General features: G+C 71.6%; 58 protein-coding genes and 1 rRNA gene (1 of these 59 cut by a window edge). 22 read left to right on the forward strand and 37 right to left on the reverse strand.

Translation table 11 applies throughout. The annotated features are described in order from the left end of the window. Positions 1-236 (reverse strand): 16S ribosomal RNA (locus TU31_RS32855); the annotation flags it as partial. Between the two features lie 706 nt (positions 237-942). Beyond that, positions 943-1599, reverse strand: a complete 657-nt coding sequence (locus TU31_RS32860; RefSeq protein ID WP_042161506.1) for a DNA-3-methyladenine glycosylase — start codon at positions 1597-1599, stop codon at positions 943-945. A gap of 168 nt (positions 1600-1767) precedes the next feature. On the opposite strand from TU31_RS32860, the gene TU31_RS32865 reads away from it, so the two are divergent. The 3 genes from TU31_RS32865 to TU31_RS32875 all read left to right on the forward strand — a co-directional run bounded on the left by TU31_RS32865 (position 1768) and on the right by TU31_RS32875 (position 4026). Next, the gene (locus tag TU31_RS32865) at positions 1768-2550 is read left to right on the forward strand and encodes a sporulation protein (protein WP_042161508.1); all 783 of its coding nucleotides are present in this window, start codon (positions 1768-1770) and stop codon (positions 2548-2550) included. 42 nt (positions 2551-2592) lie between these two features. Further along, positions 2593-3132 (forward strand): YbhB/YbcL family Raf kinase inhibitor-like protein, encoded by a 540-nt coding sequence (locus TU31_RS32870; protein ID WP_042161510.1) that lies wholly within the window; start codon positions 2593-2595, stop codon positions 3130-3132. Between the two features lie 390 nt (positions 3133-3522). After that, complete coding sequence (locus tag TU31_RS32875) at positions 3523-4026, forward strand: HNH endonuclease (RefSeq protein WP_042161512.1); 504 nt, start codon at positions 3523-3525, stop codon at positions 4024-4026. Between the two features lie 33 nt (positions 4027-4059). Here TU31_RS32875 and TU31_RS32880 read toward each other — a convergent pair whose 3' ends face one another. From TU31_RS32880 to TU31_RS32895, 4 genes are all read right to left on the reverse strand, one after another. Beyond that, complete coding sequence (locus tag TU31_RS32880; protein ID WP_042161514.1) at positions 4060-4833, reverse strand: sulfite exporter TauE/SafE family protein; 774 nt, start codon at positions 4831-4833, stop codon at positions 4060-4062. Positions 4834-4909: 76 nt separating this feature from the next. Continuing rightward, a complete protein-coding gene (locus tag TU31_RS32885; RefSeq protein WP_042161516.1) occupies positions 4910-5845 on the reverse strand; it encodes an SPFH domain-containing protein in 936 nt (311 codons plus the stop codon). Between the two features lie 101 nt (positions 5846-5946). Then, a complete protein-coding gene (locus tag TU31_RS32890; RefSeq protein WP_042161519.1) occupies positions 5947-6360 on the reverse strand; it encodes an NfeD family protein in 414 nt (137 codons plus the stop codon). Between the two features lie 106 nt (positions 6361-6466). Beyond that, positions 6467-7279: an ABC transporter ATP-binding protein gene (locus TU31_RS32895; protein WP_042161521.1), complete on the reverse strand. Its 813-nt coding sequence runs from the start codon at positions 7277-7279 to the stop codon at positions 6467-6469. A 90-nt stretch (positions 7280-7369) separates the two neighbouring features. On the opposite strand from TU31_RS32895, the gene TU31_RS32900 reads away from it, so the two are divergent. Next, on the forward strand, positions 7370-8185 hold the full coding sequence (locus TU31_RS32900; RefSeq protein WP_042161523.1) for an Rv1486c family protein: 816 nt from the start codon (positions 7370-7372) through the stop codon (positions 8183-8185). Positions 8186-8290: 105 nt separating this feature from the next. On the opposite strand, the gene TU31_RS32905 is transcribed toward TU31_RS32900, so the two are convergent. The 4 genes from TU31_RS32905 to TU31_RS32920 form a co-directional block, all read right to left on the reverse strand. Beyond that, complete coding sequence (locus TU31_RS32905; protein WP_042161526.1) at positions 8291-8536, reverse strand: chaplin; 246 nt, start codon at positions 8534-8536, stop codon at positions 8291-8293. A gap of 155 nt (positions 8537-8691) precedes the next feature. Continuing rightward, on the reverse strand, positions 8692-8934 hold the full coding sequence (locus TU31_RS32910; RefSeq protein WP_042161528.1) for a chaplin: 243 nt from the start codon (positions 8932-8934) through the stop codon (positions 8692-8694). A 208-nt stretch (positions 8935-9142) separates the two neighbouring features. Further along, entirely contained in the window at positions 9143-9838 is a 696-nt protein-coding gene (locus tag TU31_RS32915) for a response regulator (protein ID WP_245698957.1), read from the reverse strand. A gap of 19 nt (positions 9839-9857) precedes the next feature. Further along, complete coding sequence (locus TU31_RS32920; protein WP_042161531.1) at positions 9858-11003, reverse strand: GAF domain-containing sensor histidine kinase; 1146 nt, start codon at positions 11001-11003, stop codon at positions 9858-9860. Positions 11004-11189: 186 nt separating this feature from the next. On the opposite strand from TU31_RS32920, the gene TU31_RS32925 reads away from it, so the two are divergent. From TU31_RS32925 to TU31_RS32935, 3 genes are all read left to right on the forward strand, one after another. Then, complete coding sequence (locus TU31_RS32925) at positions 11190-12071, forward strand: SDR family NAD(P)-dependent oxidoreductase (protein ID WP_042161812.1); 882 nt, start codon at positions 11190-11192, stop codon at positions 12069-12071. Then, on the forward strand, positions 12068-13225 hold the full coding sequence (locus TU31_RS32930) for an S-adenosylmethionine:tRNA ribosyltransferase-isomerase (RefSeq protein WP_042161533.1): 1158 nt from the start codon (positions 12068-12070) through the stop codon (positions 13223-13225). Before TU31_RS32925 ends, TU31_RS32930 begins: the two co-directional genes overlap by 4 nt. A gap of 535 nt (positions 13226-13760) precedes the next feature. Continuing rightward, on the forward strand, positions 13761-14519 hold the full coding sequence (locus TU31_RS32935) for a transglycosylase SLT domain-containing protein (RefSeq protein WP_042161534.1): 759 nt from the start codon (positions 13761-13763) through the stop codon (positions 14517-14519). Between the two features lie 90 nt (positions 14520-14609). On the opposite strand, the gene TU31_RS32940 is transcribed toward TU31_RS32935, so the two are convergent. Continuing rightward, complete coding sequence (locus TU31_RS32940; protein WP_042161536.1) at positions 14610-17204, reverse strand: ABC transporter ATP-binding protein/permease; 2595 nt, start codon at positions 17202-17204, stop codon at positions 14610-14612. 548 nt (positions 17205-17752) lie between these two features. Between TU31_RS32940 and serB the strand changes: the two genes are divergently transcribed. Next, positions 17753-19000, forward strand: a complete 1248-nt coding sequence (serB, locus tag TU31_RS32945; RefSeq protein ID WP_042161538.1) for a phosphoserine phosphatase SerB — start codon at positions 17753-17755, stop codon at positions 18998-19000. Between the two features lie 154 nt (positions 19001-19154). On the opposite strand, the gene TU31_RS32950 is transcribed toward serB, so the two are convergent. The 4 genes from TU31_RS32950 to TU31_RS32960 all read right to left on the reverse strand — a co-directional run bounded on the left by TU31_RS32950 (position 19155) and on the right by TU31_RS32960 (position 21678). Continuing rightward, a complete protein-coding gene (locus tag TU31_RS32950) occupies positions 19155-19673 on the reverse strand; it encodes a SixA phosphatase family protein (protein ID WP_042161540.1) in 519 nt (172 codons plus the stop codon). 107 nt (positions 19674-19780) lie between these two features. Then, positions 19781-19993, reverse strand: a complete 213-nt coding sequence (locus tag TU31_RS32955) for a hypothetical protein (protein WP_042161542.1) — start codon at positions 19991-19993, stop codon at positions 19781-19783. A 232-nt stretch (positions 19994-20225) separates the two neighbouring features. After that, positions 20226-20342 carry an SGM_5486 family transporter-associated protein gene (locus TU31_RS40365; protein ID WP_251085181.1) on the reverse strand — a complete coding sequence of 39 codons (117 nt, stop codon included), beginning with the start codon at positions 20340-20342 and terminating at the stop codon, positions 20226-20228. 16 nt (positions 20343-20358) lie between these two features. Next, entirely contained in the window at positions 20359-21678 is a 1320-nt protein-coding gene (locus TU31_RS32960; protein ID WP_042161544.1) for a CynX/NimT family MFS transporter, read from the reverse strand. A 144-nt stretch (positions 21679-21822) separates the two neighbouring features. Between TU31_RS32960 and TU31_RS32965 the strand changes: the two genes are divergently transcribed. Further along, a complete protein-coding gene (locus TU31_RS32965; RefSeq protein WP_042161546.1) occupies positions 21823-22503 on the forward strand; it encodes a FadR/GntR family transcriptional regulator in 681 nt (226 codons plus the stop codon). Between the two features lie 217 nt (positions 22504-22720). Here the strand turns inward: TU31_RS32965 and fabI are convergent, their stop codons facing one another. Both fabI and fabG read right to left on the reverse strand, forming a co-directional pair. Beyond that, positions 22721-23491 carry an enoyl-ACP reductase FabI gene (gene fabI / locus TU31_RS32970; RefSeq protein WP_042161549.1) on the reverse strand — a complete coding sequence of 257 codons (771 nt, stop codon included), beginning with the start codon at positions 23489-23491 and terminating at the stop codon, positions 22721-22723. A gap of 5 nt (positions 23492-23496) precedes the next feature. Continuing rightward, positions 23497-24201, reverse strand: coding sequence for a 3-oxoacyl-[acyl-carrier-protein] reductase (gene fabG, locus TU31_RS32975; RefSeq protein WP_042161552.1), 705 nt, complete (start codon positions 24199-24201; stop codon positions 23497-23499). A 285-nt stretch (positions 24202-24486) separates the two neighbouring features. On the opposite strand from fabG, the gene TU31_RS32980 reads away from it, so the two are divergent. The 3 genes from TU31_RS32980 (at position 24487) to tyrS (ending at position 29065) form a co-directional block, all read left to right on the forward strand. Beyond that, positions 24487-26016, forward strand: a complete 1530-nt coding sequence (locus tag TU31_RS32980) for a TldD/PmbA family protein (protein WP_042161554.1) — start codon at positions 24487-24489, stop codon at positions 26014-26016. An 82-nt stretch (positions 26017-26098) separates the two neighbouring features. Continuing rightward, positions 26099-27538: a metallopeptidase TldD-related protein gene (locus TU31_RS32985; protein ID WP_042161556.1), complete on the forward strand. Its 1440-nt coding sequence runs from the start codon at positions 26099-26101 to the stop codon at positions 27536-27538. Positions 27539-27661: 123 nt separating this feature from the next. Next, on the forward strand, positions 27662-29065 hold the full coding sequence (tyrS, locus tag TU31_RS32990; protein ID WP_042161559.1) for a tyrosine--tRNA ligase: 1404 nt from the start codon (positions 27662-27664) through the stop codon (positions 29063-29065). A 104-nt stretch (positions 29066-29169) separates the two neighbouring features. Here the strand turns inward: tyrS and TU31_RS32995 are convergent, their stop codons facing one another. Further along, positions 29170-29448, reverse strand: a complete 279-nt coding sequence (locus TU31_RS32995; RefSeq protein WP_042161561.1) for a GlsB/YeaQ/YmgE family stress response membrane protein — start codon at positions 29446-29448, stop codon at positions 29170-29172. A 222-nt stretch (positions 29449-29670) separates the two neighbouring features. On the opposite strand from TU31_RS32995, the gene TU31_RS33000 reads away from it, so the two are divergent. Together TU31_RS33000 and TU31_RS33005 are read left to right on the forward strand one after the other, a co-directional pair. Then, a complete protein-coding gene (locus tag TU31_RS33000) occupies positions 29671-30045 on the forward strand; it encodes a DUF3099 domain-containing protein (RefSeq protein ID WP_042161563.1) in 375 nt (124 codons plus the stop codon). Between the two features lie 200 nt (positions 30046-30245). Then, positions 30246-30518 carry a hypothetical protein gene (locus TU31_RS33005; RefSeq protein ID WP_370682783.1) on the forward strand — a complete coding sequence of 91 codons (273 nt, stop codon included), beginning with the start codon at positions 30246-30248 and terminating at the stop codon, positions 30516-30518. 12 nt (positions 30519-30530) lie between these two features. Here the strand turns inward: TU31_RS33005 and moaA are convergent, their stop codons facing one another. From moaA to TU31_RS33020, 3 genes are all read right to left on the reverse strand, one after another. After that, positions 30531-31520, reverse strand: coding sequence for a GTP 3',8-cyclase MoaA (gene moaA, locus TU31_RS33010; protein ID WP_042161567.1), 990 nt, complete (start codon positions 31518-31520; stop codon positions 30531-30533). A 185-nt stretch (positions 31521-31705) separates the two neighbouring features. After that, entirely contained in the window at positions 31706-33343 is a 1638-nt protein-coding gene (locus TU31_RS33015) for a monocarboxylic acid transporter (RefSeq protein WP_042161569.1), read from the reverse strand. After that, positions 33340-33705 carry a DUF485 domain-containing protein gene (locus TU31_RS33020; protein ID WP_042161572.1) on the reverse strand — a complete coding sequence of 122 codons (366 nt, stop codon included), beginning with the start codon at positions 33703-33705 and terminating at the stop codon, positions 33340-33342. Before TU31_RS33020 ends, TU31_RS33015 begins: the two co-directional genes overlap by 4 nt. Positions 33706-34278: 573 nt before the next feature. Here TU31_RS33020 and TU31_RS33025 point away from each other — a divergent pair. After that, entirely contained in the window at positions 34279-35793 is a 1515-nt protein-coding gene (locus TU31_RS33025; RefSeq protein WP_042161573.1) for a S8 family serine peptidase, read from the forward strand. Positions 35794-35882: 89 nt separating this feature from the next. On the opposite strand, the gene TU31_RS33030 is transcribed toward TU31_RS33025, so the two are convergent. From TU31_RS33030 to TU31_RS33070, 9 genes are all read right to left on the reverse strand, one after another. After that, positions 35883-37544 carry a TIGR03086 family metal-binding protein gene (locus TU31_RS33030; RefSeq protein ID WP_042161814.1) on the reverse strand — a complete coding sequence of 554 codons (1662 nt, stop codon included), beginning with the start codon at positions 37542-37544 and terminating at the stop codon, positions 35883-35885. Positions 37545-37631: 87 nt separating this feature from the next. Further along, positions 37632-38339: a lysoplasmalogenase gene (locus TU31_RS33035; protein ID WP_042161574.1), complete on the reverse strand. Its 708-nt coding sequence runs from the start codon at positions 38337-38339 to the stop codon at positions 37632-37634. After that, positions 38336-39247, reverse strand: a complete 912-nt coding sequence (locus TU31_RS33040; RefSeq protein WP_042161575.1) for a sterol desaturase family protein — start codon at positions 39245-39247, stop codon at positions 38336-38338. Before TU31_RS33040 ends, TU31_RS33035 begins: the two co-directional genes overlap by 4 nt. An 86-nt stretch (positions 39248-39333) precedes the next feature. Next, on the reverse strand, positions 39334-39744 hold the full coding sequence (locus TU31_RS33045) for a PIN domain nuclease (protein ID WP_042161576.1): 411 nt from the start codon (positions 39742-39744) through the stop codon (positions 39334-39336). After that, positions 39741-39968, reverse strand: a complete 228-nt coding sequence (locus TU31_RS33050) for a type II toxin-antitoxin system VapB family antitoxin (RefSeq protein WP_018091787.1) — start codon at positions 39966-39968, stop codon at positions 39741-39743. The genes TU31_RS33045 and TU31_RS33050 overlap by 4 nt, the downstream gene beginning before the upstream one ends. A 78-nt stretch (positions 39969-40046) precedes the next feature. Further along, positions 40047-41276, reverse strand: a complete 1230-nt coding sequence (locus TU31_RS33055) for an amidohydrolase family protein (protein WP_042161577.1) — start codon at positions 41274-41276, stop codon at positions 40047-40049. Next, entirely contained in the window at positions 41273-42634 is a 1362-nt protein-coding gene (locus tag TU31_RS33060; RefSeq protein ID WP_245698953.1) for an amidohydrolase family protein, read from the reverse strand. Before TU31_RS33060 ends, TU31_RS33055 begins: the two co-directional genes overlap by 4 nt. A 12-nt stretch (positions 42635-42646) precedes the next feature. Next, a complete protein-coding gene (locus TU31_RS33065) occupies positions 42647-43540 on the reverse strand; it encodes an SDR family NAD(P)-dependent oxidoreductase (RefSeq protein ID WP_042161578.1) in 894 nt (297 codons plus the stop codon). A gap of 82 nt (positions 43541-43622) precedes the next feature. Further along, positions 43623-44420, reverse strand: a complete 798-nt coding sequence (locus TU31_RS33070; protein WP_042161580.1) for an acetoacetate decarboxylase family protein — start codon at positions 44418-44420, stop codon at positions 43623-43625. 126 nt (positions 44421-44546) lie between these two features. Here TU31_RS33070 and TU31_RS33075 point away from each other — a divergent pair, with 126 nt between their 5' ends. The 6 genes from TU31_RS33075 (at position 44547) to TU31_RS33100 (ending at position 50842) form a co-directional block, all read left to right on the forward strand. Further along, positions 44547-45179, forward strand: coding sequence for a TetR/AcrR family transcriptional regulator (locus TU31_RS33075; protein WP_042161582.1), 633 nt, complete (start codon positions 44547-44549; stop codon positions 45177-45179). 675 nt (positions 45180-45854) lie between these two features. Further along, on the forward strand, positions 45855-46886 hold the full coding sequence (locus TU31_RS33080) for a DEDDh family exonuclease (protein WP_042161584.1): 1032 nt from the start codon (positions 45855-45857) through the stop codon (positions 46884-46886). A gap of 63 nt (positions 46887-46949) precedes the next feature. Further along, positions 46950-47183, forward strand: a complete 234-nt coding sequence (locus TU31_RS33085) for a metallothionein (protein WP_006606380.1) — start codon at positions 46950-46952, stop codon at positions 47181-47183. Positions 47184-47350: 167 nt separating this feature from the next. After that, positions 47351-48241, forward strand: a complete 891-nt coding sequence (locus TU31_RS33090) for an SURF1 family cytochrome oxidase biogenesis protein (RefSeq protein WP_042161586.1) — start codon at positions 47351-47353, stop codon at positions 48239-48241. Between the two features lie 55 nt (positions 48242-48296). Beyond that, complete coding sequence (locus tag TU31_RS33095; RefSeq protein ID WP_042161587.1) at positions 48297-50081, forward strand: glycoside hydrolase family 15 protein; 1785 nt, start codon at positions 48297-48299, stop codon at positions 50079-50081. 5 nt (positions 50082-50086) lie between these two features. Further along, positions 50087-50842, forward strand: a complete 756-nt coding sequence (locus TU31_RS33100; RefSeq protein WP_042161589.1) for an SDR family oxidoreductase — start codon at positions 50087-50089, stop codon at positions 50840-50842. A gap of 41 nt (positions 50843-50883) precedes the next feature. On the opposite strand, the gene amaP is transcribed toward TU31_RS33100, so the two are convergent. From amaP to TU31_RS33125, 5 genes are read right to left on the reverse strand one after another with little or no spacing between them, the layout of a single operon-like run. Then, complete coding sequence (gene amaP, locus TU31_RS33105) at positions 50884-51489, reverse strand: alkaline shock response membrane anchor protein AmaP (RefSeq protein ID WP_042161591.1); 606 nt, start codon at positions 51487-51489, stop codon at positions 50884-50886. Between the two features lie 7 nt (positions 51490-51496). After that, positions 51497-52165, reverse strand: a complete 669-nt coding sequence (locus tag TU31_RS33110; protein ID WP_042161594.1) for a DUF6286 domain-containing protein — start codon at positions 52163-52165, stop codon at positions 51497-51499. Beyond that, positions 52162-52554 (reverse strand): hypothetical protein, encoded by a 393-nt coding sequence (locus TU31_RS33115; protein WP_042161596.1) that lies wholly within the window; start codon positions 52552-52554, stop codon positions 52162-52164. Before TU31_RS33115 ends, TU31_RS33110 begins: the two co-directional genes overlap by 4 nt. Positions 52555-52560: 6 nt before the next feature. After that, positions 52561-52755, reverse strand: a complete 195-nt coding sequence (locus TU31_RS33120) for a hypothetical protein (RefSeq protein ID WP_042161598.1) — start codon at positions 52753-52755, stop codon at positions 52561-52563. Between the two features lie 36 nt (positions 52756-52791). Continuing rightward, the gene (locus TU31_RS33125) at positions 52792-53247 is read right to left on the reverse strand and encodes an Asp23/Gls24 family envelope stress response protein (RefSeq protein WP_042161600.1); all 456 of its coding nucleotides are present in this window, start codon (positions 53245-53247) and stop codon (positions 52792-52794) included. Positions 53248-53468: 221 nt separating this feature from the next. Here TU31_RS33125 and TU31_RS33130 point away from each other — a divergent pair, with 221 nt between their 5' ends. Next, on the forward strand, positions 53469-54203 hold the full coding sequence (locus TU31_RS33130) for a hypothetical protein (protein ID WP_052719138.1): 735 nt from the start codon (positions 53469-53471) through the stop codon (positions 54201-54203). Between the two features lie 71 nt (positions 54204-54274). Here the strand turns inward: TU31_RS33130 and TU31_RS33135 are convergent, their stop codons facing one another. Continuing rightward, positions 54275-55054, reverse strand: coding sequence for an enoyl-CoA hydratase/isomerase family protein (locus tag TU31_RS33135; protein WP_042161820.1), 780 nt, complete (start codon positions 55052-55054; stop codon positions 54275-54277). A gap of 113 nt (positions 55055-55167) precedes the next feature. Further along, a protein-coding gene (locus TU31_RS33140; protein ID WP_006606369.1) for a helix-turn-helix domain-containing protein crosses the window boundary here: on the reverse strand, positions 55168-55177 show its final stretch. Its footprint extends 212 nt past the window's final position; the window shows 10 of its 222 coding nt (coding positions 213-222); the start codon falls outside the window, past its right edge — the gene reads right to left on this strand; its stop codon occupies positions 55168-55170.

Consider the following 55177-nt stretch of genomic DNA (forward strand, 5'->3'; position numbering starts at 1 on the left):
GGCCGCGGGCTCATCCTTCACCGCCGGAGCTTTCCACCACCAGACCATGCGGTCGGAGGTCGTATCCGGTATTAGACCCCGTTTCCAGGGCTTGTCCCAGAGTGAAGGGCAGATTGCCCACGTGTTACTCACCCGTTCGCCACTAATCCCCTCCCGAAGGAGGTTCATCGTTCGACTTGCATGTGTTAAGCACGCCGCCAGCGTTCGTCCTGAGCCAGGATCAAACTCTCCGTGAATGTTTACCCGTAATCGGGTGAACACACACGAGAGCGGAACGACCAGACGGAATAGGTCCGGTCGTTCACAGCGTCCTCGCTGTGTGTGCCATCCGCACCACATGGGTGCCGATGGGCTTTTCAAAGGAACCTCATCCTCCGGATGTTTCCGGTGGACGGGGTATCAACATATCTGGCGTTGACTTTTGGCACGCTGTTGAGTTCTCAAGGAACGGACGCTTCCTTTGTGCCTGTTTCACCAGGCTCTCCGGGCGCTTCCCTTCGGTCTTGCGTTTCCGACTCTATCAGATCCTTGCGGGCCCGATTTTCGCCGGTGCGTTTCCGCCTTTCGGCTTCTTCGCGTTTCCAACCTTACCAGATCCGTTTCCGTCTCTGGCGCCCTGCTGGAGCGGGCTCGGCCGTTTGGCTTTCGCTTTTCGGCCTTTCCGACTCTAACAGATCCGGATTTCGTTTCGTTTCCGGTTCCGATTTCCGTCGGAGGTCCGCCTCGGAGCAGTTATTTGCTGCTGCCTTTCGGCGGGTTACTACTTTAGCGGCTTTCCCTGGCGACTCATAATCGGGTCGACGGGGTCGAATTTCGGCAACGCGAAAGAGGACCCGTCAGGGAATCGTTGAGAGTAGTTGGTTGTGCCGCCTGGCGGTCTGCGCAGATAGCGCTGCCCGTCTCCAGCGGCTCGGGCTACGTTAGGCGGTTCGCCACACAGAGTCAAGTAGCCGTGGTGGCGCGGCGCCGGTTGCGCGGGACGTGGCGGCGGTAGGGGCTGACGGTGGGGTCGTCGGCGATCCAGTAGCGCCAGGGGTGGTCCGCGCCGTCTCCGCCGACACCGGTGCGCGGGCCGTTGCGTACCCGCTCGGGGGCCGGCGGTTCGCCGGGGAGCAGGGAGAGCGGGGCAGCGCCGCCGGTGCACAGGTCGGTGCTGTCGAGGGTGCGGTCGATGTCGAGGGCGGTGGCCAGGCGGGCCGGGCCCTTCGCCAGTTCGTTGGCGCTGCGGGCCTTGGGGCGGCGGCCGGCGGCCAGGGGCGTACCGGTGAGGATCTCGCCGGCGCGCAGCAGGACACCGCTCGCCTCGCCCTCGGGGCCGCAGACCACGTTGAGGCTGAACCACATCCCGTAGATGAAGTAGACGTACGCATGGCCGGGCGGGCCGAACATGGCGGCGTTGCGTGCGGTGCGGCCGCGGTAGGCGTGGGAGCCGGGGTCGGTCTCGCCGTCGTACGCCTCGACCTCGGTGAGCCGGAGGGTGATCGGACCGTCGGGGGTGTTGCGGAGGAGGGTCCGGCCCAGCAGGTCAGGGGCCACCTCCACGACGGGCCGGTCGAAGAAGTCGCGGGTGAGCGGCATACGTTCCGGTACATCGGTCATGCGGACCGAGCGTAGTGGAGCCGTTGGAGAGGGCGGCTGGCCATGGAAGCGCCGAGGTTGGGAAGGTGTGGCGTGGAACCGGCTTGCGCGGTTTCGCGTTCGTAGGAATCAAGCCGAGATCTCGGCGCGCTACACAAAGCACAGGCGTTCCGCCTGGGGAGGACGAGCATGGGATTCAAGAAGCTGCTGGCGAGCCTGGGCGCCGGGGGCGCGTCGGTGGAGACGGTGCTCTTCGAGGAGAACGTGGTCCCGGGTGGGGTCGTGCAGGGCGAGGTGCGGATCCAGGGCGGTTCGGTGGCCCAGGAGATCCAGGGGCTGTCGGTCGGGCTCCAGGCGCGCGTCGAGGTGGAGAGCGGCGAGGAGGAGTACAAGCGGAACGTCGAGTTCACCAAGGTGCAGCTGGGCGGGGAGTTCACGGTGCAGCCGGGGGCGGCGCACACCGTCCCGTTCGGGCTGGAGATTCCGTGGGAGACGCCGATCACCACGTTCCTGGGCACGCATCTGCACGGGATGAGCGTCGGGGTGACGACGGAGCTGGCGATCGCCCGGGCGGTGGACTCCAGTGACCTGGACCCGGTGAATGTGCACCCGCTGCCGGCGCAGCAGGCGATTCTGGACGCGTTCGGGCGCCTCGGGTTCCGCTTCAAGGCCGCTGACCTGGAGCAGGGTCACATTCGGGGGACGCGGCAGCAGCTGCCGTTCTACCAGGAGATCGAGTTCTACGCGCCGCAGCAGTACCGCGGGCTCAACCAGGTCGAGCTGTCGTTCGTGGCGGACGACCGGGAGATGGACGTCATCCTCGAGATGGACAAGAAGCCGGGGCTGTTCAGCGAGGGGTCGGACACCTACCGGTCGTTCACGGTCGGGCTGAACGACTTCGAGGGGACCGACTGGGCGGCATACCTCAACCAGTGGCTGGCGGAGGTCGGCGGTAAGCGGAACTGGCTCTAACCTGGCCGGACAGGTGTCAGCAAGCGACCAGGAGGTGTTGCAGTGTCCGAGCTGAAGCGGCGGCCGCTCCCGCACGATTTCCATCCGCCGGTGCCGGAGTTCACGGTGCTGAGCGAGGAGGTGGAGCCGGGCGGGACGCTGCGGCCGGAGCAGGTCTTCGCCGAGGGGAACCGTTCACCGCAGCTGCGGTGGGAGGGTGCGCCCGCGGGGACGAAGAGCTACGCCGTCACCTGCTACGACCCGGACGCGCCGACGGGCAGCGGCTTTTGGCACTGGTCGCTGTTCGACATTCCGGCGTCGGTGACGGAGCTGCCGGCCGGTGCCGGGTCCGGGGAGATGAAGGGGCTGCCCGAGGGCGCCGTTCATGTCCGTAACGACTACGGGACGCGGGAATTCGGTGGCGCGGCGCCGCCGCCCGGGGACGGTCCGCACCGCTATGTGTTCACCGTCTACGCGGTGGACCAGGAGAAGCTCGGTCCGGACGCGGATGCCTCCCCCGCCGTGGTGGGCTTCAATCTGCGGTTCCACACCCTCGGGCGGGCCCAGCTGATCGCCGAGTACGAGGTGCCGGCGGCGGGCTGAGCGCCGTAATTCCGTTGCGCCCCGGCGCTTCCCGCACGCACAGTGGTGTCCGTGCCGCCGCCCCGTAAGAAGGGCGTCGGGCAGCTGGTACCGCAGTGGCGGGAGCGTCGGGGCGCAGGTGTGTCGTCCGACGCTTGCCGGAGCCCTACGTGTCTCGGGCGTCCTCGCCGGCTGCCGTACGCTCCGGGTCTCGCGTGTTTCACGGGGGTGGGACCCGGAGCGCACGCTTTTCGTGCCGTGCCGGCGCCGCCGGAACACCTCTTTTTCATCTGCCGATCGTCCGCCATTTCCCTTGTGGCATACGGAAATTGCGTTGTTCGGGGAATACCTGCCGCTGCACAGTGGAGCAACTTCGCCGCGGGGGCGGAGCGGGTCCGGGAGGTGGACGGGATGCGCGAGACGCTGGTGCTCAATGCGAGCTTCGAGCCGCTGTCGACGGTGTCGCTGCGGCGTGCGGTGGTGCTGGTCATGCAGGACAAGGCCGTCGTCGAGCACGCTCACCCGGGGCTGCGCATCCGTGCCGCTTCGGTGGATGTGCCGGTGCCGCAGGTGATCAGGCTGAGCAGGTACGTACGGGTGCCGTTCCGAAGACGGGCGCCGTGGTCGCGGCGGGGTGTGCTGGTGCGTGACCAGCACCGGTGCGCGTACTGCGGGCGCCGGGCGACGACCGTGGACCATGTCGTGCCGCGGTCGCACGGTGGTGGTGACACCTGGCTGAATACCGTCGCCTCGTGTGCGGAGGACAACCACCGCAAGGCGGACCGTACGCCCGAGCAGGCGGGGATGCGGCTGCTGCGGAGGCCGTTCGAGCCGACGCCGGCGGATGCGCTGCTGTCGACGCTGGGGGTGTCGGTGCGGGACGGGCTGCCGGAGTGGCTGCCGGTCCCGGCGTAGCGCGCGCCCTCCGGAATTCTCGTCCAGCTCCCCCTACTTCAGGAGGAGCTGGACGATGGCCAGCAGGCCGACGAGCACGATGACGGCGCGCAGGGCGGTGGGCGGCAGCCGTCGGCCGACCTTCGCGCCGAGCTGGCCGCCGAGGGTGGAGCCCACCGCGATCAGGGCGACGGCGAGCCAGTCGAACTCCGCGACGAAGAGGAAGAAGACCGCCGCCACGCCGTTGACGACGGCCGCGAGGACGTTCTTGATGGCGTTGATCCGCTGGAGGTCCTCGTGGAGCAGCACGCCCATCAGGGAAACGTAGATCACCCCCTGCGCGGCGCCGAAGTAGCCGCCGTAAACGCTGGCCAGCATCAGGCCGAGGAGCAGGGCGGGGCCGCCATCGGGGTGGGCGGTGGTGCCGTTGCGCTCGCGCCGGGCGCGGACCTTCGCGGCGAGCTTGGGCTGCGCGACGACGAGGACGAGCGCGACGGCGATCAATACCGGGACGATGGTGTCGAAGGCTTTGGAGGGCAGCGCCAGCAGCAGGATGGCGCCGCCGAGGCCGCCGATGAGGGCGAAGACGGCGAAGCGCAGCAGCCGGCGGCGCTGGCCGGCCAGCTCGCGGCGGTAGCCGAAGGCGCCGCTGAGCGAACCGGGCACCAGGCCAAGGGTGTTGGAGACATTGGCCGTGACGGGCGGCAAGCCGACGGCGAGCAGCACCGGGAAGGTGATCAGCGTCCCGGATCCGACGATGGTGTTGATCGTGCCGGCGCCGATCCCGGCGGCGAAGACTGCGACTGCTTCCCCGATGGACAAGGCCATCTCCTCACATGGTCAGGGTCGCCTCCCCGCCATGAAGGTCGAGGGGCCACCACTGATCATGCACGAGGCCGAACGGTCAGTCGATGGGGGGCGTTTCGCGGTTCGGCGAGCTGGGCTTGGGGATGGAGCCGCCGCCCGCCGGGTTGAAGTTGCCGATGGCGCCGCCGAGGCCCTTGAGGGCGTCGCCGATCTCGCTGGGCACGATCCAGAGCTTGTTGGCGTCGCCTTCGGCGATCTTCGGAAGCATCTGGAGGTACTGGTAGGAGAGCAGCTTCTGGTCCGGGTCTCCGGCGTGGATCGACTCGAAGACCACCCGGATCGCCTGGGCCTCACCCTCGGCGCGCAGGGCCGCGGCCTTGGCCTCACCCTCGGCGCGCAGGATCGAGGACTGCTTCTCACCTTCGGCGGTGAGGATCTGGGACTGCCGGACACCTTCGGCCTGGAGGATGGCGGCGCGCTTGTCGCGGTCGGCGCGCATCTGCTTCTCCATCGAGTCCTGGATGGAGGTCGGCGGCTCGATGGCCTTCAGCTCGACGCGGTTGACGCGGATGCCCCACTTGCCGGTGGCCTCGTCGAGGACGCCGCGCAGCGCCGCGTTGATCTCCTCGCGGGAGGTCAGGGTCCGTTCGAGGTCCATACCGCCGATGATGTTCCGCAGCGTGGTGACGGTGAGCTGCTCGATGGCCTGGATGTAACTGGCGACCTCGTACGTCGCGGCGCGGGCGTCGGTCACCTGGTAGTAGATGACGGTGTCGATGTTCACGACCAGGTTGTCCTGGGTGATCACCGGCTGTGGCGGGAACGGGACGACCTGCTCGCGGAGGTCGATGCGGTTCCGGATGGAGTCGATGAACGGGACGACGATGTTCAGGCCGGCGTTGAGGGTGCGGGTGTAGCGGCCGAAGCGTTCGACGATGGCGGCGCTGGCCTGTGGGATGACCTGGATCGTTTTGATGAGTGCGATGAACACGAGCACCACCAGGATGATCAGGACGATGATGATCGGTTCCACAGCGGCTCCCGTGCCCTTCGTTGCTGGTCCGTGCCGGCCGGCGACCGGCTTGCCGTTGATCAGTCTTTCAGAGACGTGGCTCGTCGCGCAGCGTGTTCGGGTCAGATGACGACAGCGGTGGCGCCTTCGATCTCGACGACGTCGACCTGTTGGCCGGGCTCGTAGACCTGGTTGCCGTCGAGGGCGCGGGCGGACCAGACCTCGCCGGCGAGTTTGATGCGGCCGCCGCCTCCGCCGTCGACCCGCTCCAGGACCGTGGCGCTGCGGCCCTTCAGCGCGTCGACTCCGGACGCGAGTTGGGGGCTCTGGCCGCGATGGCGGTTGGCGATGGGGCGTACGACCGCGATCAGCGCGACCGATACGGCGGCGAAGACGATGAATTGCAGGACGGTGCCGCCACCGACGCCTGCAGTGACGGCACCGGCGACGGCGCCGACCGCGAGCATCCCGAATTCGGGCATCGCGGTCACGACGAGCGGAATGCCCAGTCCTACGGCGGCGATCAGCCACCACACCCATGGATCCACGGCTTCATGGTAGATCCGTGCGGCTGCCCGGGACAGGGCACGATCGGTCAGCGGCGCGGACTGGCGCCTCACGTGGCCGGGCGGCGGGCGGCGCTCAGGTCAGGGGCAGACCCTGCGCCGTCCAGCGGTCGTTGCCGTTGCGCTCGACGATCAGCGGGAGGCCGAAGCAGTGCGAGAGGTTGCTGGAGGTCAGTTCGAGTTCGAGCGGGCCGGCGGCCAGCACCTTGCCCTGACGGATCATCAGGACGTGGGTGAAGCCCGGGGCGATCTCCTCGACATGGTGGGTGACCATGATCATGGAGGGGGCGTACGGGTCGCGGGCGAGACGGCCGAGGCGGCGCACCAGGTCCTCGCGGCCGCCGAGGTCGAGGCCGGCGGCCGGCTCGTCCAGCAGGAGCAGCTCGGGGTCGGTCATCATCGCGCGGGCGATCAGGGTGCGCTTGCGCTCGCCCTCGGAGAGGGTGCCGAACTTCCGGTCCAGGTAGGCGGTCATGCCGAGGCGGTCCAGGAATGCCCGGGCGCGCTGCTCGTCGATGTCGTCGTAGTTCTCCTGCCAGCTCGCCGTCATGCCGTACGCGGCGGTGAGAACGGTCTGGAGCACGGTCTGGCTGCGCGGCAGCTTGTCGGCGAGGGCGATACCGGCGATGCCGATGCGCGGGCGGAGATCGAAGACGTCGACCTTGCCGAGCTGCTCACCGAGGATCGAGGCGCTGCCGGAGCTCGGGAAGAGGTAGCTGGAGGCGAGGTTCAGCAGGGTGGTCTTGCCCGCCCCGTTGGGGCCGAGGATGACCCAGCGCTCCCCCTCCTTCACCGACCAGGAGACCTGGTCCACCAGAGCCCGTCCTTCGCGGACCACGGATACGTCCACCAGCTCCAGCACATCGCTCATGAGCGCGTTGTCTCCCATTGCTTCTCGGTCGTCGCATACACCTGTAGGCGCAGCCCCCCTGCAAACCTACGCCACTCGTTGTCGGTGCTCTTCCCTAGGCTGGGGACCATGCTCGATGAACCTCGTTCAGGACGGCTGGCGGCATGGGGAAATGCCCTTTTGGCCGGACTTGTCTCACCTGATGAAGCCGCGCATCGGATCGCGGACGACGATGCGGTACACCGCGTGGAGGGCCTGCCCGGGGAGGCGGCGCCGGTCGGGCTGACGCTCGCGCTGGGACGGCTGCGGGCGCTGGGGGCCGTCGGCCTGCGGGTGGCGCTGCCGGTGCCCGGCCATCCGCTGGGGCTGTGCGGACCGCCGGAATTCAACGCACGGGCCCTGGAGGCCGAGGAGGCGGTGATCGCCTCGGGGGCCGGGCTCGGGCTCGTTCCGGAGACGTACGAGGCCGGGCCGGAGGGCGGCACCGGGCCCGATGTGCATGTGGAGGTGGTCTGGCGCTGTCTGCCGGTACGGGAGGCGCCGCCCGCCGATGTGCCGTCGCTGGGCGAGGCGGAGCGGGAGCTGGCGGAGGCGCTCCAGGAGGCGACCGCGCTGCTCTCGCGGCTGGATGTCGCCGGCTCCGGTCCGGTGGCGCAGGCGGCGCTGGCGGCGTACCGGGCGCGGGCGGAGGCCGGACGGCAGGTGCTCGCCCCCGGGTATCCGCCGCGGGCGGTGCGGGTGCTGGAGCTGGCGCAGCGGGTCGGTGCGCTCATCGGCATCGCGCAGCGGGCCGGCGGGGACGGCCGGGAGCACGGCGCGGCGGTGAGCTCGTCGGAGATCGCGGCCCGTGCCGAGGCGCTGCGGCCGGTGGAGCGTACGGCCCGGCGGGCGCAGGTGGCGGCGTACAACTCCGCGGTGGAGGAGCGGGAGCGGAACCGGGGCTGAAACGGGACAGGCCCCGCCGGACCATTGTGTGGTCGACGGGGCCCGTGCCGAAGTGGGGCGCACGGCTCTGGGCAGGCGGAGCCGGGCATCCCAGATCGGACAACCTCAGTTGTTGGAGCTGACGTTGTCGAAGGTGGGGTTGAACACACCGATGACATTGGCGCTGTTCCCGGTGGCGTTCACGGGGACGTGCACGGGCACCTGCGCCAGGTTGCCGGAGCCGATGCCGGGGGAGTTCGTGGCCCTGCCGTCGGCCTGCGCGCCACTGGTGGCGAAGGCCGAACCCGCGGCCGCACCGAGGGCGAGACCGGTGGTGGCAAGGACGAGAGCGGCCTTCTTGGCGGTGTTCATGGGGGGGGTGTTCCTCACGTGGTGGCACAGGGCCGGAATGACGGGGGCGGAGGGAGGGGACCGGCCCCGCGCCCTGCGGGGCGGGCCGGTCCGGGGCGACCCGCGCGGACCGTGGCGTCGCGCGGGTCAGGCGGAGCCTGCGGGCAGGCCCGTGCTCAGGGGTTGAGGCAGGGGGCGCCGAAGGTGGGGTTGAGCGCACCGATGACGGTGGCGGTGGTGCCGCAGACGTTCACCGGGACGTGCACCGGGACCTGGACGTTGTTGCCGGAGACGATGCCCGGGGAGTCCATCGAGGCGCCCTGCGCCTGCGGGGTGTGCGCCGAGGCGATGCCGGCGCCCGCGAGGGCGAGACCGCTCGCCGCCACCGTGACGGCCATTGCGCGCTTGATGTTCTTCACTTCTCTAGCTCCTCGTTGCCGTTGCCGTGGCCAGCCGCCACGGCTGCACTGGACAACGGACCGGCCCGGGAAGGGATACGCCAAACGGGCTACGGCTACACGACAGTATGAATCTCGGATCTGACGACGACATTCCGGTTGCTGTCGTTGTACAGGGGCGCCGGGGTCGTACAGGAGACCGCGGTGCGGCGGTCCTCCCGTACGGCGGTCAGGCCCCGATGCCGTGCCGTACGGCCCACAGGGCGGCCTGGGTGCGGTCGGCGAGGTCGAGCTTCATGAGGATGTTGGAGACATGGGTCTTGACGGTCTTCTCGGACAGCACCAGCGCGCGGGCGATTTCACGGTTGGAGCGGCCGTCCGCGATCAGGCCGAGGACCTCACGCTCCCGGTCGGTGAGTGAGGTACCGCGCCCCTGGCCACCGTTGTTCTCCTCCTGGGCGAGCAGCGCGCCGGCCACCTCCGGCTGGAGCAGGACATGGCCCGCGTGTACGGAGCGGATGGCGCCGGCCAGCGCGTCCGGATCGATGTCCTTGTAGACATAGCCGGCCGCGCCCGCGCGCAGCGCCGGGACGACGGTGCGCTGTTCGGTGAAGCTGGTCACGACCAGCACCCGGGCGGGGTTGTCGAGTTCACGCAGCTTGCGGAGCGCCTCGATACCGTCCATGCCGGGCATCTTGACGTCCATCAGGACCACGTCGGGGCGCAGTTCCTCGGCGGCGGCGATGCCCTCGGCCCCGTCGGAGGCCTCCCCCACCACCTCGATGTCCTCCTGGACCTCCAGGAACGTCCGCAGCCCGCGGCGCACGACCTGGTGATCGTCGACGAGCAGGACGCGGATGACCCGCCCCTCGCCTGTCGCCCGGCGGCCCGGCCGCTCCCTGCCGTCGTCCCGGGGAAGCCCCATCGCACCGTCCCTGTCTCTCTCAGCCACCGGGCACCTCCATCTCGACAGCGGTGCCCTTGCCGGGCTCCGACTCCACGGTGAGCTTTCCCCCGACGCCGCCGGCGCGGTCGCGCATCGAGACCAGGCCGAGATGACGGCCGGCCCGGCGGACCGCGCGGGGGTCAAAACCACAGCCGTCGTCGGCGATCCGCAGCAGCGCGCCCTGGCCGTCGCGGACCAGGCTCACCTCGACGGTCTTGGCGCCGGAGTGCCGCAGCGCGTTGTGCAGCGCCTCCTGGGCGACCCGGAGAAGGGCCTCCTCCTGGGCGGCGGGCAGTGCCCGGAGGCCGTGGGCCTCGAAGGTGACCCGTGCGGAGTGGGCCCGGTCCAGGACCTGGGCCTGTGAGCGCAGGGTGGCGACCAGGCCGTCCTCGTCCAGGGCCGCGGGCCGCAGTTCGATGACGGCGGCCCGCAGTTCGTCGGCGGCCTCCGCGGCCAGCGCGGCGACCTGGTGCAGCTCGTCCTTGGCGCGGGCCGGGTCCCGGTCGACCAGGGCGGTGGCGGCCTGGGCGGTGAGGCGGAGCGAGAAGAGCTTCTGGGCGACGGCGTCGTGCAGCTCATGGGCGAGCCGGGCGCGCTCCCCGGCGATGGTGAGCTCACGGCTGCGCTCGTAGAGGCGGGCGTTGGTCAGGGCGATGGCGGCGTGCTGGGCGAGTATCCCGAGCAGCCGCTCGTCCTCCTCGGTGAAACCGCAGCCGCCGGCCGGCTTGGGGCAGCGCTTGTTTGCCAGGAAGAGGGCGCCGAGGATCTCGTCACCGTCGGCGACCGGCAGGCCGAGGAAGTCGGACATATCGGGGTGGGCCTCCGGCCAGCCACCGAAGCGCGGGTCCGTCCGGACGTCGGCGAGCCGCTCGGGAGTGGCGTGGTGCAGCATCGCGGCGAGGATGCCGTGCTGGCGGGGCAGCGGGCCGATGGCCTTCCACTGCTCGGCACTGACGCCGTCCACCACGAACTGGGCGAAGCCGCCGTGATCGTCGGGCACTCCCAGGGCGGCGTACTCGGCGTCCAGCAGCTCGCGGGCCGAGGCCACGATCGTCTTGAGGACGTCGCGCACCTCCAGATGCCTGCTCATCGCCAGGATCGCGGTGCTCACCGCGGGGATCCCGGCTCCCGGTCCGTTGGTCATGGGCTCACCGTACCGGCGGGGCGACCAGGCCGTATCGGTCCGATGACGGCTGCCGCCTACGCCCCCCGGCCTAGGCCGAATGCCCTGGCCACGGCCGGTCCGGCGGCCGACGTCCGGGGCGTGGCGCCGTTCCTACCGTGAGGGCGAGGGCCGGGCTCCCGGTCCGGGCCGAAAGGGGATGTGATCATGCCGGTGGCGATCATCACGGGGGCATCGAAGGGGCTGGGCCGGGCGCTCGCCGCGGCGCTGGCCGGGCGGGGCTGGGATCTGGTGGTGGACGCCAGGTCGGCGGGGCCGCTGGAGGAGGCGGCGCGGGAGCTGCGCGCGGCGGGACAGGGAGCGGGGCGAGGGGCGGCGGCCCGGGTGGTGGCGCTGCCCGGGGACGTGGTGGACGCCGGACACCGGGCGGCGCTGGTGGCGGCGGCCGGTGAGCTGGGCGGGCTCGATCTGCTGGTGAACAACGCGAGCGTGCTGGGGGCCGAGCCGCTGGTGCGGCTGGCGGACCATCCGCTGGAGGGGCTGCGGGCGGCGCTGGAGGTGAATGTGGTGGCGCCACTGGGACTTATTCAGGAAGCCATGCCCCTTTTGCGCATGTCCTCCTATTTGGCGTCGTATGAGGAAGTGGTGCCTCACGCAAATAGCACCCTTGGGGGAGGCGGTGACAACAATGGCAGGGGATACGATTCACACCCCAATATCGAGAATGTCCGAAATGCCGGTTCGTCCGATTCGCCCCCTTATATAGGGACAGGTGGGGCGATTCTCAACATCAGCTCGGACGCCGCCGTCGAGGCCTATCCGACCTGGGGCGGATACGGGGCCGCCAAGGCGGCACTGGACCAGCAGTCGGCGGTGCTCGCGGTGGAGGAACCGGGGCTGCGGGTGTGGTGGGTGGACCCGGGCGATATGCGGACCGACCTCTACGCGGCCGCCGCTCCGGAGGACGACCCCTCGGGGCGCCCGCTGCCCGCCACGGTGGTCCCGGGGCTGCTGCGACTGCTGGACGGCGGCGCCCCCAGCGGGCGGTATACGGCGGCGGCCACGCCCGGCGGGGTGAGCTCCCGGTGATCGCGGATCTGCTGCGGGTCCCGGACGAGCTGTCGGCCCGTGTCCCGGCCGAGCAGCGGGGGCCCGGTCTGGGCCGGGACGCCGTACGACTGCTGGTGAGCCGGGGCACGGCCGAGGTTGACCACCACACCTTTGGGGAGCTGCCCGATCTGCTGGCGGCCGGGGACGTCCTGGTGGTGAACACCTCACGGACGCTGCCGGCGGCGGTGGACGGCCGGGCCGGGGACGGCCGGGGGCGCGGTGAGCCGGTGGTGGTGCACTTCTCGACCCGCGGGGACCGGTGGCATCCGGCGGGCCGGGCGGCGGCCGGGCGCTGGGCGGTGGAGCTGCGCAGCCCGGACGGGCACGGCAGCACCCGGCCGCGGGCGGGCGGCCCGGCGGGCACCGTGGTGCGGCTGCCCGGCGGGGCACGGCTGGTCCTGGAGGCCCCGGTGGACCCCGGGGGCGTACGGCTGTGGTGGGCACGGGTGACGGGCGCGCGGGTGCCGGAGCTGATGCGGCGCCACGGGCGACCGATCCGCTACGGCTACACGGACCGGGACCAGCCGCTGGCCGCGTACCAAACGGTGTTCGCGGTGGACGCGCCCGGCGGCGGCAGTGCGGAGATGCCGAGCGCGGCCCGGCCCTTCACCGCGGAGCTGGTGGCGCGGCTGGTGAGCAAGGGGGTGCAGTTCGCGCCGGTCTCGCTGCACACGGGGGTCGCGTCGGCGGAGGCGTTCGAGCCGCCGTACCCGGAGCGGTTCGTGGTGCCGCCGGTGACGGCGTGGCTGGTGAACGCCGCACGAGCACGGCGCAGGGCGGCGGCGCGGCGGGGCCGGGCCGCGGGCGGCACCCCCGCCGGGCGGATCGTGGCGGTGGGGACCACGGCCGTACGGGCCCTGGAATCGGCGGCCGGGGCGGACGGGCGGGTACGGCCCGCGGCCGGCTGGACGGAGCTGGTGGTGACGCCGGAGCGCGGGGTGCGGGCGGTGGACGGTCTGCTCACCGGGCTGCACGAACCCACCGCGTCCCATCTGCTGATGCTGGAGGCGGTGGCGTCGGCGACGGCGGGGACAGCGGACGGGGAGATGCTGCGGCACGCCTACGCGGCGGCGGTGCGGGGGCGCTATCTGTGGCACGAATTCGGGGATCTGCATCTGGTGCTGCCGGACTGAGGTCCGGAGTCGGTGGCGCCGCGCCCGCCCTATGAAGCGCCGCACCGCCGCCCCACGCCGCCGTGACGGGCGCGCGGCGTGGGGGGGCGGCGGTGCGGCGGCGCAGGCCCGTCGGCGGGCGCGCGCTCGCGGTGATTCCAGCGCGCTTTCCCCTCACCGGAATGCGAAGTGTCCGATTTGACCAGAAAGTCCCTCGATTGAGTCGCGGGCGAGTTCTGGCATATACAGGCTGTGCGTTTGCAATTACGTCTGGCGAGACAAACCCCTTGGCACTGTGACGCCGCGCATAGGACGCAGGTCACTTACGAGCGGGGGTAGTGGAACCGTAAATAGGGCTTGAGCTGGGCCGCTGCTATCGGGGACGGAATATTCCGCACCGTGGTTCCACTAAGTCGGATCGTACGTCACACCTTTGCCGGGGCAATTTCCTGCCGCTAAGAATGGCTTTCGTCGCTCGGCGCCGTGGTCGGAAACTCGGCGTTCGCCCCGCTCAAGGCCCGTGCGACCTCCCCCCATTCGGAAGGTCTGTCCCGCCATGCCTAAGCACCTCACTTCTGGTCTCCCCCGCCTGTCCCGGACCCACAAGCTCTCCGTCGCCGGTGTCGCCACCGCCGGCGCCGCCGCACTGGTCTTCAGCATCGTTCCGGGCGCCGGCGCCGACCAGGGCACGAGCCAGGCCACCGCCGTCGAGAACGTGAAGCCGGTTGCCTTCAGCGCGGTAGCCACCGCCGCCAAGACCCAGCAGGCCACGATTACCCAGCAGGCCGACAACTCCGCCGCCAAGGGCAAGGCCGAGGCCGCCGCCAAGAAGGCCGCCGCCGAGAAGGCCGCCAAGGCCAAGGCCGTCGCCGCGGCGAAGGCGAAGGCCGCGAAGGAGCGCGCGGCGAAGGCCGCCGCGAACCGGTCCGAGGTGCGCACCGCGATCCCCGCGGCCGCCCCGAAGCCGGCCGCCAAGCCCGCCGCCAAGGTCTACCCGGACAACCTGGACGGCTGGATCCGCGAGTCGCTGGACATCATGGCCAAGAAGGGCATCCCCGGCTCCTACGAGGGCATCCACCGCAACATCATGCGGGAGTCCAGCGGTAACCCGATGGCCATCAACAACTGGGACATCAACGCCATCAACGGCACCCCGTCCAAGGGCCTGCTCCAGGTGATCCAGCCGACCTTCAACGCGTACCACGTCGAGGGCACCTCCTGGAACCTGTACGACCCGGTCGCCAACATCACCGCCGCCTGCAACTACGCGGCCGACCGCTACGGCTCGATGGACAACGTCAACTCGGCGTACTGAGCCGGCGCTTGACGCGGTCCGCGCACACCGCCGAGGGGCGGCACCCGTTTCGGGTGCCGCCCCTCGGGCGTTGCCGTGCGGTGCGCGGCGTTACTTGCGCATGACCTCCGGCTCGTGGCGGCGCAGCAGCCGCGCGACGACGAAGGCAAGGGCGACGCCCAGCGTGATCAGGATGATCATGTCCATCACATAGACGCCGGTCTGGTGCTTCCACAGCGGGTCCGGGTTGCCCGGCTCCCACGGCAGCAGCGTGTTCATGTCGGCGGTCGCGCCCATCGCGCCAACGGCCCAGCGCGACGGCATCAGCCAGGCGAACTGCGCGACGCCCACCGTGTCGAAGAGCTGGAAGAGCACGCCGGTGAAGACGACCTGGACGATGGCGAACATGACCAGCAGCGGCATGGTCTTCTCCGCGGTCTTGACCAGCGCGGAGATGATCAGGCCGAACATCATCGAGGTGAAGCCGAGCGCGATGATCGCCAGCGCCATCTCGATCGCCGGGGCCTTCGCCACCAGGAGACCCTCCTCCGGCATGTTCCGGGTCGAGAAACCGATCGCCGCGATGATCACGCCCTGGATGGCCGTGACCACGCCGAGCACGATCACCTTCGACATCAGATACGCCGACCGCGACAGACCGGTGGCCCGTTCGCGCTCGTAGATGACGCGCTCCTTGATGAGCTCACGGACCGAGTTGGCGGCGCCCGAGAAGCACATGCCGACCGCGAGGATCAGCATGATCGTGCTCGCGTCGCGGTTGGTGCGGTGTCTGTTCAGCGGACCGTAGCCGAGGCCGTAGTCGCTGGGGATCAGCATCGAGACCACACCGAGCACGGCGGGCAGGATCAGCATCAGCCCGAGGAAACCGCGGTCGGAGGCGAGCACCGAGACATAGCGGCGCATCAGCGTCCACAGCTGCGAGCCCCAGCTCTGGGACTTCTGTATCCGGGCCGGCGGCACCTGGACATTGACCGACTGCGGGGCGACGGCGTCGATGTCGGCGGCGTACATCTGGTAGTGCGGGGAGCCGCGCCAGCGCCCCATCCAGTCGTAGTCGCGGTAGTTCTCGAACGCCGAGAAGACATCCGCCCAGGTGTCGTACTGGAAGAAGTTGAGCGCCTCGTCCGGCGGGCCGAAGTAGGCCACGCCGCCGCCCGGGGCCATCACCAGCAGCTTGTCGCAGAGCCCGAGTTCGGCCACCGAGTGCGTGACGACCAGGACCGTACGGCCGTCGTCGGCGAGGCCGCGCAGCAGCTGCATGACATCGCGGTCCATGCCCGGGTCGAGTCCGGAGGTCGGCTCGTCCAGGAAGATCAGCGACGGCTTGGTGAGCAGCTCCAGGGCCACCGACACCCGCTTGCGCTGACCACCGGAGAGCGAGGTGACCCGCTTGTCCTTGTGGACATCGAGCTTGAGCTCGCGCAGCACCTCGTCGATCCGGGCCTCGCGCTCGGACTCCGCGGTGTCGCCGGGGAAGCGGAGCTTGGCGGCGTAGCGCAGTGCCTTCTGGACGGTCAGCTCCTTGTGCAGGATGTCGTCCTGCGGAACCAGACCGATGCGCTGGCGCAGTTCGGCGAACTGCTTGTAGAGGTTCCGGTTGTCGTAGAGGACATCGCCCTGGTTGGCGGGCCGGTAGCCGGTCAGCGCCTTGAGGAGGGTCGACTTGCCGGAGCCCGAGGGGCCGATGACCGCGATCAGCGACTTCTCCGGGACGCCGAAGGAGACGTCCTTGAGGATCTGCTTGCCGCCGTCGACGGTGACCGTCAGATGGCGGGCCGAGAAGGAGACCTCGCCGGTGTCGACGAACTCCTCCAGGCGGTCGCCGACCAGCCGGAAGGTGGAGTGACCGACGCCGATGATGTCGTTCGGGCCGACCGGCGCCTTGCCGGACTTGGGGACCGGCTGGCCGTTGACGTACGTGCCGTTGTGGCTGCCGAGGTCATGGATCTCGAAGCGGCCGTCGGGGGTGGCGCGGAACTCGGCGTGGTGGCGGGAGACCTGGAGGTCGGAGACGACCAGCTCGTTCTCCAGCGCACGGCCGATGCGCATCACCCGGCCCATGTCGAGGCGGTGGAAGGTGGTCGGGCTGCGGTCGCCGTGGACCGGGCCGCCGCCCGCCTTCTGCGCCGGGCGCTCCTGCGGCGGGCGGGCCTGCTGTGGGGGCACGGCCTGCTGCGCGTGCTGAGGCTGCTGCGCCTGCTGGGGCGGGAGGTAGGGCTGCTGCTGGGCCTGCGGCGGCGCCTGCCAGCCCTGCTGGGCGGGCGGCTGGTGTGCGGGCGGCTGCTGAGCCGGCGGCTGCTGGTGTGCGGGGGGCGCCTGCCAACCCTGCGCGGCCTGCTGCTGCGGCGCGCTCGCCGGCGGCGCACTGAAGGCGCCGGCGGCCGGGGCCGACAAGGTCACCCGGGGGCCGTCGGTGGCATTGCCCAGATGCACGGTCGAGCCCGGGCCGATCTCCATCTGGTGGATCCGCTGGCCCTGGGCGTAGGTGCCGTTGGTGCTGCCCTGGTCTTCGATGATCCAGCTGCGGCCGGCCCATCTCACGGTGGCGTGCCGCCAGGAGACCCTGGCGTCGTCGAGCACCATGTCGCCCTGCGGATCACGGCCCACGTTGTAGGACCGGGACGGGTCGAGCGTCCAGGTCCTTCCGTTCAATTCGAGTACGAGTTCAGGCACTCCATGCCCCATTACATAGTCCCCCGAGTGACGCCCTGTATGGGAAGTCTAGGGATGGCGAACATCGTGAGGAACTATTTCAGGCTCGGCCCACCGACCGGAAACCGGGACGGGACCGGGGTGCAGGGAGCTCGCGCCGGTGCGCCAAACGCTCCCGGAGCACGGGAAGAACCCATGGATGGGCAAAGATCATCGGATACCGGGTGTTACGGACGGACCGGGTGCGGCGGGGGGCGACAGCGGCCGCCGAGTACGCCATGCATGTCCGCCCCGGAGGCCGCATGATGGGATGAAGCGGACGAATGCCCGGGGGGCGCCGCGGCCCGCCGCGGTCGCGTGCCCCCGGTCTGCCGAACGCTTCGGCCCGGCAAGGTCGTTGGCATGCCGAGCGGATGCCCTGGCCAACGGCCCGGGGCGGGCCGGACACGACTCCATAACGATCGACGGCGGCGGCCGCGGCCGGGAGCCACGGGGTGCGGGCGCGAGGAACGGGGACGCGCCGGTCCGAACCCCGGACACCCGTACGGACCCGCCCGCCCGGCGGCTACCGTAAGGGCACCATGAGCGCATCGCAGACCCCGCCTGCCACCGCCGTACCGGGCGATGACGTACCGACCCTTCTCGTGAAGATCTTCGGGAAGGACCGGCCCGGCATCACCGCAGGCCTCTTCGACACCCTGGCTGCCTACTCCGTCGACGTCGTGGACATCGAACAGGTGGTGACCCGGGGACGCATCACGCTGTGCGCACTGGTCACCGCCCCCTCCCCCACCCAGGGCGGCTCCGGCTCCGCCGAGGGTGACCTGCGGGCCACCGTGCACAGCTGGGCCGAGTCCCTGAACCTCCAGGCGGAGATCATCTCCGGCCGGGGTGACAACCGTCCGCGCGGCACCGGACGTTCGCATGTCACCGTGCTGGGACATCCGCTCACGGCCGAGTCGGCCGCCGCGATCGCCGCCGCCATAACGTCCACCGGCGGCAACATCGACCGTATCTTCCGGCTGGCCAAGTATCCGGTGACGGCCGTCGAGTTCGCGGTCTCCGGTGCGGCGACCGAGGCGCTGCGCACTGTGCTGGCGCCCGAGGCCGCACAGCTCGGGGTGGATGTCGCCGTGGTGTCGGCCGGACTCCAGCGCCGGGCACAGCGGCTGGTCGTCATGGACGTCGACTCGACGCTCATCCAGGACGAGGTCATCGAGCTGTTCGCGGCGCACGCCGGCTGTGAGGCCGAGGTCGCCGAGGTCACGGCCGCCGCGATGCGCGGTGAGCTGGACTTCGAGCAGTCGCTGCACGCCCGGGTGAAGCTGCTCGGCGGGCTCGACGCGTCCGTGGTCGACGCGGTGCGCAAGGAGGTGCGGCTCACCCCCGGGGCCCGCACCCTGGTCCGGACCCTCAAGCGGCTCGGCTATCAAGTCGGCGTCGTCTCGGGCGGTTTCACCCAGGTCACCGATGCGCTCAAGGAGGAGCTGGGGCTGGACTTCGCCTCCGCCAACACCCTGGAGATCGTCGACGGCAAGCTCACCGGGCGGGTCACCGGCGCCGTCGTGGACCGGGCCGGCAAGGCCCGGCTGCTGCGGGACTTCGCGCAGCAGGCCGGGGTGCCGCTCGCGCAGACCGTGGCGATCGGCGACGGCGCCAATGACCTCGACATGCTCAACGCGGCCGGGCTCGGGGTCGCCTTCAATGCCAAGCCGGTGGTGCGGGAGGCGGCGCACACCGCGGTGAACGTGCCGTTCCTGGACACCGTGCTGTATCTGCTGGGCATCACCCGCGACGAGGTCGAGGCGGCGGACACCCACGTCGGGTGACCGCACGGCCGCTGCCCGCGCCGGCCCGGCCACGTGGGCACCGCCCGGCGGGAAGCCGTCCTTGCGCATCCGAGGGCCCCGGCAGAAACCTCTCTGCCGGGGCCCTCATCCGTCTCCGCTCCCCGCACGCACCGGGCCCGCGGAGCTGCCGGGATCAGTCGTGCGGCGTCCAGTACGCGACCAGCCGTCCGACGCCGTGCTCGACGGACTTCCAGGAGCCGTTGAAGGTCAGCACGGCCACCGAGGCGGTCGGGAAGCCGCTGCGGTTCATCCGCGGCAGCAGATCGCCCTCGGCCTCGCCCGAAAGGGCGTCCGCGAGGGCGTGCACACCGGGGTTGTGGCCGACCAGCATCAGGTCGTTCACCTCGTCGGAGGTCTCGTTCAGCAGGGCGATGAGCTCGCCGAGGGAGGCTTCGTAGATCCGCTCCTCATAGACGGTCTTGGGGCGCTGCGGGAGTTCATGGACGGCGAGCTTCCATGTCTCGCGGGTCCGCACTGACGTCGAGCACAGGGTCAGATCAGGGGTGATCCCGGCTCCGGCCAGCCAGCGGCCGGCGACCGGGGCATCCTTGCGGCCGCGGCCGGCGAGCGGACGCTCATGGTCGCTGCTGTCCGACCATTCGGCCTTGGCATGTCGGAGGAGGACAATCCGGCGGGGTGTATCGGCGCTCATGCGTCCCAGCTTCGCATGAAAGGCGGCGCGGGGCGCGGGGTGTTGAAGCGCTCGTTCCGCCGGGTGGGACGCGGGCACGGCTGATCATTACGCAGCGCCGCGCGTGATCACCATGCGGCACCGTGCAGCAGCTGGGCCAGGATTCGCAGCAGCGGAGCCAGGCCCTGCCGGGCGCTCGCGGCGCTCGCCTCGGGGGAGCCGACGACGAGCGCCAGCAGGGCTATGAAGGAGACCACCGGCAGGGCCAGCGCCCACCACGGCAGCCGCGTCCGCAGGCGGGGCGCGCCGGGCGCGGATGACCGGCGGAACACGGCGGACATGCGGATCGCCTCCGAGGTGCGTCGACGGGCGGCGCGACCGCGGACCGCGGCGCGCCCACCGCTTTCCGCGGTGTACTTCGACGCTACGGATCACCGGCGGCCGTTCCTACCCGGGAAGCCACCCACTTGCCCCTGATGCCCGCCCCCTAGGGGACGGTGGGGCCTTCCCCACCCCGGGCCGCGGGATCCGGGCCCTGGCCGGGCCTCGTTCCGGCCCCGGCCGGCGCGGGCACTAGGGCGCGACGACGCTCGCGATGATCGCGACGACGACGGTCACGCCGAGCATGGCGCCCAGGACGAGGAGCAGCTTCTTCTGTCCGCCCTGCGGATTCGGTTCGAGCACTGGCATGGCCCCAGTGTCGCACTCACCCCTCGTCCTCGATCCGCCGGTCCCGGCCGGCCAGCACACCCACCGCGATCTGCGGCACCATGAGCCCGGCCATCAGGGCGATCGGCAGCCCCCAGCCGCCGCTGTGCTGGTAGAGCGTGCCGACCAGCAGCGGTCCGGGGATGGAGATCAGATAGCCGACGCTCTGGGCGAAGGCCGAGAGCTTGACGACACCGGCGGAGCTGGTCGAGCGCATCCCGATCATCGTCAGGGCCAGCGGGAAGGCGCAGTTGGAGATGCCCATCAGCAGCGCCCAGGCCCAGGCGCCGGCGGCCGGCGCCAGCCACAGCCCGGCGTAGCCCGCCAGGCCGCAGAGGCCGAGCAGCACCGCGAGCGGACCCTGGTGCCGCATCCGGCTCGCGAGCCGGGGCAGGACGAAGGAGAGCGGCACGCCCATCGCCATGGTGACGGCGAGCAGCACCCCCGCGGTACCGGCCGAGACCCCGGCGTCACGGAAGATCTGCGGCATCCAGCCCATGGTGATGTACGCGGCGGTGGCCTGGAGACCGAAGAAGACGGCCAGCGCCCAGGCGGTCGGTGACGCGGTGATCCGCACCGGGGTCTCCGCGGGCCGGGCCGCGGTGGAACCAGCCGGTCCGGCGGCGGCCCGGCGCTGCCGCACCACCACGAGCCAGGGCAGCACGGCGACCGCGGCGAGCGCCGCCCACACCGCCAGGCCGGTCCGCCAACTGCCGCCCAGCGCACCGGTCATGGGGACGGTGAGCGCCGCGGCGAGCGAGGTGCCCAGGGCCAGCGCCATGGAGTAGAGCCCGGTCATCGGGCCGACCCGGCTCGGGAACCAGCTCTTGATGACGACCGGCATCAGGACATTGCTGACCGCGATACCGGCCAGCGCGAGCCCGCTGGCGGCGAGGAAGCCGCCGGTGCCGCCCACGTACGGGCGCACCGCGACGCCCACGGTGATCGCGGCCATGCCGGTGCAGACGACCGCGCCGGGCCCCCAGCGCCTGGCCAGCCGGGGCGCGGCGATACCGAAGGCGGCGAAGCACAGGGCGGGGACGGAGGTCAGCAGCCCGGCGACGGTGCCGCTCATGCCGAGGCCGTCCCGGACCTCCTCCAGGAGGGCGCCGAGGCTGGTGATGGCCGGGCGGAGGTTGAGCGCGGCGAGGACGAGACCGGCGATCACCAGGCGCGGCAGCCAGCGGCCGGCCCGTCCGGCCGCGGGGGATGCTTCGGGGCCCGGCTGCGGGCGTTCCGGGCCGTCGGCCGGCTGGTCGGTGGAGGTCGTACGGGGCCCGGCGGTGGGGCCGAGGGTCGCGAGGTCGTCGTCTGCCATAGGCCCATCATAGAATCATGGGATGAATCCCTGTCCAACCGATGCCGATAGCCTCGGCTGTCCCGGGCGGCGCCGGGAGCCGACAGGATCCGGCGGGCGCCGCACCGCCGCCGTCCGTCCGCCCCTTCCTCCCGGAGCGCAGCCATGCCTCTGACCTCGCCCCGCCGGTCCGCGCTGGCGGACCAGGTGATCGCGCAGCTGCGCGCCCAGATCACGTCCGGCGAGTGGCCGATGGGATCCCGTATCCCGACCGAACCGGAACTCGTCGAGCAGCTCGGGGTGGCCCGCAACACCGTCCGTGAGGCCGTCCGGGCGCTGGCCCACAACGGGCTGCTGGACATCCGCCAGGGTTCGGGCACCTATGTGGTCGCCACCAGTGAGCTGGCCGGCGTGATGAACCGCCGGTTCGCGGCGGCCGAGCCCGGTCACGTCGCCGAGCTGCGCAGCGCCCTGGAGGCATCGGCCGCCCGGCTCGCCGCGGAGCGCCGTACCGCACAGGACCTGCGGCAGATCGACGCCCTGCTGGAGCGGCGCGAGCGGGCCTGGGAATCCGGTGCGGCGGAGGCCTTCGTGGAGGCGGACGCGAATCTGCACATGGCGATCGTCTCGGCCTCCCACAACGAGGTGCTGGCCGAGATCTACGCCGACCTCGGGGGCGTACTGCGGGAGTTCCTGCGGGCCGACGTGGGCGAGGAGCTGCGGCCCGAGGCGCACATGGACCATGCCCGGCTGGTGGAGGCGATCCGCGCGGGCGACGCCGACCGTGCCGCCGCCGAGGCGAGCGCGCACCCCTTCGGCTGCCGGCTGACCGTACCGGGGGCCTGAACGTACCGGGGCCCTGAGGAGGGTCGAACAGTTCCCGTAGGGGACGCCGACGCCCCCTGCGGGGCCACAACGGGGCGGGCCGGGGCGGTATTCCCGCAGCGGGCGGGCCGGGGCGGTGTTCCCATGGCGGGCGGGCGCAGGTGGCATTCCCGCGGCGCACATGCGTACTGCCCGCCCCGGCACACCGGGACGGGCAGTACGGAGGAAGTGCGGGGCGTCAGGCGCCCATCATGTGCACACCGCCGTCGACGTGCACGATCTCGCCCGTCGTCCGCGGGAAGAAGTCGGACAGCATGCCGACGACACCACGGCCGGCCGGCTCCGGGTCGGCCAGGTCCCAGCCGATCGGGGCGCGGTGGTTCCACACGTCCGCCAGCTCCTCGAAGCCGGGGATGGACTTGGCGGCCATCGACTTGATCGGGCCGGCCGAGACCAGGTTGCAGCGGACGCCCTTGGGGCCCAGGTCACGCGCCAGGTAGCGGTTGGTGCTCTCCAGCGCCGCCTTGGCCACGCCCATCCAGTCGTACTTCGGCCAGGCGATCTGCGCGTCGAAAGTGAGGCCGACGACCGCGCCGCCGTGCTCCATGAGCGGCAGGCAGGCCATCGTCAGCGACTTGTAGGAGTACGCCGAGACCTGGACCGCGGTGCCCACGTCGGACCACTCGGCCTCCAGGAAGTTGAAGGCGCCCTGCGGGCCGAAAGCGATGGAGTGCACGATGCCGTCGAGGCGGGCGCCCTCACCCTGGTGCTCGCGGATCTTGTCGGCCAGGCCGTCCAGGTGCTCCTGGTTGGTGACGTCCAGCTCGATGACCGGGGCGGGCTTGGGCAGCCGCTTGGCGATCCGCTCCACGAGGGAGAGCCGGCCGAAACCGGTGAGGATGACCTCGGCGCCCTCGTTCTGGGCGACCTTGGCCGCCTGGAACGCGATCGACGACTCGGTCAGGACACCCGTGACGAGGATGCGCTTGCCTGCGAGGATTCCACTCATGCTGATCAGTGACCCATGCCCAATCCGCCGTCGACAGGAATGACGGCTCCGGTGATGTACGCGGCCTCGTCGGAGGCCAGGAAGCGGACCGAGGCGGCGATCTCCTCGGGCTGCGCATACCGCGCGAGCGGTACCTGCTTGACGATGCCCTCCCGCTGCTCATCGGTGAGCACCCGGGTCATGTCGGTGTCGACGAAGCCGGGGGCGACGACGTTGACGGTGATGTTGCGGCTGCCCAGCTCCCGGGCGAGCGAGCGGGCGAAGCCCACCAGGCCGGCCTTGGAGGCGGCGTAGTTCGCCTGGCCCGGCGCGCCCATCAGGCCCACCACGGACGAGATCAGCACGACCCGGCCCTTGCGGGCCCGCAGCATCGCGCGGTTGGCGCGCTTGACCACCCGGAACGTGCCGGTGAGGTTGGTCTCCAGGACCGAGGTGAAGTCCTCCTCGGACATCCGCATCAGCAGCTGGTCACGGGTGACGCCGGCGTTGGCCACCAGCACCTCGACCGGACCCTGCTTCTCCTCGATCTCCTTGTACGCCTGCTCGACCTGCTCGTTGTCCGTGATGTCGCACTTCACGGCCAAAAATCCCGCGGGGGGCTCGCCCGAGCGGTAGGTGATGGCGACCTTGTCGCCTGCCTCGGCGAAGGCACGGGCAATGGCGAGGCCGATGCCGCGGTTACCTCCGGTGACCAGAACCGAGCGGCTCAAGAGATCACCCTTTCCGTTTCCTGTCCGTCCAGCGTTTCGATACGAAACTATCGGTCACGGGGCACTTCCGGGGAATCGAGCACGGACAGGCGCGTGCGCCGGTCCCTGTCGGGTCTCCACAGAACCACGGCGGAATCCCGCACCGCGACGGCCCCCGCCGGCCGTGTCGCGCCGGCCCCGGCACCCACGCCACCCCGGCCGACGGCACGGCGCGGCAGGCCGGTGCGCTCTGGGCCGCGGGCCCGCCACAGGGCATGATGCAGGCGCCGACCACGGGAGGAATCCTTGCCTGCACCCCATGCCGTTGACGAGACATTCCTGGCGCTGCCGCGGCACGCGCTGGCCGATGCCGCGCTGGCCCGCGCCCGCGCGCTGGGCGCCGACCACGCGGACTTCCGCCTGGAGCGGATCCGCAGCGCGTCCTGGCGACTGCGGGACGCCCGTACGTCCGGGACCTCGGACACCACCGACCTGGGGTACGCGGTGCGGGTGGTGCACGGCGGGGCCTGGGGGTTCGCGTCCGGGGTGGACCTGACGATGGACGCGGCGGCGCGGGTGGCCGCGCAGGCGGTGGCGATGGCGAAGCTGTCGGCGAAGGTGATCCGGGCCGCCGGCTCCGACGAGAGGGTCGAGCTGGCGCCGGAACCCGCGCATCCGGACCGCACCTGGGTCTCCTCGTACGAGATCAACCCCTTCGACGTCCCGGACCACGACAAGACCGGGCTGCTGGCGGAGTGGAGCGCGCGGCTGCTGGCCGCCGAGGGGGTGGCCCATGCGGACGCCTCGCTGCTGACCGTCCAGGAGAACAAGTTCTACGCGGACACCGCGGGCACCAGCACCACCCAGCAGCGGGTACGGCTGCATCCGCAGCTCACCGCGGTCGCGGTGGACCCTGCGAGCGGCGACTTCGACTCGATGCGCACCCTGGCCCCGCCGGTGGGGCGCGGCTGGGAGTATCTGACCGGCGGCCACTACGACTGGGACGGTGAGCTGGCCCGTATCCCGGAGCACCTCGCCGAGAAGATGCAGGCACCGACCGTCGAGGCCGGTACGTACGACCTGGTGGTGGATCCGTCCAACCTCTGGCTGACGATCCACGAGTCGATCGGCCACGCCACCGAGCTGGACCGGGCGCTGGGCTACGAGGCGGCGTACGCGGGGACCTCGTTCGCCACCTTCGACCAGCTCGGGAAGCTGGCGTACGGCTCCGCGCTGATGAATGTGACGGGCGACCGGACCGCCGAGCACGGGCTCGCCACGATCGGCTACGACGACGAGGGGGTGGCCGCCCAGTCCTGGGACCTGATCAAGGACGGAACCCTGGTCGGCTACCAACTCGACCGCAGGATCGCCGGGTTGACGGGATTCCCCCGCTCCAACGGCTGCGCGTACGCGGACTCCCCCGGCCATGTGCCGGTCCAGCGGATGGCGAATGTCTCGCTGCAACCGGCGGCGGACGGACCGTCCACGGAGGAGCTGATCTCCGGGGTGGACCGCGGCATCTATGTCGTCGGCGACCGCTCGTGGTCCATCGACATGCAGCGGTACAACTTCCAGTTCACCCAGCAGAGGGCCTATGCGATCCGGAACGGCCGTTTGTGCGGGCAGCTGCGGGACGTCGCCTATCAGGCGACCACCACCGACTTCTGGGGCTCGATGACCGCGGTCGGCGGCCCCCGGACCTATGTCCTGGGCGGCGCCTTCAACTGCGGCAAGGCCCAGCCGGGCCAGGTCGCCGCCGTCTCGCACGGCTGCCCGTCAGCGCTCTTCGAAGGCGTGAACATTCTGAATACGACGCAGGAGGCCGGTCGGTGAGCCGCCACCACGGAACCGGCCGGGGGTCCGGGGGCCGTCCCCCGGGCAGGCACAGTCTGAACACGACGCAGGAGGCCGGTCGATGAGCACGCGCAGGTCGCGGACGAATACGCCGCACGAGATCGTCGAGCGGGCGCTGGAGCTCTCCCGGGCCGACGGCTGTGTGGTCATCGCCGATGAGCACTCCAGTGCCAATCTGCGGTGGGCGGGTAATGCGCTCACGACCAATGGCGTCACCCGGGGGCGCACCCTGACGGTGGTGGCGACCGTGGACGGCGGGCAGGGCGCCGCTTCCGGTGTCGTCTCGCGCTCGGCGGTGACCGCGGACGACCTGGAGCCGCTGGTCCGGGCCGCCGAGGCGGCCGCCCGGGAGTCCGGGCCCGCCGAGGACGCGCAGCCGCTGGTCGCTGGCGAGAAGGCGTCCGCCGACTTCACCGAGGCACCCGCAGAGACCTCCTCGGAGGTGTTCGCGGCGTTCGCGCCGGCGCTCGGCGAGTCCTTCCGGCAGGCCCGCTCCGGCGGCCGGGAGCTGTACGGCTTCGCCCACCACGAGGTCGTCTCGTCGTATCTGGGCACCTCGACCGGGCTGCGGCTGCGGCACGACCAGCCCACCGGGACGCTGGAGCTGAACGCCAAGTCACCGGACCGCACCCGCTCGGCCTGGACCGGCCGGGCGACCCGCGACTTCACCGATGTCGACCCGCGGGAGCTGGACGGCGAGCTGAGCCGGCGGCTGGGCTGGGCCGGGCGGCGCATCGAGCTGCCGGCCGGCCGGTACGAGACGCTGCTGCCGCCGACCGCCGTCGCCGACCTGCTGATCTACCAGATGTGGTCGTCGGGGGCCCGGGACGCCGCCGAGGGCCGCACGGTCTTCTCCCGGCCGGCCGACGGCGACGGGGAGGCGCGGCCGGGGGCGGGCACCCGGCTGGGTGAGCGGCTCAGCGAGCTGCCGCTGACGCTGCGCAGCGACCCGGGGGCACCGGGTCTGGAGTGCGCACCGTTCGTCCTGGCGCACTCCTCCGGCGACGATGCCTCGGTCTTCGACAACGGGCTGCCGCTGACGGCCACCGACTGGATCCGCGACGGGGTGCTCCACCGGCTGCCGACCACCCGGCACAGTGCCGGGCTGACCGGCCTTCCGGTGGCGCCGGGCATCGACAACCTCCTTCTGGAGGGCGGCGGTTCGCGCTCGCTGGACGAGATGGTGGCGGCCGCCGGCCATGACGGTCCCGCGCTGCTGCTGACCTGCCTGTGGTACATCCGCGAGGTGGACCCGGCGACGCTGCTGCTGACCGGGCTGACCCGGGACGGGGTCTATCTGGTCGAGAACGGCGAGGTGGTCGGCGAGGTCAACAACTTCCGGTTCAACGAGTCGCCGGTGGATCTGCTGTCCCGGGCGGTGGAGGCGGGCCGTACGGAGCGGACCCTGCCGCGCGAGTGGGGGGACTACTTCACCCGGGCGGCGATGCCGGCGCTGCGGGTCCCGGACTTCAACATGAGCTCGGTCAGCCGCGGGGTGTGAGGCAGGTGTGCGCCCGGCCCGTCACGGCGGGCCGGGCGGGCGGACGGCGCGGGAGTGTCGTACGGGGCGAATAGACTGTCCGCTTGTCCTCCCCTCGGGGAACCACGATCGATCAGGAACGCCATGACACGCCTCGGCGAATCCGTCGCCCGCGCCAGCACTCTGCTCTCCGCCGACCTCTCCTCGGACGCCACGGTCCAGGAGCTGCTCAAGGAGACGGGCGCGCGGCGCTATCTGGATCTGACGGACCTGCCCGCCAAGGAGCAGGCCGAGCTGATCGCGGCCCGTACGGTCGAGGTCCTGCCGGGCGTGGAGAAGCTGGCCGAGCGGATCGAGGAGCGCCGGGCGGCCGGCCGGGGTCTGCACATCAAGCTGGGCATCGACCCGACGGCGACCGATGTGCACCTCGGGCATGCGGTCCCGCTGATCATCCTGAGCCGGTTCCAGCGGCTGGGCCATGACGTCACGCTGATCATCGGTGACTTCACCGCCAAGATCGGCGACCCGTCGGGCCGTACGGCCGAGCGCCCGCCGCTGACCGACGAGGACATCGCGCAGAACCTCGCCACGTACCGCGAACAGGTCCGTCCCTTCTTCGACTTCGAGAAGGTCAGCTTCCGGCAGAACAGCGAGTGGCTGGCGCCGTACACCTTCCCGGAGCTGCTCGCGCTGCTCGCGCAGGTGCCGGCCTCGCAGCTGCTCCAGCGCGAGGACTTCCGCAACCGGCTGGCGGCCGGGTCCGGTCTGACCATGACGGAGCTGCTGTACCCCATCGCGCAGGGCCTGGACTCGGTGGCGCTGGAGTGCGATGTGGAGCTGGGCGGCTCCGACCAGCTGCTGAATCTTCAGATGGGCCGCAAGCTGATGGAGCTGCGCGGGCAGCGGCCGCAGCTGGTGGTGACCATGCCGCTGATCGAGGGCACGGACGGCACCGGCGCCAAGATGTCCAAGTCCAAGGGCAATTACGTCGGGCTGAGCGCGCCGGCCGACGATGTCTTCGGCAAGATCATGTCGGTGCCGGACCGGCTGATGGAGCCGTACCTGAAGGCGTGGACGGAGTGGACCGACGAGGAGATCGCGCTCGTCCTGGGCCGGGTCGCGGACCGCTCGATGCACCCGATGGACCTCAAGAAGGTGCTCGCGGGCGAGGTCGTGACCGCGCTGTACGGGCTCGACGCGGCGATGGCGGCGCGGGCCGGTTTCGTGGCGCAGTTCTCCAAGAAGTCGTTCTCCGATGTGGAGTCGCTGCCGTCCGTGGATGTCGCGGCGCACGGCGCGGAGACGGTGGCGGCGGTGCTGACGACGGTGCTGGAGTTCACCCCGAGCGCCTCGGCGGCGCGTCGGCTGGCCAAGCAGAACGCGCTGCGGCTGGTCGTGGAGGGCGAGGGCGGCCAGCAGGCCGTGGTGCTGGCGGAGGCTGACGCGGCCCGGCCGCTGGGCGAGGTGCTGGCCGAGAAGCTGGCGGACTCCCCCGGCGTCGCGTACCTGAAGGCCGGCCGGAAGCTGGCCCAGCTCGAAGGGCGCTGAGACGGCAGACGTACGGGCGGCCGGCGCGCGGAGTGCGCGTCGGCCGCCCGTGGCGTGAGCCGGCTGGTCGGTGCCGTTCGGATCAGCCTTGATCCCCGACCGCCCTAGGTCGCGTGTTTCTTGCGGCCCCGCATGGAGACCCAGAGGCGGTCGCCGATGCCGACGACGAGGACCGCGCCGGCCAGCTGTAGCAGATGCCGGATCCAGTCGATGCCACCGGTCTCATTGACCCCTAGGCCGGTGGCCGCCCAGTTGCCGAGCACGCTGCCCAGCATGCCGAAGATCACGGTCAGCCAGAGCGGGATCTGCTGCTTGCCCGGGATGATGGCCTTCGCGATCAGGCCCAGCACCAGGCCCACGATGATGGCCCACAACCACGTCATGTCGACTCCTCTTGCGGCGCGGTGCAGATGACAGTCGCTCCGTCAGTGTCGCCCCGCATCGACTACGGCGCACGCCGGAGCCAGTGCTACGCACGGTGGCCCGGCCGACCCGGGCGAAGCGTGGCACGACCCGGTCTCGAAGGCGGCGCAGTCGCGGCGTACCGTGGAAACCGACCGGATACCGGGGAGAATCCGGCATGACTGACCAGGTGGTGGAGCGTGATGCGGAAGCAGAGCAGCGGCCAGACCTTCCGGATCACGGGGGCCCGGCAGGGGTTGTCCGAGGATGTCCGCGGGCGGCAGCGCCGGTATGTGATCTCGATGGCGGTGCGGACGGTGGCCGTGGTGCTGACCGTCGTGCTGTGGAACATCGAGCGGCCGGTGGCCATCGCGACGTTGGTACTGGGCCTGGCGCTCCCCTATATCGCGGTCGTGATCGCCAACGCGGGCCGGGAGAACGCCCCTTCGCTCCCGAAGACGTTCGTCGCGGGCCCGACCAGGACGATGCTGACGCCGGGTGCCTCCGACACCCCCTCGGAGTCCGTTCCGGAGCGTCCGGCGGCGGACGCTTCCGCACCGCGACATGACCCCAGCTGATCATCTCGCGGTCTGCAAAGCTCAAGAAAAGCTCAGATCAATCATGGAGTTCCGGTGCACTCGGCACCATCCCCCGTGACATACTGCGTACGCGCTCCGCATCCCCCGTCGGAGCGACAGACCGACGCCGGGCGGCTCCCCCCGTGGCTGCCCGGCGTCGTCATGTTCGCAGGGCCTGAGGGCGGGATCGCCGGGCCGCCATGGGCCCAGGACGTAGGGTTGAGGCCGTGAACTCCCCGAATCCCCAGGACTCCGCCGACAGCGCCGTCATCTGCTCCGCGAAGGGCTGCCGCGCCCCCGCCATATGGGTGCTGGCCTGGAACAACCCGAAGCTGCACACTCCGGACCGGCGCAAGACCTGGCTGGCGTGCGAGGAGCACCGGGAGCATCTGTCGCAGTTCCTCGGGGTGCGCGGCTTTCTCAAGGATGTCGTGACGCTCGCGGAGTGGGAGGCCTCGGCCGCCGGTCGCTGAGGCCGGACCGGCTCAGCCGCCGATCGCGGACATCGGGCGCTCCGGCTGGAGGAACGACGGGTCGTCGAGACCGGAGCCTGCCTTCTTGCCCCACATCGCGGTCTGCCATATCCGTGCGATCTCTTCATCGGGGGCGTCGGAGCGCAGGGCGGTGCGCAGGTCCGTCTCCTCGGTGGCGAACAGGCACGTACGGACCTGGCCGTCGGCGGTCAACCGCGTACGGTCGCAGGCCCGGCAGAACGGGCGGGTGACCGAAGCGATCACTCCGACGCGGTGCGGGCCGCCGTCGACGATCCAGCGCTCGGCGGGCGCGGAGCCACGCTCCTCCTGGCCCTCGGGGGTGAGCGTGAAGCGTGTACGCAGCGAGGTGAGGATGTCGCCCGCGGTGATCATGCCGTCGCGCTTCCAGCCGTGCTGGGCGTCCAGCGGCATCTGCTCGATGAAGCGGAGTTCGTAGTCGTGGGCGATCGCCCAGGCCAGCAGGTCGGGGGCCTCGTCGTCATTGAGGCCCGGCATCAGGACGGTGTTGACCTTGACCGGCGTCAGACCGGCGTCCCGGGCCGCCTCCAGACCGCGGAGGACGTCCTCGTGCCGCTTGCGGCGGGTCATGGCCTGGAAGACCTCCGGTCGGAGGGTGTCGAGGGAGACATTGACGCGGTCCAGGCCGGCGTCGCGGAGGGCGGCGGCGGTGCGCTGGAGGCCGATGCCGTTGGTGGTCAGGGACATCTGGGGGCGCGGGTCGAGGGCCGCGACGCGCTCGACGATGCCGGTCAGACCGGGGCGGAGCAGCGGTTCACCGCCGGTGAAGCGGACCTCGTCGATGCCCAGGTCGCGCACCGCGATGGTGATCAGCCGGACGATCTCGTCGTCGGTGAGCAGATCGGGCTTGGCCAGCCACTGGAGGCCCTCCTCCGGCATGCAGTAAGTGCACCGCAGATTGCACCGGTCGGTGAGCGAAACGCGCAGGTCGGTGGCCACGCGGCCGAAAGTGTCGATGAGCACTGGGCCCCCTCCCCAAGAGTGACGGCTCGGTACCTCTCCTTCGGTGGATCAGTACGTCTTCGAGCCTACGCGATGGGTGTGACAGTGAGCAGAGATGAGAAGCACGAGGTGGGCGGGGGTGGTGTCGTAGATCCCTACGACACCACCCCCGCCCGCCCCTGTGCGGATGCCTCAGCCGGGCCGCGTCAGTGCGCGCCGGTACCGGTCAGCGAGCGGACCTCCAGCTCGGCGTACTTCCGGGCGTCCGGCTCCTCCTTCGACAGCAGCGAACCCAGCCAGCCGAGCAGGAAGCCCAGCGGGATGGAGATCAGCCCCGGGTTCTCCAGCGGGAAGAAGCCGAAGTCCGCGCCGGGGAACATCGAGGTCTCCTTGCCGGAGACGACCGGGGAGAAGAGCACCAGGAAGACGGAGGAGGCGAGACCTCCGTAGATGGACCACAGCGCGCCCTGGGTGGTGAAGCGCTTCCAGAACAGGCTGTAGAGGAGCGTCGGGAGGTTGGCGGAGGCGGCGACCGCGAAGGCGAGCGCCACCAGGCCGGCGACGTTCAGCCCGCGGGCGAAGACCCCCAGCACGATGGCGACCGCGCCGATGCCGACGGTGGCCCAGCGCGCCGCGCCGACCTCCTCCTTCTCGGTGGCCTTGCCCTTGCGGAGGACGTTGACGTACAGGTCGTGCGCGAAGGACGAGGACGAGGCGAGGGTGAGGCCGGCGACCACCGCGAGGATGGTGGCGAAGGCGACGGCCGAGATGACCGCGAGCAGGATGGCGCCGCCGGTGGAGCCGGCGCCGCCGCCGATCGCCTCGGCGAGGAGCGGGGCCGCGGTGTTGCCCGCCTTGTTGGAGGCGGTGATCGTCTCCGGCTTGATGAGGGCCGCGGCGCCGAAGCCCAGCGCGATGGTCATCAGGTAGAAGACGCCGATGATGCCGATCGCCCAGTTCACGGACTTACGGGCGGCCTTGGCGGTGGGGACCGTGTAGAAGCGGATGAGGATGTGCGGCAGGCCCGCGGTGCCCAGGACGAGGGCCAGGCCCAGCGAAATGAAGTCGATCTTCGAGGTGGCGGTGACGCCGTACTTGAGGCCGGGCTCCAGGAAGGCGGCGCCCTTGCCGCTGTTCTCGGCGGCGGCGCCGAGCAGGTGGGAGAGGTTGAAGTGGAACTTGAGCGCCACCAGGAAGGTGATCAGCAGGGTGCCGGCGATCAGCAGCACGGCCTTGACCATCTGCACCCAGGTGGTGCCCTTCATGCCGCCGATGGTGACGTAGAGGATCATCACGATGCCGACGAGGACGACGACGAGGATCTTGCCCGCCTCGCTGGTGATGCCCAGGAGCAGGGTGACCAGGGCGCCCGCGCCGGCCATCTGGGCGAGCAGGTAGAAGATCGAGACGATGATGGTGGAGGTGCCGGCGGCCGTACGGACCGGGCGCTGGCGCATCCGGTAGGCGAGGACGTCGCCCATGGTGAACCGGCCGGAGTTGCGCAGTGGTTCGGCGACCAGGAGCAGTGCGACGAGCCAGGCGACGAGGAAGCCGATGGAGTAGAGGAAGCCGTCGTAGCCGAAGAGGGCGATGGCGCCGGCGATGCCGAGGAAGGACGCGGCGGACATGTAGTCGCCGGAGATGGCCAGTCCGTTCTGGAATCCGCTGAACTGCCGGCCGCCGGCGTAGAAGTCCTCCGCGCCCTTGGTCTGCCGTCCCGCCCAGACCGTGATGCCGAGGGTGGCGGCGACGAAGACCGCGAAGAGGGTGATGATCAGCGCGCGGTGCTCGCCCGCGCCGCCGGCCGGGAGCTGGAGCGCGAGCGGCTGTTGGGTGAGGTTCATGCGTCGCCCTCCTTGCGGAGGGTGACGCCCTCCAGGCGGGACTTGATGGCCTCGGCCTTCGGGTCGAGTTTGGCGGCGGCGTGCCGGGAGTACCACCAGGCGATGAGGAAGGTCGTCACGAACTGGGCGATGCCGAGGACGAAGGCGACGTTGAGGTGGCCGGCGACCTTGGTGGCCATGAAGCCGCCGGCGTAGCTCGACAGCAGCACGTAGGCGAGGTACCAGAGCACGAAGGCGACGGTGAGCGGGAAGGCGAACGAGCGGTGTGCGCGGCGGAGTTCATCGAATTCCGCGCTCGACTGCACCTGGAGGTAGTCGGGCGGCTCATGCGTCCCCGGGTCGAGGGTCGGTGCGGCGCTCACGGGATCTCCTGACGCGAGGGGGCGGGTTCCCAGGGACCGGTCCGGGAGTTGCGCAGGAGCACCCCGCCCGGTCATAAGGCTCATATAAGTGAACTGGATCACGCATCGTAGAGGCGTGGCTCACGATCCGACAGGGGGGTCGTTGGTTGAATCCCAGAAGAAACCGGTGGAATGCCCGCGCCGACCGCCACCACGCGCGGGGCGCTTCGTTGAGCCCGGTGTGAATCCGCCGCCCCAGCAGGCCCCACAGCCACCCGCTCCCCGTCGGCGCCCGTACGGCAGTGTCCGGCTGCCGGCGCCGCTCACCGTCCCCCCGCCGCAACCCCGGCCGGGGACCGCCGCGGCCGCCCGCCGCTGGTACGGCCCGCGGATCGCACTGCCCCCGCTGAGCATCACGGCGTTGCGGCATCACGGCTGACGTACTGTCAATTCCGGCCTCTCGGCAGGTTTTCGCCCTGCTTTTTTCCCATTTCCATTGCTGTCCGCGAGTGATCGCCGATAACTTCACGCTCATTGCACCCGCCCGTGCGCAAATCCGCGCCCGGGCGGTCTCACGGATGATGTGGAGTATCCATGGCACATCCCGGCTCAAGACGCATGCGGGCGCTGGCCGTACCGCTCGGACTGGCTCTGACGGCGTCGCTCGGTTTCCTGCCGAACGCGGCCACCGCCGCGCCCCAGGACTCCGCCCCGGCCGCAGCGGCCTCGGCCGACGGCCCGCTGCTCTCGTACGTCGTGAACACCGCGCCCGGCCACGCCACGGTCGGCAAGGTCAAGAAGGCGATAGCCCAGGCCGGCGGGAAGGTGATCGTCGCCCATGAGCAGATAGGCGTGATCGTCGTCCACTCGGCCGACCCGCAGTTCGCCGCCACCGTGCGGACGGTGCCGGGCGTGCAGTCGGCGGGCGCGACCCGTACCGCGCCGCTCAAGGCGCAGGGCACCACCGACGTCGGCAAGCCGCAGAAGATCGACCTGCCGAAGTCCCAGCTCAAGGCGGCCGGCCAGGCGGCGAAGGCCAAGGGCGAGGAGCCGCTGGAACCGCTGCAGTGGGACCTGCCCGCCATCAAGGCCGACAAGGCCGCGAAGGTGAACCCGGGCAGCAAGAACGTCACCGTCGCCGTCATCGACACCGGTGTGGACGACACCCACCCCGATCTGAAGGCCAACTTCTCCGCGAAGCAGTCCGCCAACTGCGTGGGCGGGGTGGCCGACACCTCCAAGGGCTCCTGGCGCCCCTGGAACCCGGACGAGGACTACCACGGCACCCATGTCGCGGGCACGATCGCCGCGGCCCGTAACGGCGTCGGTGTCTCGGGGGTCGCCCCGGGCGTGAAGATCTCCGCCGTCAAGGTCAGCGAGCCGGAGACGAGCCTCTTCTACGCCGAGAGCGTCGTCTGCGCCTTCGTCTTCGCGGCCGACCACGGCGTCGAGGTCACCAACAACAGCTACTACGTCGACCCGTGGATGTTCAACTGCAAGAACGACGCCGACCAGGCCGCCATCATCGACGCGGTCGGCCGTGCGGCGAGCTACGCCCAGCGCAAGGGCGCGATCAATGTCGCGGCGGCGGGCAACTCCGCCATGGACCTGGGGGCCGCCCAGCTCACCGACACCTCCAGCCCGAACGACACCACCCCCGTCGAGCGCAAGGTCACCCCGAAGACCTGCTGGGACGTGCCCACCCAGCTGCCGGGCACGGTGACGGTCGCGGCGAGCGGGGTCCAGAAGCTCAAGTCGTACTACTCGAACTACGGCCTCAACCAGATCGATGTGGCCGCGCCGGGCGGTGACACGAAGCAGGTGCCCGAGCTGCCCGCCAAGAACGGCAACATCCTCTCCACCATGCCGGGCGGCGACTGGGCCTACCTGGCCGGCACGTCCATGGCGAGCCCGCATGTCGCGGGTGTCGCGGCGCTGGTCAAGAGCGCCCACCCGAAGGCGAGCCCGCAGGAGATCCAGTGGCTCCTCAAGGAGCAGGCGGACAACCCCGGCTGCCCCACGGGTGAGACGACCTGCACCGGCACCAAGCATGTCAACAGCCACTTCGGCTACGGCATCGTCGATGCGCTGGACGCGGTGAAGAAGTAACCCATGTTCCGGTGACGGCAGTTGAGGAGAGGGCCGGGTGATCATCACCCGGCCCTCTTCCGCCTTCCGGGAGCGGGCGAGCGGGCCGGTCAGGCCGGGTCTCGGCCGAGGAAGGCCGCCAGCCGGTCCGTGGCGCCCGCACCGGGCGGAGCGGGGCGCTCCGGGGCGAGCGAGCTGCCCGCGGTGCGCGGCGCCGCGCCGTAGATCCGGCGGGCCGCGGCCAGGGTCTCCTCGGCGGCCTCCGGCGCCAGTCCGGTCGGCGCGCCGGTCGCCCGTGCCAAGTCCCAGCCGTGTGCGAGGAGTTCGACCACGACCTGTTGGACGATCATCGCGCCGGGCGCCTCATAGGGGCCGTAGGTGCGGTGCAGCATCCCGCTGCCGGTGAAGGCGGTGCGGGCGGCGCGTACCGAGTCCGCGAAGGCGGTGCGGTGGTCGTCGCCGAGGTGGTCGGCGGTGTGGTCGGTGCGCGGGGCGCCCTCCGCGATCGAGGTGGCCATCAGGTTCTCCCACACCATGTGGTCGAGCAGCTGCCGTACGGTCCAGCCCGCGCACGGTGTCGGCAGCGCGAGGTCCGTGGGCCGTACGGCGGCGACCAGGGCGGCGACGTCCCGGGTCACCGCTTCGTAGGCGCGCAGCACCTGCTCCGGGTCGGTGCCGTCGAACGCGGAGCGGTCCAGCTCGTACGGGCGGGGGTGGGCGCGCAGTGCGGCCGTGGTCCAGGTACCGGCGGTGTCCCAGCGGGGTGGTGCGGGCCGGCCGGTGACCGTGCACAGCAGCTGCCAGTAGCGCTCGACCACCGGCTCGGCGGCGGTCTCCAGCTGCTCCAGCAGCCGGGCGCGGGCCGCCGGACCGTCCTCCGTGGGCGGGTCGGCGGTGCCGGTCTGGGTGGGGAGCCAGGCGGCGACCAGTTCGGCGAGGACGGGCTCGGCGGCCGGGGAGTCCGGTGCGATACCGGCCGCGACGGCCGCCTCACCGCGTACCCGCATCAACTCGGCGACGCGGATGACTGCTTGCTCCTGCGCGGACGGGTCCGGCGGCCGGGTGGAGGTGCGGGTTTCTCTCGGTGCGGGCGGCTCGCTCGTGGCGTCCGGAGCCCCCGGGGCGGGCGGCTCGCCCGGAGCGTCCGGCTCCCCCGCCGCCCCCGCCGTACGCGCGCTGTACTCGGCCAGCCGGCGCAATGCCGTCCGTAGTTCCGGTTCGCGGACCAGGGCTGCCAGTTCGAGCCAGGCGCCGATCTGCTCGGGGGTGGGGTCGTCGGGCAGATCGGGGGTGGCGGCCAGCAGACCGCTGCGGTAGGCGGGGGCGTCCACCCCGTCGAGGGCGTCCTCAACGAAGTCCGTGATGATCAGGCGGCGTTCCCGGGCCGACAGACGGGCCAGTTCGGTCATGTACGGCAGCTCCTCTGCTGCGCTGCCCCGCGCGGCCACCGAGCGCAGCACCGCGGACCGGAGCCGCAGGGTGCGGATCTGCGCGTCCAGCGCGTCCGCCCACTGCGCCGCCGTCTCGGCGACCGTGCACGTGCGGTGCAGTACGGACCGGATGGCCGCCAGCCCGATGCCCAGCTCGCGCAGGCTGCGCACGATCTCCAGGCGGGCCGGGGCGTCCGGGCCGTAGAGCCGGTAGCCCGCGGGGGTGCGGGCGGCGGGCGGCAGCAGGTCCCGGTCCGACCAACCTCGGATGGTCTTGACCGGGACACCGGTCAGCCTTGCCAGTTCGCCGATGGTGAGCAGACCCGTGCCGTCCTCGTTCATGCCGTCCACTGTCGGGTCTCCCCCGGAGGGAGACTCAAGTCGCGGGCTCACGGCGGCGCACCGGCCCACCGGAAGGCCCTCGGCGACTTACGGTGCGCCCGCCGCCCGCAGCTCCCGCGCCTGCCGTGGGGTGGGCCGCGGAGCCGTGGTGGCGGACCGCAGCACCCCGTCGGCCAGCGCCCACTGGGCCGCGACATAGGTGAGCATGATCCAGAACTGTGGGGCGGGGAGCTGCGGCCAGTGCGCGATACCGCTGGCGATCAAGGTGTCGGAGAGCAGGAACAGCAGCCCTCCGGCCGCGGCCCACGGGCCCGCCCGGAGCGCGCCGAACGCCATCGCGGTGAGCAGCAGGCTGTACCCGGCGACCGGGATCCGCAGCTCCGCCGGGAGGTCCGGCCACAGGAGCAGCACCGTGCCGGCCAGCAGCACGGCGTACGCTGCGCCGGCCGCCACGGCCGGTCCCCGTCGGCCGCCCGCGGGAGCCGTCCCGTACCGGGCGAACAGCAGCAGATAGCAGACGTGTCCCGCGGCGAACGAGCCCATCCCCACCAGGAAGGCGATATCCCCGCCGATCTGGAGGAAGGTGTCGCCGCCACAGCCGAAGAGGAGCGCACCGGCGAGCAGCGGGGGGCCGCCGCGCGCCAGCGCATAGCCGGCGAGCACCGGCATCAGCACGGGCTTGGTGAGCTGCACGACGGGCAGGACGCCCGCCAGCAGTGCCCCCACGTGCACGACACTCAGCACGACGAACGCCCACAGCAGCGGTGATACGGCCCGCGGCCACCGTGCCGTCACGCGGCCGGCTCCTCTACGGAGGCGGGCGCCCGGTTTCCGGACGGGCCGTCCTTCGGGGTCTCCGCCGCGACGGCCCGCGCGGCCGGCTGCCAGCCCGGCCCGCGGAACACCCGGCCGGCCCGCTCGCGCCAGCTGTCCGCGGCCCGTATGTCCCGCGCGATGGCGGCGTACTCATGGGTGGCCACCCGCAGCGGGTTGAAGGTCTCGATGTTCTTGGTGAGCCCGTAGACCGGCCGCTCGGTCTCGGCGACGAACGAGCCGAACATCCGGTCCCAGATGATCAGGATTCCGCCGAAGTTGCGGTCGAGGTAGCCGCCCTGCGAGGCGTGGTGGACGCGGTGGTGCGACGGGGTGTTGAGCACGAACTCGAAGGGCCGGGGCAGCTTGTCGATCCGCTCGGTGTGCACCCAGAACTGGTAGACGAGGTTGACCCCGGAGGTGAAGGCGATCACGGCCGGGTGGACGCCGAGGGCGACCATCGGGACGTAGAACGGCCAGACGGTCCAGGTCGTCCAGGGCTGCCGCAGCGCGGTGGTGAGGTTGAACTTCTTGCTGGAGTGGTGCACCACGTGGCAGGCCCACAGGACGCGGATGACGTGGTGGCCGCGGTGCGACCAGTAGTAGAAGAAGTCCTGTGCGAGCAGCATCAGGAGCAGCGTCCACCACAGCACGGGCACCCGCAGCGGGGTGAGTTCGTAGATCGTGGCGTAGATCGCCACGATCGGTATCTTCCACAGCGCGTCGAACACGAGGCTCCCGAGCCCCATGCCGACGCTGGTGGCGGCGTCCTTCGCCTCGTAGCCCTCCGCGTCCTCGTCGGGATGCAGGCGGTAGCTCACCATCTCCACCACGGTGAGCAGGACGAAGGCCGGTACGGACCACAACACGACATCGGGCAGGTGCGGCATGTCCCGCACGATAAAGGCGTTGACGGGCGTGCCGCTAGGGGTTGTTACTGAGAAGTATGTAAGACGTGCCGTCAGCTGGGGACACTTCAGGGACTGATCAGGTGGGTCGACTGACCGCTGACGGCGGCGATGACCTCGAAGTCGTGATCGCAATGCACCAACGTCAGCCCCAGGAGCTCGGCCGTCGCGGCGACGACGAGATCCAACGGTCCGGCGCTGCGGTGCCCACCGCGCTCAGTGAGCAGCCGCTGGACCTCCCGGGCCCTCCGATGGGCCCCGTCGGGGACAGGGCACCACACGTAGTAGCCGGACAGTGCGGCCATCAGAGCGTCACGGTCGGCGAGCGACCGAGCACTGAAGCCCAGCTCCAGTTCGGTCAGGTCACACAGGCCCACCACTCCGGACTGGAGCTGCTCGCTCCAGCCGTAGCGCTCGGCCCCTTTGGTCAGGAAGCGCGCGGCAGCCGAGGTGTCGGCGAGGAACCTGGCCGCGATCACTGTCCCGGCCTGGGGCGGTAGTTGCGCTTGTCCATGAGCAGGTCGAGGTCGATGGCGCCGTCTTGCGCGAGGCGGCGCGACTCCGCGAGAGCCTGAGCCCGCCGTATACGAGCAGCGGCTTCGATCAGTGCCGTGTTGACGGTGTCCTTCTTGGTGCTGGTGCCGAATGCCTCTTGGGCCGCGGCAAGGGCCTCGTCGTCGATGTCGATGAGCATCTTGGTCATGACCACTCCCTCACGTATATACGCAAAGGTATCACATATATACGCGCGTCGCCGGGAGGGCGCAGAGCCCCGCCCCCCTCACCACACCCGGACCGACCCGCCCCGGGCGAACGCCGGGCTGGTGGCGTCCGGGGGGATCTTCTCCAGGGGCTCGGCGATGTCGGTGACCCTGGGGCCGACGCGGGCGGCGAGGGGGGCGAGGCGGGCGAGGTCGAAGCCGTAGACGCGGGCGGCGTTGGTGCCGAGCATGGCTGCGGTCTCGTCGGGCGGGACGTCCGCGTAGGCGAGGCGGAGGGCCTCGCGGGAGTAGGGGTGGGTGCCTTCGTCGTGGGGGTAGTCGCTGCCCCACATGATCTTGTCGAGGCCGATGCGGTGGCGCAGCGGGACCTCGTGCGGGCGCATGAAGCTGGCGCCGACGAAGCAGTGGTCGCGCCAGATTCCGGCCGGGGAGTCGCCCATGGCCTCGGCCAGCCCGACGCCGAACTTGGCTTCGGCGGTGGCAGTCCGGGACGCGGCCGCGACCAGCCGCCCGTGGTAGTAGTCCAGCATGTCCAGGACGCCGGGGATCCAGCCGGAGCCCTGTTCGGTGAGGACCAGGCGGAGACCGGGATGGCGGTGGAAGACGCCGCCGAAGATCAGGTGCCACAGGGCCCGGTGGGAGAACCAGGTCGTCTCGACCATGAAGACGGCGCGGGCGGCGGGTTCGTCGCCGAGCGGCGGGGAGGCCGATCCGCCGTGGTGGTTCACGGGCACGTCCAGTTCCGCGCAGACCGCCCAGAGGGGGTCGTAGTACGTGGAGTGGAGTTCGGGGAGGCCGGAGCCGGGCGGGGTGCCGGGGAGCATGATGCCGCCGGTCAGGCCGGCTTCCCTGGCGCGGCGGACTTCCCGTACGGCCGCGTCGACATCGTTGAGGAGGATCTGGGCGACGCCGGCCCGGCGGCCGGGGGCCTCGGCGCAGAAGTCGGCGAGCCAGCGGTTGTGGGCGCGCAGGCCCGCCCAGCGCTGTTCGAACTCCGTGCCGCTGGGCGCGGGGGCCATGAGGGCGGCGCTCGGGAAGAACGGCGGGATGGTGTTCGGGAAGACGACCTCGGCGACGATGCCGTCGGCTTCGAGTTCGGCCAGGCGGCGGGCGGAGTTCCAGTTGCGGTCGGCGGTGTCGGCGAGCAGATCCTCGTGCGGGTTGACGTAGGACGCCGCCCAGGCGTCGAAGGCCTCGTGGTACCGGGACTCCAAGTAGGGCCGGTAGTCGAGGAGGTCGGCGCCGGCGTGGCAGTCGGCGGAGATCACGGTGTAGCGGTCGTCGGTCATTGCTGCGCCCCCAGTACCGGGAAGTCGTGGTCGGTCAGCCAGTGGCGGCCCACCTCGCGGGAGCGGGCCCAGGATGCCTCGACCGCCGGCTGGTCGGCGCTCTGGCCGAGTTCCGCCGGGGTGGGGCCGATACGGCGGGCCAGCGGGGCCAGCCGCGCGGTGTCGAAGCCGAACGCCTCGGCGGCGGACAGACCGAGCATGCGGCGGGTCTCGGCGACCGGAATGTCGTGGAAGGTCTTCGTCAGCCAGCCGCGGGTGTCCGGCCAGGTGCCTTCGGGGTGCGGGAAGTCGCTGCCCCAGAGGATGTTGCCGACGCCGATCTCGTAACGCTGGGCGAGTTCCCGGCGTTTGGTGTTGGTGGCACAGACGAAGACCTGCCGGTCCAGGTACTCGTGCGGCGGACGCTTGAGGGCGGCGAACGGGGAGAGCTTCTTGCCGCCGTGCGCGCCCAGGTAGAGGCGGTCCATGAACCACAGCAGGTTGGGGAGCCACCAGCAGCCGGACTCGGCGATGCCGAAGCGCAGGCCGGGGTGGCGTTCGAAGACCCCGGACCAGAGCAGGAACCACAGGGGGCGCGCGGGCCACCAGGTCACCTCGGAGACATAGATCCCGAGGTGGTCGCCGTACTCGTGGCGGGGTGCGGCCCCCGAGTGGGTCAGCACCGGCATTGCGCACTCGGCGGCCGCCGCCCACACCGGGTCGTAACGACGGTCGTGGTACGGCTCCTTGTCGACCCACATGGACGGGATCATCAGGGCACCGAGCCCGGACTCCTTGGCGCGGTGTATCTCGGCCACGACCCGGCCGGTGTCGGCGGTGACCGGCAACAGGGCCACTCCGCAGTGCCGTTCGGGGTGCCCGGAGACGAAGTCGGCGAGCCAGCGGTTGTGTGCCTGGGCACCCGCCATGCCGAGGTCCGGGTCCTGGTCGCCGGAGAGGCCGAGGCCGACACCGAAGGGGGCCGCGGTGCCGCTGTCGACGGCATCCGCGTCCGGGAAGACGACTTCCGCCGCCACCCCGTCGCCGTCGAGCTCCTTCAGGCGCTGTGCGGGGTCCCAGCCGCCGCGCAGGCCCTCCTCATGGTCCTGGAACCACCGGGTGGCGAAGGCCTCGTTGCGGATTCCCAGGCGGGTGGCCGCCGCGCGCCGGGCGTCCCGTTCGCCGAGGAACGTGTCGAAGGCGCGGTGGAAGCGGGCCTCCAGGTAGGGGCGGTACTCCTCGGTGGGGAGCCCGGCGTGGCAGTCGGAGGAGATGATCAGGTACGGATCGTCCGGGCCGGGACGGGTGTCCGGCCGGTCCGCGGGGGCCTGTGGGTCCGTAGGGGCCTGTGGGTTCATAGGGGCCTGTGGGTCCGTCATGGCGAACCTCCCTCAGTCGTCCGGGTCGAGGATGAAGTGCTCCAGGTAGTCGGGGGCGGTGCGGCCGAGCATCGAGGCGGACCGCGCCCGGATCTGCGCGTCGGTGTGCGCGGCGGGCGGCAGCAGCCAGAAGCGGTCCGCCCGGACGCCGTCCACGACCTGCGCGGCGACGTCCTCGACGGGGGTGAAGGCGACCTCCTTCCCGGCCTCCTTCATGGCCGCCTCCCACTGCGCCAGGCTGCGGTAGGGCGTACGGCGCGGCCGGGACTTGGCGTAGCGCGCGGGCCGGTTGCGGTGCGACTCCCACAGGCCGGTGCGGAGCATGTGCGGGCCGGGGAAGAGCACCGAGGCGCCGACAGGGGCACCCTCGGCCCTGAGGTGGGCGTAGAGCGATTCGGTCATGGTCACCACGGCCGCCTTGGTGACGGCGTAGACGGACGCGGTGGGCAGCGGGGCGACGCCGCCGTCCGTCGAGGAGGTGTTGACGACATGGCCGGGCCCGCCGCCCGCCAGCATCCGGGGCACAAAGCACTGGATGCCGTGGAAGACACCCCAGACGTTCACCGCGAACGCCCAGGCCCAGTCGTTGGGTTCGTGCTCCCACATCCGTCCCTCGGCGCCGGAGCCCACCCCCGCGTTGTTGCACAGCAGATGGACGGCGCCGAAGGAGTCGTACGCGGCGTCGGCGAGGGCGGCGACCTCCTCGCGCACCCCGACGTCCACGGTGCGCGCCAGCACCCGGGCGCCGTCCGCGGTCAGCTCATCGGCGGCGGCCCGCAGCGGCTCCTCCTCGACGTCCGCGAGGACCACCCGCAGCCCCTCCGCGGCGAAGCGGCGCGCCATGGCCAGGCCGATCCCGCTCGCGGCGCCGGTGACGACCGCGACCTGTCCCGCTGTCAGCTCCATGCCCGCTCCCTTCTCCGTGCCGCTCGGGACGGCCGCTTCTTCGGCCGCGGGGTTCGGCGTCGCTCTCCGGGCAGGGCCGGCATCAGGCACTCCCCTCGGGCGGCCCGTCGAGGAGCTGCTGCGGATCGTCGTAGCGCTGGTGGATGTACGGCAGCAGGGACTCGGCGCTGACCCGCTCGACGACCCGGCCCTGCTGGTCGGTGGTCTTCTCGCCGAGGGTGAGCTCGACGAGGGCGTGGACGGGAAGGTCGGCGACGGGGTCGTACATCGACTCGCGCAGGACGACCTCGCCGGTGATCCGCTCCAGCCTGCGGACCTTCTCGTGGCGCAGGCAGTGCACCAGCACCGGGTCGAGGTCGAGGCCCGAACCGTCCACGGCGGGCAGGAACTTGAAGTAGAAGTCGGTCTTCCGGATCGGCTCGGGGGCCGGCAGCGGTCCGCTCACCGCGCCGCGTACCTCGACGAAGGCGATGCCGTGCCGGGTGAGCGCGGCACGGACGACCGGTCCGTCGCGGTCGACGGTGACCTCGCCCAGTTTCTTCGGTTCGCCGAAGACCTCCCGCCCGCCGGTCAGGGCCCGCTCATGGGTCATCGGCATGACGAGCGGATACCACCCCTCGACGCCGTGGTGGGCGGCGGCGACGGCGACCGAGCCCGCGCCCAGGGGGTAACCGGGGAGCTCGACCTTGCTGATGGTGGCCCGGACCAGCGGACGTCCGGTGGGTTCGAGGGGCGGCGGCAGCACGGCCGCGACCGCGTCCGGGTCGCTCTCCCACACGGCGACCACACCGGTGGACCAGATCTCGGGGAGCCGGGAGCTCGCGGTGCGTGCCGCGGTGATCTCCGCCGCGGTGCGCGCTCCGTAGCGTATGCGTGCCATGGCGTACCACCCTTCGTCGTCGGTGACTTGCGGGGGTCGTGCGAGGCGTCTGTAACACTGTTACACCGAGCGGGATGAAGGGTAAAGGGCTGTGTGCGCACCGGAGTTGAGGGATAGTGGGGGAATATGACACGTACCGCGCTGACCAGCGAAGAGGTCCTGACGGCCGCCGCCCGGCTGGTGCGCGCGGACGGCCCCGGCGCGCTGACCATGCGCCGCCTCGCCACGGAACTGGGCACCGCCGTCACCTCCATCTACTGGCACGTCGGCAACCGCGAGTCACTGCTGGACGCCCTCGTCGAGCGCACCGTCCGGGAGATGGGAGAGATCCACCCCACCGGGGACACCCCGCACGCCCGCATCGTCTCGGTCGCCCGCGCGCTGCATTCGGCGCTGCGCGAGCGCCCGCAGCTGATCGCGATGGTGCACGAACGCGGCCTGACGGAACGGATGTTCCTGCCGGCGCAGCAGGCGCTGGTCCATGAGATGCACGCCGCCGGGCTGCGCGGTGAGACGGCCGCCGAGGCGGTGCGGGCGGTCCAGTTCCAGGTCGTCGGCTTCGTCCTGGTCGAGCGCAACCGCGAGCGGTCCCCCGAACAGCATCCGAGCGAGGGCGAGCTGTGGGACTCCCCCACCGCCGAACACGATCCGGCACTGGCCCGCGCACTGGCCGGCCCGGCCGACACCGGGCGGCTGTTCACGGTCTCGCTGGAGGCGGTGGTGAGCTCCCTGCTCGCCGCCGGGGCGGCCGGCTCCTGAACGGGGGTGCGGTGGGCGGGCGGTGGCCGTCGGCGGCTTGAGGCCCGCACAGCGACGGGCTTCGCGTGGTGGCGGCGCCGGCCGGGCCGTCGCCGCCCGTTCGTGTGGTTCTCGCCGGCGCCTGCGGGAGGGGCTTTTGTCCGCTTTCTTGCGTGGGTTTCCGTATGCGCCCTTTCTTCGGTGTGTTATCCGGTCGTTCCGGGTGGCCGGTTTCGTTCCCTGGGGAGGTCGGCCTTCTTGGGGCAGGTCTCCTCACTTGGGGCGTGTCTCCTTCCAGGGGAGTGTCTCCTTCCAGGGGAGTGTCTCCTTCCAGGGGAGTGTCTCCTTCCAGGGGCGTGCTCCTTTCTGGGGCACCTTCGCTCCCTGGGGCACGCCCCCTCCCCACGTCCCTCCTAGAGCCTGCTGTTTTTCCCCGCCGCGCAGGCCTGCTGTTTTTCCCCGCCGCCCACCCCCCTTCGGGGGGTGGGCGGGTCAGGTGAGCACCCCCCGGCACCCGGACCACGCCAAGGCAGGCAAGCCCCGCAGCCCCGCCCCCACGCCCGCGGCGGCCCCGCCCCCACACCCCGTCAACTCCCCCACCCACCCGCGAACTGCGGGGGCGCCAGGTGTGTGTCCCTCCCGGGTGTTCCGATGCGGTTCGGTGGCTGTCAGTGGTGGCCCGTATCCTCAGGGACCATGCTCGAAGACCGCATGGCAGCAGCCGCCGACCCGATCGCGCCGAAGATCGGGCAGCAGCCGGGCCCGCAGACGCCGCCGGCTCCCTGGCCGGCCGCATATCCCCAGGGGTACGCGGTGGTCGACGTGGAGACCACGGGCCTGGCCCGCGACGACCGGATCATCTCGGCAGCCGTGTATCAACTCGACGCCCAGGGCGATGTCCAGGACCACTGGTACACCCTCGTCAACCCGCAGCGGGACCCCGGACCGGTCTGGATCCACGGGCTCACGAGCGCCGTGCTCGCCGATGCCCCGCTCTTCCCGGAGATCGTCCCGGAGCTGTCCCGGCGCCTGGCGGACCGGGTGCTGGTCGCGCACAACGCCATGTTCGACTGGTCGATGATCGCCCGCGAGTACGCCCGCGCCGCGGCGACCGCCCCGGTGCAGCAGCGGCTGTGCACCATCGCCCTGTCCAAGGAACTGCGGCTGCCGCTGCCCAACCACAAGCTGGAGTCCCTCGCCGCCCATTACGGCGTGGTGCAGGAGCGCGCCCACCACGCGCTGGACGACGCCCGGGTGCTGGCCGAGGCGTTCCGTCCCAGTCTGCGGCGCGCCGCCCAGGAGAATCTGCGGCTGCCGCTGCTGAGCTGCCAGCCGCTGACGGAGTGGTCGGACACCCCCGCGCCCCGGCAGCGTGCCGCCGCCGCGTCCTACCGCCCCACGTCCTGGCGGCCGTCCCGTAAGCGCCCGGCGTGCCCGTACCCCAACCCGGGGCGTTACGAGTCCGGCGGCCGGCTGGTCCAGGGGATGCGGGTCGCCTTCTCGGGTGACACCTCCGTGGACCGTGAGCTGCTGGAGGACCGGGCGATCGAGGCGGGGCTGCATGTCGCCACGAGCGTGTCCCGGCTGACCAGCCTGCTGGTGACCAACGACCCCGACGCCCGGACGTCGAAGACCGCCAAGGCCGCCTCGTTCGGCACGGTCGTCATCGACGAGGCGGCCTTCATGCAGCTGCTCCAGGATGTGGCCCCGGCGCCTGCGTCCGGGTGAAGCCCGCCCAACACACCCGTCGGCACCGCGCCGCGCGCGGGCGGCGCCCGCACGCTGTGGCGCATGGCACGTTGTGAGGTCTGCGGAAACGAATACGGCATGACGTTCGAGGTGCACGCGCAGGGCGCGGTGCACGTCTTCGACTGCTTCGCCTGCGCCATCCACCGCATGGCGCCGATCTGTGAGCACTGCCGCTGCCAGATCATCGGGCAGGGCGTCGAGGCCGACCAGAAGTGGTACTGCGGCGCGCACTGCGCCCGCTCGGACGGCAGAGTGGGCATCGTCGACCGGGTCTGAACCGGGTCTGCACCGGGGCGGCCATCTGCCCAGCCACCGGACCGACCACCGGACCGGCGCGGGCGGACCCGGCCCGGCCCCCGGCTGCCTCCCCCGCGGGTGCCGGGCGGTACCCCCAGGGGGACCCCCGGCTCGGCGGTCCCGGCGCCCCAGGTACCGTCGAAGCCGTGTACCGCTTCCTGTTGTCCCGGCAGTGGGTGATCCTCACCCTCGTGGGTCTTGTGCTGATCCCCGTCATGATCAAGCTGGGCTACTGGCAGCTCCACCGCCATCAGCACAAGGTGGCGCAGAACCAGCTGATCGCGCGCAGCCTGGCCGCCGACCCGGTTCCGGTCACCACGCTGGCCGCACCCGGCCGCGAGCTGCCCCGGCGCGATATGTGGCGCACGGTCACCGCCACCGGCACCTACGACACCGCCCACGAGGTCGTGGTCCGCCAGCGCACCGCCGCCGACGAGCAGAGCATCGGCTATTACGTGGTGACCCCGCTGGTCCTCGGCAACGGCCGGGCCGTGCTGGTCAACCGCGGCTGGGTCTCGGCCGGCAACGACCTGACCAAGTTCCCGGACGTCCCGGCCGCCCCCCGGGGCAAGGTCACCGTCACCGGCCGGATGATGGCCGACGAGACCACCGCCGCCAGCGGCATCAAGAACACCAAGGGCCTGCCCGCCCGCCAGGTCATGCTGATCAACAGCTCGGAGCAGGCGAAGCGGACCGGCAGGACGATGCTCGGCGGCTATATCGAGCAGACCGCGCCCAAGCCGGCCGGCAACATCCCGGAGCCGGTCCCCGAGCCGGACCACGACTCCATCGGCCCGCACATGGCCTACGCCGTCCAGTGGTGGCTGTTCGCCGCCGCGGTGCCGGTCGGCTGGCTCGTCCTCGTACGCCGTGAACGCCGCGACCGGATGGCGGCCGCGGCCAAGGAAGCCGAAGAGGCCCGGGAGGCCGGGGCCTCCGTGGCCGCGGGCGACGGCGGGCGGACCGCGGAAACCACCGGTTCCGGGGAAACCGAGGCGGCCGGCGACGAGGCGGCACCGGCCCCGGCCAACCCGTAACCCGGACAGCCGTCACCACCGCGTAGCGCACCTTCCCGACGGGAAGGGGCGCTGAGTGCACCCACGTATCGAGGACTATGCGCTCATCGGCGATCTTCAGACCGCCGCACTCGTCGGCCGCGACGGGTCCATCGACTGGTTGTGCCTGCCGCGCTTCGACTCCGGCGCCTGCTTCGCCGCCCTCCTCGGCGGCAAGGACAACGGCCACTGGGGGCTGGCCCCCCGCTCCCCCGACGCCCGCGCCCAGCGCTCCTACCGCGGCGACTCGCTGATCCTCGACACCGTCTGGGAGACCCCCACCGGCAGCGTGCGCGTCACCGACTTCATGCCGCAACGCGACCGGGCGCCGGACCTCGTACGGATCGTCGAGGGCCTCAGCGGCAGCGTCGAGATGCGCGGGGTGCTGCGGCTGCGGTTCGACTACGGGCGGGTGGTGCCCTGGGTGCGCGCCACCGAGGGCTGCCGGGTCGCGATCGCCGGACCGGACTCGGTGTGGCTGCGCACCCCGGCCGAAAGCACCACCTACGGCAAGGACTTCAGCACCCGCTCGGACTTCACCGTCACCGCGGGCCGGCGCACCGCGTTCGTGCTGACCTGGCACCCCTCGCACGAACCCCGGCCGACCCAGATCGAACCGTTCACGGCGCTCCAGGACACCCTGGACGACTGGCACGCCTGGTCCGCGCGCTGCCGCTACAAGGGGCCGTACCGCGAGGCCGTGATGCGCTCGCTGATCACCCTCAAGGCCCTCACCTACGCGCCCACCGGCGGCATCGTGGCGGCCCCCACCACCTCGCTGCCCGAGGAGCTGGGCGGCGTACGCAACTGGGACTACCGCTACTGCTGGCTGCGCGACGCCAGCCTCACCCTGAACTGCCTGCTCTCCGCCGGATATCTGGACGAGGCCGGCGCCTGGCGGGACTGGCTGCTGCGCGCGGTGGCCGGCGCCCCCGACGACCTTCAGATCATGTACGGGCTGGCCGGTGAGCGGCGGCTGCCGGAAGCCGAGGTGCCGTGGCTGACCGGGTACTGCGACTCCGCGCCCGTACGCATCGGCAACGCCGCCGTCGAACAGCGTCAGCTCGATGTCTACGGCGAGGTCCTCGACTCCTTCCACACCGCCCGCTCGGCCGGGCTGCCGGCCGAACAGCACGCCTGGAGCATCCAGCGGGCGCTGGTGGACTACCTGGAGTCCACCTGGCGCGACCCCGACGAGGGGCTGTGGGAGATCCGCGGGCCGCGCCGGCACTTCGTGCACTCCAAGGTCATGGCCTGGGTCGCGGCCGACCGGGCGGTGCGGGCGACCGAGACGTATCCGAGGTTCGGCGGGGAGGCCGACCGCTGGCGGGCGATGCGCGACGAGGTCCGCCGCGAGGTGTGCGAGCGCGGCTACGACGCCGACCGCGGCACCTTCACCCAGTTCTACGGCTCCCGGGAACTGGACGCCGCGACCCTGCTGATCCCCCGTGTCGGCTTTCTGCCGGGGGACGATCCGCGGGTCCTCAGCACCATCGACACGGTGCGCCGGGAGCTGACGCACGACGGTCTGGTACGCCGTTACAGCACCGAGGGCATCTCGGTCGACGGGCTGCCGGGCGGCGAGGGCACCTTCCTGGCCTGCTCGTTCTGGCTCGTCGACGCATTGCAGCTGAGCGGCCGGCGGGCCGAGGCCCAGGAGATGTTCGAACGGCTGCTGGGGCTGCGCAACGACGTGGGGCTGCTCTCCGAGGAGTACGACCCGGCCGCCCGGCGCCAGCTGGGCAACTTCCCGCAGGCCTTCAGCCATATCGGCCTGGTGGGGACCGCCTTCGGTCTCCAGGACGGGGCACGGGCACACTAGGGGCCATGGATCTAGGACTCACCGACCGGACGTACCTCGTCACCGGGGCGACCCGTGGCCTCGGCTTCGCCACCGCCCGTGAACTGGTCGCCGACGGCGCCCAGGTCGTGCTCACCGGACGCACCGAGGAGAGCGCGGCCGCGGCGGCCGCCTCGCTCGGCGAACGGGCCCTGGGCATCGCGGCCGACAACGCCGACCCGGAGACCCCCGGCCGGCTGCTGACGGCGGCCCGGGAACGCTTCGGCCGGCTGGACGGAGTGCTCATCAGCGTGGGCGGCCCGGCACCCGGCACCGCCGCCGACAACACCGACGCACAGTGGCAGTCGGCCTTCGAGTCGGTCTTCCTCGGCGCGGTACGGCTGGCCCGCGCGGCCGCCGCCGAGCTGCCGGAGGGCGGGGTGATCGGTTTCGTTCTGTCCGGCTCGGTGTACGAGCCGATCGGCGGGCTGACCATCTCCAACGGGCTCCGCCCCGGTCTCGCCGGTTTCGCCAAGTCGCTCGCCAACGAGCTGGGGCCGCGCGGCATCCGTGTGCTCGGCGTCCTGCCCGGCCGGATCGCCACCGACCGGATGACCCAGCTCGACGCGCGCTCCGGTGACCCCGAGGGGTCCCGCGCCCGCAACTGCGCCGAGATCCCGCTGGGCCGCTACGGACGGCCGGAGGAGTTCGGCCGCGCCGCCGCCTTCCTGCTGTCGCCGGCCGCGTCGTACATCAACGGGGTGATGGTGCCGGTGGACGGCGGGGCCCGGCACGGGTTCTGACGCGGGGCTGGACCGGCCTGCGGGCCGGTCGTCCGGACGCCCTAACTGACCCGCTCGGGCCGGTGCTTGACCGCGCGCAGCCGGACCTCGGCCGGCAGCCGGTCCAGCCCGGCCGAGCGGCGGGCGTGCGCCATCGCCTCGTCCGACAGCCGCCGGACGACGGTTCCCGGGTCGGCGTGCGGGGCGAGCTCCAGCACGGCCCGGACATGCGGTTCGCCCCGGCGGCCGGTCAGCAGCACACCGGCCCCGTCGACGCCTTCCACCGCCTCCGATTCGGCCGTCAGAGCGGCCTCCAGCGCCCGGCCGCGCAGCTGGGCGCCCTCGCCGTCGCCGCTGTCGACGAGGATCTCGCTCAGCCGGTGGCGGCGGAGCTGGGTCAGCAGCCACCACAGCATCAGCAGCACGAAGACGGCCAGCGCGGCGATGACGACGGGCCACCACCAGCCCTGGTCCGTCCAGCGGGTGCGCTGCCGTGCGGGGAGCAGCACCTGGTCGGGGCGGGACCAGGGCCAGCCGGCGGGCAGTCCGAGGCGCCATTTCGCGGGCAGGTCGAGGCCGCCGAGCAGCACCAGGCCGCCCACGCCGAACAGCACCACACCGATCAGCCCGAGCAGCACCCGGTTGACCCTGCCACGGACCCTGCGCATCGCTCACTCACCTCTTCTTCGGGCGCCGGACGTCCACGGTCAGGCGGAGCTCGTGCGCCAGGCCCAGCTGCCGCAGCCCCTCGCCGAGCGAGGTGTCGAGGTCGGCGCGGACCTCGTCCAGTTCGCGGAAGTGCGAGACGGCGCGCGTCTTGGCCTTACGGCGGCTGACGGCCACCCGTACGGACTGCACGCCGGCGACCTCCATGGCCCGGTCGCGCAGCACCAGCGCGGCGGCCGCACGGTCCAGCCCGGCCCGGATGTCCGGTGCCGCCGGCCGCATCGGCAGCACCTGGCGCAGTCCGGGGGTGACGGCCGAGACGACCAGCCAGATGCCGAGCACCACGGCCAGCGCGGCGGCGCCCAGGACCCAGGGGTTGTCGAGGTGACGGGTGCCCAGTTCGCGGGCCAGCCACCGGCGCCAGGCCATCGCGGGGCGGTCGGCGCGCACCGCGGCCACGTCGTAGAGCAACAGGCCCGCGGCGGCCAGCAGCACCAGCGCGACCAGGGCGGCCGGCACCCGGCGGGCCGACCGGAAGCGCCGCACCCGGTCGTGGCCGGCGGCGCCCGTGGCCGGGGTGTCCGCGCCGGACGGGGTCGCTCCGTCCGCCCCGTCCGGCGTCTTGTCGAGTGTGGGCAGCCGCCGGGTGTCGGACCGCTCCGCGTCCTCGTCGCTCATCGCACCCTCCCGCGGTCCGTTCGGTCCAGCAGCGGGGAGTGCAGCCGCTCGACCTCCACCGCGACCTCGGGCACCGTCATGTTCGCCAGCTCCGTCACCCGCTCGGTGACCCGGCGGCGCACCACCCGGCACTGTCCGCCGATGTCGGAGGGGTAGCCCAGCTCCACGGCGATCCGCACCCGCGCCTCACCGAAGTGCAGGCGGTCTTCGCGCTGGTGCACGGTCACCGTCGCATGGGCGTCCGTACGGGCGCGCGGGGACTCCGCGCGCAGCGCCTCCCTGGCGGCCCGTGCGGCGATCTTCGCCACCACCCGGTCCGCGATTCTGGTCGCGCCCCGCTCACCCGCCGGTACGGCGGTGGCAGCGGCGGCCGGGGACACCGTCGCCACCCGGCTTCACCGCCGCCGGTCGCGGTAGCCGCTGCGCGGACGGAAGAAATCGCCGGCTTCCAGGTCCCCGTCGAGGAACCTGCCGGCCACGAACCCGATGGCGCCCAGCGCCGCCACCAGGACAAAGGCACCGAAGCCGCCGAAGTATCCGGCGAAGCCCAGCGCCATGCCGGCCAAGAGGCCGACCACGGCCATGCTCATCGTGCGCTCCTTCGCTGCCACTCCGGACGGGCCCGGCTATTGGAGCCGTGGCTCCGCTTCCTCTTCTTCGTCTGCTTCGTCGGGCAGCTTGACGTCGCTGACCGCGATATTGACCTCGACGACCTCCAGGCCCGTCATCCGCTCCACGGCGGAGATGACGTTCTCCCGGACCGACCGGGCGACATCGGCGATGGCGACGCCGTAGTCGACCACGATCTCCAGGTCCAGCGCGGTCTGCACCTCGCCGACCTCGGCCTTCACGCCCTGGGTCGCGGACCTGCTGCCGCCGGGCACCCGGTCCCGGACGGCGCCGAGCGTACGGGCGAAGCCGCTGCCCATGGCATGCACGCCGATGACGTCCCGGGCCGCCAGACCGGCGATCTTTTCCACGACACCGTCGGCGATGGTGGTCCGCCCTCGGGTCGCGGGGTCGCCGCCGCCCCGTTTGGCGGGCGTCCTGGGCCCCTCTGCGTGCTGCTGGCTTTCGCTCATCGCCGTATCCCTTTCCGCGGGGAGAAGCGGTCCGCCCGCTCCGCTCCCCACAGTAGGTCCGGAATGTCCGGAACGCTCCAGGGATGCGGCAAGAGAGTGCTCCATACGGCGCCGTCGGGCCCACCGCCCTGCCGTGCGGGCGGGTCTGCGGCAGGCTGGGGGCGTGAGCCGGAACGTGTCCGGGAAGCGGTCCGTGGACCTTCCGGGAAAGGGGTGACGCGGTGGCCGTGAACCAATTGGCGCAGACGGTCCGCACGCAGCTCGGGATCGGCCGGCTGCTGCCGCTCGGCGGGCCCGCGGACGGCTCGTGGATCACCGAGCAGGCGGCCGCCGGGGCGCTGCGGGCATCTGCTGATACACCGGCCGGTGTCCGGTTCGGCTCGCTGCGGCTGTCCGTCGCCGACCCCGGCCAGGCCCCGGAACCGGCGGTGCCGGCGCCGCCGAGCGCCCTGCCGCCCGGCCCGCTGCGCATCGAGGCGGAGTTCGCCGCGGTGGCCGACCGGCCGCTGCCCGCGCTCGCCGACCAGGTGCGCGCGGCGCTGCTGGAGGCGTCGATCCAGGGGCTGGGGCTGGTGGTGGGCGTGGTGGATCTGCGGGTCAGCGGCCTGCTGGAAGCCGACGAGGCCACGACGGAGGGTGCATCAACCCGTTCCGCTCCCCCAGGGGACGTGCCACCCGCCACACCTGCGGGTGACCGGACCGGCGCGACCCAGGAGGGCGCGGCGGGCATCGCCGCCGTCGCGCGGGGCGTCGCCGGCGTGGCCCGGCTGGCGCCGGTGCTCGGCGGTCCGTCCCGCCCGGTGCGGCTCACCGACGGGCATGCGCTGATCCAGCTGGCGACCGCACCCGGTCACCGGGCACTGGATGTGGCCTGCGCCGTACGGCAGGCGGTGGCGGCCGCGCCACCCGCGGTCTCGACGGTCGCGGTGCTGGTCACGGCGGTGGACCGGAGCTGATGAGCCGGCCCGGCCGGGCCGTGGGAGCGCGACCGGGCAGCTCGGGCAGGTGAACGGCGCGGTACGGGGTGCTACTCCCCGACGCCCGCGAGGTCACGCAGCCGACGCGCCTGGGCGGCCCGCTCGGCGCGGCGCTGCTCCTCGTACGGACGGCCCGCGGCACCGGCCAGCAGGGCCTTGGTCTCGATGACGGCATCGCGCGGCGCGGCGGTGAGCGCGGCCGCCAAGTCGGCCACCGCGGCATCGAGTTGATCGCCGGGCACCACGAGGTTGGCGAGGCCGATCCGCTCGGCCTCCTCGGCGTGCACAAAGCGGCCGGTGGCGCAGATCTCCAGCGCCCGGGCGTAGCCCACCAGCGCGACCAGGGGATGGGTACCGGTCAGGTCCGGTACGAGCCCGAGGCTGGTCTCGCGCATGGCGAACTGGACGTCCGGCGCGACCACCCGCAGATCGCAGGCGAGCGCCAGCTGGAAGCCGGCACCGATGGCATGCCCCTGCACGGCGGCGATGGACACCAGATCAGTACGCCGCCACCAGGTGAACGCTTCCTGGTACTCGGCGATCGTGGCGTCCAGTTCCTCGTCCGAGCCGCGCGCCAGATCGATGAACGACGGCTCGCCGTCGAAGCCTTCGGGCGTGAACGCCTGACGGTCGAGGCCCGCGGAGAAGGACTTGCCCTCACCACGCAGCACCGCGATCCGTACGTTTCCCGGCAGCAGCGACCCCGCTTCGGCAAGCGCCCGCCACATGGCCGGCGACTGCGCATTGCGCTTGGCCGCGTTGGCGAGGGTCACCGTGGCGATCGCACCGTCCACGGTGAGCCGCACACCGTCCTTGTCGAGCAGAGTCATGAGCGCCTCCGAGTCAGCCAGCCGCACCTGCGTGCGTAAGTGACTGAACGGTAACCTCCCGGTCGACTGCTCGGTCGACCGGGGGGACACCGCTGCACCCGGAGTCGCGGCCGTCAGGCCGAT

The organism is Streptomyces lydicamycinicus (genome assembly GCF_000829715.2).
Taxonomy (GTDB): Bacteria; Actinomycetota; Actinomycetes; order Streptomycetales; family Streptomycetaceae; genus Streptomyces; species Streptomyces lydicamycinicus.

Coding starts and splice junctions, on each gene's coding strand:
- TU31_RS32860 (WP_042161506.1), bottom strand. CDS start 1,599: ATGACCGATGTACCGGAACGTATGCCGCTCACCCGCGACTTCTTCGAC.
- TU31_RS33055 (WP_042161577.1), bottom strand. CDS start 41,276: ATGACCGACGACCGCTACACCGTGATCTCCGCCGACTGCCACGCCGGC.
- TU31_RS33065 (WP_042161578.1), bottom strand. CDS start 43,540: ATGGAGCTGACAGCGGGACAGGTCGCGGTCGTCACCGGCGCCGCGAGC.
- TU31_RS33015 (WP_042161569.1), bottom strand. CDS start 33,343: ATGAACCTCACCCAACAGCCGCTCGCGCTCCAGCTCCCGGCCGGCGGC.
- TU31_RS32940 (WP_042161536.1), bottom strand. CDS start 17,204: ATGGGGCATGGAGTGCCTGAACTCGTACTCGAATTGAACGGAAGGACC.
- TU31_RS32865 (WP_042161508.1), top strand. CDS start 1,768: ATGGGATTCAAGAAGCTGCTGGCGAGCCTGGGCGCCGGGGGCGCGTCG.
- TU31_RS33040 (WP_042161575.1), bottom strand. CDS start 39,247: ATGCCGCACCTGCCCGATGTCGTGTTGTGGTCCGTACCGGCCTTCGTC.
- TU31_RS33110 (WP_042161594.1), bottom strand. CDS start 52,165: ATGAGCGACGAGGACGCGGAGCGGTCCGACACCCGGCGGCTGCCCACA.
- TU31_RS32925 (WP_042161812.1), top strand. CDS start 11,190: ATGCCGGTGGCGATCATCACGGGGGCATCGAAGGGGCTGGGCCGGGCG.
- TU31_RS33070 (WP_042161580.1), bottom strand. CDS start 44,420: ATGGCACGCATACGCTACGGAGCGCGCACCGCGGCGGAGATCACCGCG.
- TU31_RS33005 (WP_370682783.1), top strand. CDS start 30,246: ATGGGCCCAGGACGTAGGGTTGAGGCCGTGAACTCCCCGAATCCCCAG.
- TU31_RS33000 (WP_042161563.1), top strand. CDS start 29,671: ATGCGGAAGCAGAGCAGCGGCCAGACCTTCCGGATCACGGGGGCCCGG.
- TU31_RS33085 (WP_006606380.1), top strand. CDS start 46,950: ATGGCACGTTGTGAGGTCTGCGGAAACGAATACGGCATGACGTTCGAG.
- TU31_RS32900 (WP_042161523.1), top strand. CDS start 7,370: ATGCTCGATGAACCTCGTTCAGGACGGCTGGCGGCATGGGGAAATGCC.
- TU31_RS33135 (WP_042161820.1), bottom strand. CDS start 55,054: ATGACTCTGCTCGACAAGGACGGTGTGCGGCTCACCGTGGACGGTGCG.
- amaP (WP_042161591.1), bottom strand. CDS start 51,489: ATGCGCAGGGTCCGTGGCAGGGTCAACCGGGTGCTGCTCGGGCTGATC.
- TU31_RS33050 (WP_018091787.1), bottom strand. CDS start 39,968: ATGACCAAGATGCTCATCGACATCGACGACGAGGCCCTTGCCGCGGCC.
- TU31_RS32935 (WP_042161534.1), top strand. CDS start 13,761: ATGCCTAAGCACCTCACTTCTGGTCTCCCCCGCCTGTCCCGGACCCAC.
- TU31_RS33025 (WP_042161573.1), top strand. CDS start 34,279: ATGGCACATCCCGGCTCAAGACGCATGCGGGCGCTGGCCGTACCGCTC.
- TU31_RS32880 (WP_042161514.1), bottom strand. CDS start 4,833: ATGGCCTTGTCCATCGGGGAAGCAGTCGCAGTCTTCGCCGCCGGGATC.
- TU31_RS33100 (WP_042161589.1), top strand. CDS start 50,087: ATGGATCTAGGACTCACCGACCGGACGTACCTCGTCACCGGGGCGACC.
- TU31_RS32915 (WP_245698957.1), bottom strand. CDS start 9,838: ATGGGGCTTCCCCGGGACGACGGCAGGGAGCGGCCGGGCCGCCGGGCG.
- TU31_RS32985 (WP_042161556.1), top strand. CDS start 26,099: ATGAGCACGCGCAGGTCGCGGACGAATACGCCGCACGAGATCGTCGAG.
- TU31_RS32895 (WP_042161521.1), bottom strand. CDS start 7,279: ATGGGAGACAACGCGCTCATGAGCGATGTGCTGGAGCTGGTGGACGTA.
- TU31_RS32950 (WP_042161540.1), bottom strand. CDS start 19,673: ATGAGCGCCGATACACCCCGCCGGATTGTCCTCCTCCGACATGCCAAG.
- TU31_RS40365 (WP_251085181.1), bottom strand. CDS start 20,342: ATGCCAGTGCTCGAACCGAATCCGCAGGGCGGACAGAAGAAGCTGCTC.
- serB (WP_042161538.1), top strand. CDS start 17,753: ATGAGCGCATCGCAGACCCCGCCTGCCACCGCCGTACCGGGCGATGAC.
- TU31_RS32960 (WP_042161544.1), bottom strand. CDS start 21,678: ATGGCAGACGACGACCTCGCGACCCTCGGCCCCACCGCCGGGCCCCGT.
- TU31_RS32875 (WP_042161512.1), top strand. CDS start 3,523: ATGCGCGAGACGCTGGTGCTCAATGCGAGCTTCGAGCCGCTGTCGACG.
- TU31_RS32905 (WP_042161526.1), bottom strand. CDS start 8,536: ATGAACACCGCCAAGAAGGCCGCTCTCGTCCTTGCCACCACCGGTCTC.
- TU31_RS33120 (WP_042161598.1), bottom strand. CDS start 52,755: ATGAGCATGGCCGTGGTCGGCCTCTTGGCCGGCATGGCGCTGGGCTTC.
- TU31_RS33080 (WP_042161584.1), top strand. CDS start 45,855: ATGCTCGAAGACCGCATGGCAGCAGCCGCCGACCCGATCGCGCCGAAG.
- tyrS (WP_042161559.1), top strand. CDS start 27,662: ATGACACGCCTCGGCGAATCCGTCGCCCGCGCCAGCACTCTGCTCTCC.
- TU31_RS33075 (WP_042161582.1), top strand. CDS start 44,547: ATGACACGTACCGCGCTGACCAGCGAAGAGGTCCTGACGGCCGCCGCC.
- TU31_RS32920 (WP_042161531.1), bottom strand. CDS start 11,003: ATGACCAACGGACCGGGAGCCGGGATCCCCGCGGTGAGCACCGCGATC.
- TU31_RS33125 (WP_042161600.1), bottom strand. CDS start 53,247: ATGAGCGAAAGCCAGCAGCACGCAGAGGGGCCCAGGACGCCCGCCAAA.
- TU31_RS33060 (WP_245698953.1), bottom strand. CDS start 42,634: ATGACGGACCCACAGGCCCCTATGAACCCACAGGCCCCTACGGACCCA.
- TU31_RS32965 (WP_042161546.1), top strand. CDS start 21,823: ATGCCTCTGACCTCGCCCCGCCGGTCCGCGCTGGCGGACCAGGTGATC.
- TU31_RS33030 (WP_042161814.1), bottom strand. CDS start 37,544: ATGAACGAGGACGGCACGGGTCTGCTCACCATCGGCGAACTGGCAAGG.
- TU31_RS32995 (WP_042161561.1), bottom strand. CDS start 29,448: ATGACGTGGTTGTGGGCCATCATCGTGGGCCTGGTGCTGGGCCTGATC.
- TU31_RS32955 (WP_042161542.1), bottom strand. CDS start 19,993: ATGTCCGCCGTGTTCCGCCGGTCATCCGCGCCCGGCGCGCCCCGCCTG.
- fabI (WP_042161549.1), bottom strand. CDS start 23,491: ATGAGTGGAATCCTCGCAGGCAAGCGCATCCTCGTCACGGGTGTCCTG.